This window comes from Sphingomonas pituitosa NBRC 102491, from assembly GCF_001598435.1.
GTDB lineage: Bacteria > Pseudomonadota > Alphaproteobacteria > Sphingomonadales > Sphingomonadaceae > Sphingomonas > Sphingomonas pituitosa.
Genome location: NZ_BCYY01000019.1, coordinates 1 through 53,141 on the forward strand (window position 1 = coordinate 1; position 53,141 = coordinate 53,141).

63 protein-coding genes and 1 tRNA gene (1 of these 64 running past the window's edge) are annotated in these 53,141 nt (G+C 67.9%); 42 read left to right on the forward strand and 22 right to left on the reverse strand.

Features of this window, described 5'->3' with window-relative positions; genetic code table 11:
* Positions 1–340: 340 nt before the first annotated feature.
* Entirely contained in the window at positions 341–907 is a 567-nt protein-coding gene (locus SPI01S_RS15145; RefSeq protein ID WP_066724266.1) for a carboxymuconolactone decarboxylase family protein, read from the forward strand.
* Positions 908–918: 11 nt separating this feature from the next.
* Here SPI01S_RS15145 and SPI01S_RS15150 read toward each other — a convergent pair whose 3' ends face one another.
* Positions 919–1,629, reverse strand: a complete 711-nt coding sequence (locus tag SPI01S_RS15150; protein ID WP_066724268.1) for an EF-hand domain-containing protein — start codon at positions 1,627–1,629, stop codon at positions 919–921.
* Positions 1,630–1,742: 113 nt separating this feature from the next.
* On the opposite strand from SPI01S_RS15150, the gene ubiA reads away from it, so the two are divergent.
* The 4 genes from ubiA (at position 1,743) to SPI01S_RS15170 (ending at position 5,245) form a co-directional block, all read left to right on the forward strand.
* A complete protein-coding gene (ubiA, locus tag SPI01S_RS15155) occupies positions 1,743–2,675 on the forward strand; it encodes a 4-hydroxybenzoate octaprenyltransferase (protein WP_066724269.1) in 933 nt (310 codons plus the stop codon).
* 31 nt (positions 2,676–2,706) lie between these two features.
* Positions 2,707–4,053: a TldD/PmbA family protein gene (locus SPI01S_RS15160; RefSeq protein ID WP_066724271.1), complete on the forward strand. Its 1,347-nt coding sequence runs from the start codon at positions 2,707–2,709 to the stop codon at positions 4,051–4,053.
* Complete coding sequence (locus tag SPI01S_RS15165; protein ID WP_066724274.1) at positions 4,046–4,819, forward strand: 3'(2'),5'-bisphosphate nucleotidase CysQ; 774 nt, start codon at positions 4,046–4,048, stop codon at positions 4,817–4,819. The genes SPI01S_RS15160 and SPI01S_RS15165 overlap by 8 nt, the downstream gene beginning before the upstream one ends.
* 105 nt (positions 4,820–4,924) lie before the next feature.
* Positions 4,925–5,245 (forward strand): hypothetical protein, encoded by a 321-nt coding sequence (locus SPI01S_RS15170; protein WP_066724277.1) that lies wholly within the window; start codon positions 4,925–4,927, stop codon positions 5,243–5,245.
* Between the two features lie 39 nt (positions 5,246–5,284).
* Here SPI01S_RS15170 and SPI01S_RS15175 read toward each other — a convergent pair whose 3' ends face one another.
* The 3 genes from SPI01S_RS15175 to SPI01S_RS15185 form a co-directional block, all read right to left on the reverse strand.
* A complete protein-coding gene (locus SPI01S_RS15175; RefSeq protein WP_066724279.1) occupies positions 5,285–6,361 on the reverse strand; it encodes a 5-(carboxyamino)imidazole ribonucleotide synthase in 1,077 nt (358 codons plus the stop codon).
* Complete coding sequence (purE, locus tag SPI01S_RS15180; RefSeq protein WP_066724282.1) at positions 6,358–6,843, reverse strand: 5-(carboxyamino)imidazole ribonucleotide mutase; 486 nt, start codon at positions 6,841–6,843, stop codon at positions 6,358–6,360. Before purE ends, SPI01S_RS15175 begins: the two co-directional genes overlap by 4 nt.
* 63 nt (positions 6,844–6,906) lie before the next feature.
* Positions 6,907–7,362: a DUF2721 domain-containing protein gene (locus SPI01S_RS15185; protein ID WP_066724285.1), complete on the reverse strand. Its 456-nt coding sequence runs from the start codon at positions 7,360–7,362 to the stop codon at positions 6,907–6,909.
* A gap of 145 nt (positions 7,363–7,507) precedes the next feature.
* On the opposite strand from SPI01S_RS15185, the gene SPI01S_RS15190 reads away from it, so the two are divergent.
* Positions 7,508–8,539, forward strand: coding sequence for a GNAT family N-acetyltransferase (locus SPI01S_RS15190; RefSeq protein WP_245653620.1), 1,032 nt, complete (start codon positions 7,508–7,510; stop codon positions 8,537–8,539).
* On the opposite strand, the gene SPI01S_RS15195 is transcribed toward SPI01S_RS15190, so the two are convergent.
* From SPI01S_RS15195 to lnt, 7 genes are all read right to left on the reverse strand, one after another.
* On the reverse strand, positions 8,515–9,108 hold the full coding sequence (locus tag SPI01S_RS15195; protein WP_066724290.1) for an NUDIX domain-containing protein: 594 nt from the start codon (positions 9,106–9,108) through the stop codon (positions 8,515–8,517). The genes SPI01S_RS15190 and SPI01S_RS15195 overlap by 25 nt on opposite strands.
* Entirely contained in the window at positions 9,095–9,775 is a 681-nt protein-coding gene (trmB, locus tag SPI01S_RS15200; RefSeq protein WP_066724292.1) for a tRNA (guanine(46)-N(7))-methyltransferase TrmB, read from the reverse strand. Before trmB ends, SPI01S_RS15195 begins: the two co-directional genes overlap by 14 nt.
* A gap of 50 nt (positions 9,776–9,825) precedes the next feature.
* Positions 9,826–10,566, reverse strand: coding sequence for an EAL domain-containing protein (locus SPI01S_RS15205; protein WP_066724294.1), 741 nt, complete (start codon positions 10,564–10,566; stop codon positions 9,826–9,828).
* Between the two features lie 156 nt (positions 10,567–10,722).
* Positions 10,723–11,484, reverse strand: a complete 762-nt coding sequence (locus SPI01S_RS15210) for an EAL domain-containing protein (RefSeq protein WP_066724297.1) — start codon at positions 11,482–11,484, stop codon at positions 10,723–10,725.
* 91 nt (positions 11,485–11,575) lie between these two features.
* Entirely contained in the window at positions 11,576–12,331 is a 756-nt protein-coding gene (locus tag SPI01S_RS15215) for an EAL domain-containing protein (protein ID WP_066724300.1), read from the reverse strand.
* 147 nt (positions 12,332–12,478) lie between these two features.
* Positions 12,479–13,690, reverse strand: a complete 1,212-nt coding sequence (metK, locus tag SPI01S_RS15220; protein WP_066724303.1) for a methionine adenosyltransferase — start codon at positions 13,688–13,690, stop codon at positions 12,479–12,481.
* Positions 13,691–13,763: 73 nt separating this feature from the next.
* Complete coding sequence (lnt, locus tag SPI01S_RS15225; RefSeq protein WP_066724311.1) at positions 13,764–15,323, reverse strand: apolipoprotein N-acyltransferase; 1,560 nt, start codon at positions 15,321–15,323, stop codon at positions 13,764–13,766.
* A gap of 234 nt (positions 15,324–15,557) precedes the next feature.
* On the opposite strand from lnt, the gene SPI01S_RS15230 reads away from it, so the two are divergent.
* The 9 genes from SPI01S_RS15230 (at position 15,558) to SPI01S_RS15270 (ending at position 22,805) form a co-directional block, all read left to right on the forward strand.
* Complete coding sequence (locus SPI01S_RS15230; RefSeq protein WP_066724314.1) at positions 15,558–16,133, forward strand: NifU family protein; 576 nt, start codon at positions 15,558–15,560, stop codon at positions 16,131–16,133.
* Between the two features lie 47 nt (positions 16,134–16,180).
* Positions 16,181–16,774 (forward strand): malonic semialdehyde reductase, encoded by a 594-nt coding sequence (locus tag SPI01S_RS15235; RefSeq protein WP_066724317.1) that lies wholly within the window; start codon positions 16,181–16,183, stop codon positions 16,772–16,774.
* A gap of 32 nt (positions 16,775–16,806) precedes the next feature.
* Positions 16,807–17,448 carry a tRNA (adenosine(37)-N6)-threonylcarbamoyltransferase complex dimerization subunit type 1 TsaB gene (tsaB, locus tag SPI01S_RS15240; protein WP_066724320.1) on the forward strand — a complete coding sequence of 214 codons (642 nt, stop codon included), beginning with the start codon at positions 16,807–16,809 and terminating at the stop codon, positions 17,446–17,448.
* Entirely contained in the window at positions 17,445–17,921 is a 477-nt protein-coding gene (gene rimI / locus SPI01S_RS15245; RefSeq protein WP_066724322.1) for a ribosomal protein S18-alanine N-acetyltransferase, read from the forward strand. Before tsaB ends, rimI begins: the two co-directional genes overlap by 4 nt.
* Before the next feature lie 108 nt (positions 17,922–18,029).
* Entirely contained in the window at positions 18,030–18,446 is a 417-nt protein-coding gene (locus tag SPI01S_RS15250; RefSeq protein ID WP_066724325.1) for a Ros/MucR family transcriptional regulator, read from the forward strand.
* A 148-nt stretch (positions 18,447–18,594) separates the two neighbouring features.
* Entirely contained in the window at positions 18,595–19,017 is a 423-nt protein-coding gene (locus SPI01S_RS15255) for a Fur family transcriptional regulator (RefSeq protein WP_066724328.1), read from the forward strand.
* The gene (locus tag SPI01S_RS15260; RefSeq protein ID WP_373278319.1) at positions 18,995–19,888 is read left to right on the forward strand and encodes a lysophospholipid acyltransferase family protein; all 894 of its coding nucleotides are present in this window, start codon (positions 18,995–18,997) and stop codon (positions 19,886–19,888) included. Before SPI01S_RS15255 ends, SPI01S_RS15260 begins: the two co-directional genes overlap by 23 nt.
* A gap of 200 nt (positions 19,889–20,088) precedes the next feature.
* A complete protein-coding gene (miaB, locus tag SPI01S_RS15265) occupies positions 20,089–21,399 on the forward strand; it encodes a tRNA (N6-isopentenyl adenosine(37)-C2)-methylthiotransferase MiaB (protein ID WP_084253502.1) in 1,311 nt (436 codons plus the stop codon).
* Between the two features lie 53 nt (positions 21,400–21,452).
* Positions 21,453–22,805, forward strand: coding sequence for an alginate export family protein (locus tag SPI01S_RS15270; RefSeq protein ID WP_084253503.1), 1,353 nt, complete (start codon positions 21,453–21,455; stop codon positions 22,803–22,805).
* A gap of 35 nt (positions 22,806–22,840) precedes the next feature.
* Here the strand turns inward: SPI01S_RS15270 and SPI01S_RS23090 are convergent, their stop codons facing one another.
* Positions 22,841–23,446, reverse strand: coding sequence for a PEPxxWA-CTERM sorting domain-containing protein (locus tag SPI01S_RS23090; RefSeq protein WP_066724331.1), 606 nt, complete (start codon positions 23,444–23,446; stop codon positions 22,841–22,843).
* 530 nt (positions 23,447–23,976) lie between these two features.
* Between SPI01S_RS23090 and SPI01S_RS15280 the strand changes: the two genes are divergently transcribed.
* The 7 genes from SPI01S_RS15280 (at position 23,977) to SPI01S_RS22380 (ending at position 27,766) form a co-directional block, all read left to right on the forward strand.
* Positions 23,977–24,981 (forward strand): PhoH family protein, encoded by a 1,005-nt coding sequence (locus tag SPI01S_RS15280; RefSeq protein ID WP_066724333.1) that lies wholly within the window; start codon positions 23,977–23,979, stop codon positions 24,979–24,981.
* Between the two features lie 51 nt (positions 24,982–25,032).
* Positions 25,033–25,281, forward strand: a complete 249-nt coding sequence (locus SPI01S_RS15285; protein WP_066724335.1) for a type II toxin-antitoxin system VapB family antitoxin — start codon at positions 25,033–25,035, stop codon at positions 25,279–25,281.
* The gene (locus SPI01S_RS15290) at positions 25,278–25,670 is read left to right on the forward strand and encodes a type II toxin-antitoxin system VapC family toxin (RefSeq protein ID WP_066724338.1); all 393 of its coding nucleotides are present in this window, start codon (positions 25,278–25,280) and stop codon (positions 25,668–25,670) included. Before SPI01S_RS15285 ends, SPI01S_RS15290 begins: the two co-directional genes overlap by 4 nt.
* Positions 25,670–26,179: an rRNA maturation RNase YbeY gene (ybeY, locus tag SPI01S_RS15295; protein ID WP_066724340.1), complete on the forward strand. Its 510-nt coding sequence runs from the start codon at positions 25,670–25,672 to the stop codon at positions 26,177–26,179. The genes SPI01S_RS15290 and ybeY overlap by 1 nt, the downstream gene beginning before the upstream one ends.
* 8 nt (positions 26,180–26,187) lie before the next feature.
* A complete protein-coding gene (locus SPI01S_RS15300) occupies positions 26,188–27,099 on the forward strand; it encodes a hemolysin family protein (protein WP_066724342.1) in 912 nt (303 codons plus the stop codon).
* 88 nt (positions 27,100–27,187) lie between these two features.
* Positions 27,188–27,565, forward strand: coding sequence for a hypothetical protein (locus SPI01S_RS15305; protein WP_157084731.1), 378 nt, complete (start codon positions 27,188–27,190; stop codon positions 27,563–27,565).
* 51 nt (positions 27,566–27,616) lie between these two features.
* Complete coding sequence (locus tag SPI01S_RS22380; protein ID WP_157084732.1) at positions 27,617–27,766, forward strand: hypothetical protein; 150 nt, start codon at positions 27,617–27,619, stop codon at positions 27,764–27,766.
* 3 nt (positions 27,767–27,769) lie between these two features.
* On the opposite strand, the gene pgeF is transcribed toward SPI01S_RS22380, so the two are convergent.
* Genes pgeF through lgt form a run of 4 tightly spaced genes read right to left on the reverse strand, consistent with a single transcriptional unit; the run spans position 27,770 to position 31,018 of the window.
* Positions 27,770–28,537 carry a peptidoglycan editing factor PgeF gene (gene pgeF / locus SPI01S_RS15310; protein ID WP_066724347.1) on the reverse strand — a complete coding sequence of 256 codons (768 nt, stop codon included), beginning with the start codon at positions 28,535–28,537 and terminating at the stop codon, positions 27,770–27,772.
* Positions 28,534–29,037, reverse strand: coding sequence for a GNAT family N-acetyltransferase (locus SPI01S_RS15315; RefSeq protein ID WP_066724349.1), 504 nt, complete (start codon positions 29,035–29,037; stop codon positions 28,534–28,536). The genes pgeF and SPI01S_RS15315 overlap by 4 nt, the downstream gene beginning before the upstream one ends.
* Positions 29,034–30,128 (reverse strand): class I SAM-dependent methyltransferase, encoded by a 1,095-nt coding sequence (locus tag SPI01S_RS15320; protein ID WP_066724351.1) that lies wholly within the window; start codon positions 30,126–30,128, stop codon positions 29,034–29,036. Before SPI01S_RS15320 ends, SPI01S_RS15315 begins: the two co-directional genes overlap by 4 nt.
* Before the next feature lie 11 nt (positions 30,129–30,139).
* On the reverse strand, positions 30,140–31,018 hold the full coding sequence (gene lgt, locus SPI01S_RS15325) for a prolipoprotein diacylglyceryl transferase (protein WP_084253505.1): 879 nt from the start codon (positions 31,016–31,018) through the stop codon (positions 30,140–30,142).
* Positions 31,019–31,148: 130 nt separating this feature from the next.
* On the opposite strand from lgt, the gene SPI01S_RS15330 reads away from it, so the two are divergent.
* From SPI01S_RS15330 to SPI01S_RS15345, 4 genes are all read left to right on the forward strand, one after another.
* On the forward strand, positions 31,149–33,392 hold the full coding sequence (locus SPI01S_RS15330; RefSeq protein WP_066724556.1) for a xanthine dehydrogenase family protein molybdopterin-binding subunit: 2,244 nt from the start codon (positions 31,149–31,151) through the stop codon (positions 33,390–33,392).
* Positions 33,389–34,396, forward strand: a complete 1,008-nt coding sequence (gene hemH / locus SPI01S_RS15335; RefSeq protein ID WP_066724357.1) for a ferrochelatase — start codon at positions 33,389–33,391, stop codon at positions 34,394–34,396. The genes SPI01S_RS15330 and hemH overlap by 4 nt, the downstream gene beginning before the upstream one ends.
* Positions 34,397–34,431: 35 nt before the next feature.
* On the forward strand, positions 34,432–35,154 hold the full coding sequence (phbB, locus tag SPI01S_RS15340) for an acetoacetyl-CoA reductase (RefSeq protein ID WP_066724360.1): 723 nt from the start codon (positions 34,432–34,434) through the stop codon (positions 35,152–35,154).
* 198 nt (positions 35,155–35,352) lie between these two features.
* The gene (locus SPI01S_RS15345; protein ID WP_066724363.1) at positions 35,353–36,348 is read left to right on the forward strand and encodes an esterase-like activity of phytase family protein; all 996 of its coding nucleotides are present in this window, start codon (positions 35,353–35,355) and stop codon (positions 36,346–36,348) included.
* Between the two features lie 66 nt (positions 36,349–36,414).
* Here the strand turns inward: SPI01S_RS15345 and rpmB are convergent, their stop codons facing one another.
* Positions 36,415–36,714, reverse strand: coding sequence for a 50S ribosomal protein L28 (gene rpmB, locus SPI01S_RS15350; protein WP_066724366.1), 300 nt, complete (start codon positions 36,712–36,714; stop codon positions 36,415–36,417).
* Positions 36,715–36,861: 147 nt separating this feature from the next.
* Between rpmB and SPI01S_RS15355 the strand changes: the two genes are divergently transcribed.
* From SPI01S_RS15355 to SPI01S_RS15395, 9 genes are all read left to right on the forward strand, one after another.
* On the forward strand, positions 36,862–37,113 hold the full coding sequence (locus SPI01S_RS15355; protein ID WP_066724369.1) for a hypothetical protein: 252 nt from the start codon (positions 36,862–36,864) through the stop codon (positions 37,111–37,113).
* Entirely contained in the window at positions 37,110–37,292 is a 183-nt protein-coding gene (locus SPI01S_RS15360; RefSeq protein WP_066724371.1) for a YqaE/Pmp3 family membrane protein, read from the forward strand. The genes SPI01S_RS15355 and SPI01S_RS15360 overlap by 4 nt, the downstream gene beginning before the upstream one ends.
* A gap of 63 nt (positions 37,293–37,355) precedes the next feature.
* Complete coding sequence (locus SPI01S_RS15365) at positions 37,356–37,784, forward strand: nucleoside deaminase (RefSeq protein WP_066724374.1); 429 nt, start codon at positions 37,356–37,358, stop codon at positions 37,782–37,784.
* 64 nt (positions 37,785–37,848) lie between these two features.
* Positions 37,849–38,355 (forward strand): hypothetical protein, encoded by a 507-nt coding sequence (locus SPI01S_RS15370; RefSeq protein WP_066724377.1) that lies wholly within the window; start codon positions 37,849–37,851, stop codon positions 38,353–38,355.
* A gap of 63 nt (positions 38,356–38,418) precedes the next feature.
* Complete coding sequence (locus SPI01S_RS15375; protein ID WP_066724380.1) at positions 38,419–39,720, forward strand: hemolysin family protein; 1,302 nt, start codon at positions 38,419–38,421, stop codon at positions 39,718–39,720.
* Between the two features lie 127 nt (positions 39,721–39,847).
* A complete protein-coding gene (gene yajC, locus SPI01S_RS15380) occupies positions 39,848–40,186 on the forward strand; it encodes a preprotein translocase subunit YajC (RefSeq protein WP_066724382.1) in 339 nt (112 codons plus the stop codon).
* A complete protein-coding gene (gene secD, locus SPI01S_RS15385; RefSeq protein WP_066724385.1) occupies positions 40,186–41,772 on the forward strand; it encodes a protein translocase subunit SecD in 1,587 nt (528 codons plus the stop codon). Before yajC ends, secD begins: the two co-directional genes overlap by 1 nt.
* Before the next feature lie 12 nt (positions 41,773–41,784).
* On the forward strand, positions 41,785–42,756 hold the full coding sequence (gene secF / locus SPI01S_RS15390; protein WP_066724387.1) for a protein translocase subunit SecF: 972 nt from the start codon (positions 41,785–41,787) through the stop codon (positions 42,754–42,756).
* On the forward strand, positions 42,722–43,129 hold the full coding sequence (locus SPI01S_RS15395) for an Mth938-like domain-containing protein (protein ID WP_174539116.1): 408 nt from the start codon (positions 42,722–42,724) through the stop codon (positions 43,127–43,129). The genes secF and SPI01S_RS15395 overlap by 35 nt, the downstream gene beginning before the upstream one ends.
* An 82-nt stretch (positions 43,130–43,211) precedes the next feature.
* Here SPI01S_RS15395 and SPI01S_RS22385 read toward each other — a convergent pair whose 3' ends face one another.
* On the reverse strand, positions 43,212–43,373 hold the full coding sequence (locus SPI01S_RS22385; RefSeq protein WP_157084733.1) for a hypothetical protein: 162 nt from the start codon (positions 43,371–43,373) through the stop codon (positions 43,212–43,214).
* A 307-nt stretch (positions 43,374–43,680) separates the two neighbouring features.
* Between SPI01S_RS22385 and SPI01S_RS22390 the strand changes: the two genes are divergently transcribed.
* Complete coding sequence (locus SPI01S_RS22390; RefSeq protein WP_157084734.1) at positions 43,681–44,202, forward strand: hypothetical protein; 522 nt, start codon at positions 43,681–43,683, stop codon at positions 44,200–44,202.
* A 267-nt stretch (positions 44,203–44,469) separates the two neighbouring features.
* Here SPI01S_RS22390 and tgt read toward each other — a convergent pair whose 3' ends face one another.
* Positions 44,470–45,600: a tRNA guanosine(34) transglycosylase Tgt gene (gene tgt / locus SPI01S_RS15400; protein WP_066724390.1), complete on the reverse strand. Its 1,131-nt coding sequence runs from the start codon at positions 45,598–45,600 to the stop codon at positions 44,470–44,472.
* 46 nt (positions 45,601–45,646) lie between these two features.
* On the opposite strand from tgt, the gene SPI01S_RS23095 reads away from it, so the two are divergent.
* Together SPI01S_RS23095 and SPI01S_RS22715 are read left to right on the forward strand one after the other, a co-directional pair.
* Complete coding sequence (locus SPI01S_RS23095; RefSeq protein WP_245653621.1) at positions 45,647–46,282, forward strand: cupin domain-containing protein; 636 nt, start codon at positions 45,647–45,649, stop codon at positions 46,280–46,282.
* Between the two features lie 10 nt (positions 46,283–46,292).
* Complete coding sequence (locus tag SPI01S_RS22715) at positions 46,293–46,454, forward strand: hypothetical protein (RefSeq protein WP_169804528.1); 162 nt, start codon at positions 46,293–46,295, stop codon at positions 46,452–46,454.
* Between the two features lie 142 nt (positions 46,455–46,596).
* On the opposite strand, the gene SPI01S_RS15410 is transcribed toward SPI01S_RS22715, so the two are convergent.
* The 3 genes from SPI01S_RS15410 to SPI01S_RS15420 all read right to left on the reverse strand — a co-directional run bounded on the left by SPI01S_RS15410 (position 46,597) and on the right by SPI01S_RS15420 (position 50,090).
* Positions 46,597–47,850: a NupC/NupG family nucleoside CNT transporter gene (locus SPI01S_RS15410; protein WP_066724398.1), complete on the reverse strand. Its 1,254-nt coding sequence runs from the start codon at positions 47,848–47,850 to the stop codon at positions 46,597–46,599.
* Between the two features lie 114 nt (positions 47,851–47,964).
* Positions 47,965–48,579: a response regulator FixJ gene (gene fixJ, locus SPI01S_RS15415; protein WP_066724400.1), complete on the reverse strand. Its 615-nt coding sequence runs from the start codon at positions 48,577–48,579 to the stop codon at positions 47,965–47,967.
* Positions 48,576–50,090: a PAS domain-containing sensor histidine kinase gene (locus tag SPI01S_RS15420; RefSeq protein WP_066724402.1), complete on the reverse strand. Its 1,515-nt coding sequence runs from the start codon at positions 50,088–50,090 to the stop codon at positions 48,576–48,578. Before SPI01S_RS15420 ends, fixJ begins: the two co-directional genes overlap by 4 nt.
* A 295-nt stretch (positions 50,091–50,385) precedes the next feature.
* Between SPI01S_RS15420 and SPI01S_RS15425 the strand changes: the two genes are divergently transcribed.
* The 4 genes from SPI01S_RS15425 to hslU form a co-directional block, all read left to right on the forward strand.
* A complete protein-coding gene (locus SPI01S_RS15425; protein ID WP_066724404.1) occupies positions 50,386–51,276 on the forward strand; it encodes an ROK family protein in 891 nt (296 codons plus the stop codon).
* 59 nt (positions 51,277–51,335) lie between these two features.
* A tRNA-Pro gene (locus SPI01S_RS15430) sits at positions 51,336–51,412 on the forward strand.
* Positions 51,413–51,516: 104 nt separating this feature from the next.
* Positions 51,517–52,083, forward strand: coding sequence for an ATP-dependent protease subunit HslV (hslV, locus tag SPI01S_RS15435; RefSeq protein ID WP_066724406.1), 567 nt, complete (start codon positions 51,517–51,519; stop codon positions 52,081–52,083).
* Positions 52,084–52,218: 135 nt separating this feature from the next.
* Positions 52,219–53,141, forward strand: partial view of an ATP-dependent protease ATPase subunit HslU gene (gene hslU, locus SPI01S_RS15440; protein WP_066724409.1) — the 5' portion only. 370 nt of this gene lie beyond the right edge of the window; only the first 923 of its 1,293 coding nucleotides appear in the window; it begins with the start codon at positions 52,219–52,221; the stop codon falls past the right edge of the window.

The following is a 53,141-nucleotide window of genomic DNA, read 5'->3' on the forward strand; positions in this document are numbered from 1 at the left end:
CTGCAGACGAAAGGAACCCACGATGGCCTTCGAGCCATTTGGACATGGCGACCGCTGGTATGATCGCATCGGCGGCCGCAACCTCAGGCCAGCCGAATTCGGGATGGCATTGCTCGTCGTGGTGATCATATCGATTGTATGGCAGCTGTTCGCCTGATCGACTCAAAGTCGATCGTCCGCTTCCCACCAACTTCAGCCGTTTGGCGCGCGCGTCCGCGAGCGGCGGTGTATGCGTCCAGCCCCCGTTCTATCCTTGGGTAGGATCGCCGGAGCCAACCGCGTGCTGTAGCATTTGTGCAGCGCGGCAGCTCCGCCGCGTCCAACCAAGGACTGCACCCCGATGCGCCTGCCCCTCCTGAAGCCCGACCAGCTTTCCGACGACCAGAAGCCGCTCTACGAGGATATGAAGCGCGGCATTTCGTCCAACTTCAACGCCTTCGTCGCGGTGGGCGAGGATGGCAGCCTGCTCGGCCCTTGGAACCCGTGGCTGCACGAACCGCGGATCGGCGGCGCGATCTGGGCGCTGACCAAGGCGATGTCGATGGAGGCGACGCTGCCCGATCCGGCGCGGCAGGTCGCGATCCTCGTCACCGGCGCGCATTTCGATGCGGCGTACGAGATCTACGCGCATGTCGCGGTAGCCGAGGAGGAGAAGATGTCGCCCGCGCGCATCTCCGCCATCTGCGCCGGGCTGAAGCCCGCCGACCTGAACGAGCAGGAAAACGTCGCGTTCGACGTCGCCTATGCGCTGGTCAAGGGCGGGGTGCTGCCCGAGCCGTGCTACCGCCTCGCGGTCGATACCTTCGGCCAGCACGGTGCGAACGAGCTGATCTATCTGGTCGGGCTGTACAGCCTGGTCTCGGTGACGCTCAACGGCTTCAACGTGCCGGTGCCCGAGCGCGCGTGAGGGCGGGGGGCTCAGCCCCCCATGCTGCCGCCCATCGATCCGCCCATATAGCCGCCGCGATTACCGCCGCCGCCACGACGGCCACCACCCTCGCCGCCGCCACCGCGACCGCCGCGCCGCTTCATCGGGCCGCTGCGGAGTTCGGGCAGTTCGGCCTTGGTGATCTTGCCGTCATGGTTGGTGTCGAGCAGGTCGAAGCGGCGCTTGGCGGCGCCCAGGAACTCGACCGGCGTGACACCGCCGTTGAGGCTCGAATCCGCCGCCGTCACCGGCTCGGGGCTGCCGAGATAGTTGAACCGGGCAAGCCCGCTCAGCACGCGGGTGGAGCCGATCTCGGCCGCCTTGACCTCGCCATTGTCGCCCATCGTCGGGCCGCCCATCTCGAACCCGCCGCCGCGCGCCTCGGGTGCCAGCACCGTCTCATACACTTCGATGTCGGCGGGATCGATCTCGCCGTCGCCCTTGCGATCGAGCACCTTGAACCAGCGCATCGCATCGTCGCGGAACTCGTCGAGCGTCAGCGCGCCGTCATGGTTGGCGTCGGCGCCGTCGAACCAGGCGTCCTGCGGCGCCTTTCCGTCGGGCGTGCCGCGGAACGGCTCGCCCATCGGGCTGACGAACAAGCCGCGCGGGCGACCGCCCGCCGGCGCCGGCGGTCCGTCCTGCGCCTGTGCGCCGCTTGCGAGCACGAGCAACAGCCCGGCCAACACCTGAATCCGCATATCCTGCTCTCCACCCGAAAACCCGTTCGCCCCGCTACCTAGCGATTGTCGCGAAATTGTGCCCGAAAATTTCGGCTTGGGGGCAGGCGCGGGATTGTGGCAGCAGGCGGCGCATGACCGGCGCACCCCCCATTGTCCCCGATACCGAACATCGCGGCTTGCTCGGCCTGCTGCCGCGCGCGTGGCGACCCTATGCGCTGCTCGCGCGCTTCGACCGGCCGATCGGCTGGTGGCTGCTGTTCCTGCCCTGCGCCTGGGGGGGGCTGCTCTCGGGCCTGCCCGAGGGCGGGTGGTGGCGGATCGGCGCGATGCTGGCGGGCGCGATCGCCATGCGGGGCGCAGGCTGCGTCTACAACGACATCGTCGACCGCGACCTTGACGCGCAGGTGGCGCGCACCCGCAGCCGCCCGCTGCCGAGCGGTGCCGTCTCGCTGCGCGCGGCCTGGACCTGGCTGGCGGTGCTGCTGGCGATCGGCCTGGCCGTGTGGCTGGCGATGCCTACCCCCGCCAAGCTCTGGTCGCTGGCGACGCTGCCGGTGGTCGCCGCCTATCCGTTCATGAAGCGCATCACCTGGTGGCCGCAGGCATTCCTCGGCATCGTGTTCGGATCGGGCGCGGTGGTGGGGTTCGTCGCGGGCGATCCGGCGGCGGCGTTCGCCAGTCGCCAGGGCGCGCAGTGGTGGCTCTATGCCGGCACGATCCTGTGGGTGATCGGCTACGACACCATCTACGCGCTGCAGGACGTGGAGGACGACGCGATCGTCGGCGTCCGCTCCTCGGCGCGGCGGATGGGGGCGCACGTTCGGGGCGGGGTGGGGCTGCTCTACCTGCTCGCGCTGCTGCTGTGGGGATGGGCCTTGTGGACGGTGCGGCCCGATCCGCTGGCGCTGCTCGCGCTGCTGCCGGTGGCGGTGCATTTCGCCTGGCAGATCGCCACGCTGAAGCTCGCCGACGGCACCAATGCGCTGCGCCGGTTCCGTGCCAATCGCGACGCGGGGTTCCTGATGCTGGCCGCCTGCGTGGTGGTGGGTTTGTCCGGACTTTGATTTTGTGGCCCCGCGCTCCTAAGTCGCGGGGATGCTGAACAACGAACAGGCCCTGGAGCGCGCCGCCGATGCCGTGGCGCGGGCCCGCCGTGCGGGTGCGGATGCCGCCGACGCCGTCTTCTCCGCCGACCGCTCGCTCTCCGTTTCCGTCCGGATGGGGGCGCTGGAGGATGTCGAGCGCTCCGAGGCCGAGGAACTGGACCTGCGGGTGTTCGTCGGCAAGCGCTCCGCCAGCGTCTCGACCAGCGACCTGAGCAGCGACGCCATTGCCACCTTGGTGGAGCGCGTGGTCGCGATGGCGCGCGAGGCGCCGGAGGATCAATGGGCGGGCCTGGCGCCGGAAGATCGGCTGATGCACGGGCTGCCGCCGCAGCTAGACCTCGACGATGGCGCGGAGGTGGAGCCTGCCGCGCTCAAGGCCCGCGCGCTCGCCGCCGAGGAAGCCGCGCGCGGGGTGGCCGGCGTCACCAACAGCGAAGGCGCGGGCGCCGGGGCGAGCCGGGTGCAGCTCGCACTCGTGACCAGCCACGGCTTCAGCGGCGCCTATGCGCAATCGAGCCACGGCATCTCCGCCAGCGTGCTGGCGGGCAGCGACGGCGCGATGGAGCGCGACCATGCGCATCATTCCGCTCGCCACGCCGCGATGCTCGATGCGCCCGAGGCGATCGGGCGGCTCGCCGGCGAACGGGCGGTCGCCAGGCTGAACCCGCGCAAGATTCCCAGCGGCGCGATGCCGGTGGTGTTCGATCGCCGGGTATCTTCCGGGATGCTCGGGCATCTGATCGGGGCCATTTCGGGCGCGGCGATCACGCGCAAGACCAGCTTCCTGCTCGACGCGCTGGGTACGCAGGTGTTCGCGCCCGGCGTGACGATCTGGGACGATCCGCACCGCCCGCGCGGCATCCGCTCGCGCCCGTTCGACGGCGAGGGGCTGCCGGTCAACCGCATGCAGCTGGTCCGCGAAGGCATGCTGGAGACCTGGCTGCTGGAGAGCGCCGCGGCCCGTCAGCTGGGGCTGGAGCCGACCGGCCATGCGACGCGCGGCGGGGGCGGCGCGCCGGGCGTGTCGCCGAGCAATCTCTATATGGAAGCGGGGCATGTACCGGCAGAGACGCTGATCGGCGAGATCGACTATGGCTTGTACGTGTTCGAGCTGATCGGCCAGGGCGTCAACGGCGTGACCGGCGACTATAGCCGGGGTGCGGCGGGCTTCCTGATCGAGAAGGGCGAACTGACGGTGCCCGTCTCCGAGATCACCATCGCAAGCAACCTCAAGGACATGTTCCGCGCGATCACGCCCGCCAACGACCTCGAGTTCCGCTATGGCATCAACGCGCCGACGCTGCGCATCGACGGGATGACGATCGCCGGTGCCTGAGCTCGCCGCCGAGATCGCCGCCATCGCCGCCGAGGCGGGCCGCCACGCCATGGCGCGGTGGCAGAGCGATTTCGCGCGCTGGGAAAAGGCGCCGGGGAACCCGGTCTGCGCGGTCGACCTGGAGGTCGATGCGCTGCTGCGCGCGCGGCTGGGGGGGCTGCTGCCCGATGCCGGCTGGCTTTCGGAAGAGACGGTGGACAATGCAGATCGGCTTTCGCTCTCCCGGCTCTGGGTGGTCGATCCGATCGACGGCACGCGCGATTATCTGCGCGGGCGGCCGGGCTGGGCGGTCTCGATCGCACTGGTGGAAGACGGTCAGCCGGTGATCGGCGTGCTCGACGCACCGGCGCGGGGCGAGGTGTGGACGGCGCGGGCCGGGGAAGGGGCCTGGCGAAACGGCACGGCCTTGCGGGCCGCCGAGCGGACAGACCTGCCCGGTGCGCGGGTGCCGGCGGACCAGCTCCCCAAGGTCGACCGCGACCTGGTGATGGTCCCCAAGCCCAACTCCATCGCACTGCGCATCGCGATGGTCGCGGCGGGCGAAGCCGACCTCGTCGCGACGCTGCGCTGGGGGCATGAGTGGGACATCGCCGCCGCCGTGCTGCTCGCGCGCGAGGCCGGTGCGGCGGTAACCGACGCGCTGGGCCAGCCGCTTTCGTTCAACACCCCGGCGGGCGAGGCCTATGGCGTGCTGGCGACGACGCCGGGCATCCACGCTGCGGCGGTGGCGCGGCTGGCGGACCGGGTGGAGCCGGGGAAGCGCTAGGCAAACCGCATCTGATCGCTTGATTCCGGACGAGGTGGGAACGCCTGCGCATAAGGCGTATCCTGCACCCGTGCCTTGGCAAGGTTGCTATGTTAGGGCGGCCCCATGTCGAAATCCCATAAGAACGCCGGTGCCATCGATCTTGATGGCGTGACATATGACTGGCATCTCCATTGCGAGCCCCATCTGTCGGACGACGAAGGGTGGAAAGGAATGACCATTTCGCTGGTGCAGCGGGATGCCAAGCGCGAAGTGCTTGTCGAATTCCCGGCGCCCAAGCGGCTCTTGAAGGGGCTGCCGCGCGGTCGCCTCCAGCTCGACGATGCGACGATCGCGCGGTGCGTCCGTTCCGCGATCTCCGCCGGGTGGGATCCCATGTCGCGCGGTCGGCCCGTGACGATCGTCGTCGACGCTGAGGGTAACTGAGCGTCCCGATCCAGAAGCTGCAGTGATGAGGGGCTTTGCCTAGCCGCGCTTCACCCGCGTGACATGCCCCATCTTCCGCCCCGGCCGGGCCTGGCCCTTGCCGTAGAGGTGGAGATGCGTGCCCGGCTCGGCGAGCAGCTCGGGCCAGCGGTTCGCCTCGTCGCCGATCAGGTTTTCCATTTCCACATGGCTGCCGGTCAGCGCGGTCGAGCCCAAAGGCAGGCCGCAGATCGCGCGGACATGGTTCTCGAACTGCGAGGTCTCGGCGCCCTCGATCGTCCAGTGCCCGCTATTGTGGACGCGCGGCGCCATTTCGTTGAACACCGGGCCCTGCTCGGTCGCGAAGAACTCGCAGGTCAGCACGCCGATATGGCCCAGCGCCTCGGCGACGCGGCCGGAAAGCGCCGCCGCCTCGGTCCAATGGCGGGCGATTTCCGCCGGGGCCGGGAGGGTGGAGCGGGCGAGGATGCCGTCCTTGTGCTCGTTCCAGGGCGGCGGATAGCTTGCCAGCGTGCCGTCGAGCCCGCGCACCGTGATGATCGAGAATTCGTGGCTGAAGGTGACGAAGCCTTCGAGGATCGCCGGGCGTTCCCCGATGGCTGCCCAGGCCGCATCCGCTTCCGAGGCATCGTGCAGGCGCACCTGGCCCTTGCCGTCATAGCCGAGGCGCAGCGTCTTCAGGATCGACGGCGCGCCGATCTTGGCGATCGCGTCGTGCAGTTCGTCGCGGGTGGTGACCAGCGCCCAGGGCGCGGTGCGGCCTCCGAGATCGGCCACGAACGCCTTTTCGTTGGCGCGGTCCTGCGCGATCTCCAGGCTCTTGGCACCGGGGCGCACCGGCACCTTGCTCGCCAGATGCGCGACGGGGGCGAGTGCGACATTCTCGAACTCGTAGGTGATCACGTCGGCGTGACTTGCGAGTTCGTCGAGCACGATATGGCTGTGATAATCGGCGCGGGTGAAGCTGGAGGCGGTCTGCGCGGCGATGCTTTCCTCGTCGGGGGCGAGGACATGCGTGCGATAGCCGAGGTTGGCGGCGGCAACCGCGATCATCCGGCCGAGCTGGCCGCCGCCGAGGATGCCGATGGTCGAGCCGGGGGGGAGGATGTCGTTCATGCCGGTTCCTCCGCGACGCTGTCGGTCTGCGCGGTGCGCCAGGCGATCAGCCGCTCGGTGAGGCCCTCGTCCGCCGTAGCGAGGATCGCGGCGGCGAGCAGCGCGGCGTTCTTGGCGCCCGCCTTGCCGATCGCCAGCGTGCCGACGGGGATGCCGCCGGGCATCTGGACGATCGAATAGAGGCTATCGAGGCCCTTCATCGTCTTGGATTCGACCGGCACGCCGAGCACCGGCAGGTGCGTCATCGCCGCCGCCATGCCGGGAAGATGCGCCGCGCCGCCGGCACCGGCGATGATCACCTTGAGGCCGCGATCCGCCGCGCTGGTGGCGTAGTCATACAGCCGCTGCGGGGTGCGGTGCGCGGAGACGACCTTCGTCTCATGCGGCACGCCGAGTTCGGTAAGGATGTCGGCCGCGTGGCGCATCGTCTCCCAATCGGAGGTGCTGCCCATGATGATGCCGATAAGTGGTGCGTCCGCCATTGCCTGCCCGACCGTGGAATGGAAGCGCGGGTGTTAGTGAGACGGGGCGCTCAGGGCAATGGGCTACGAATCGAGTTCGAGCAGTTCCTGGCGGACATGGATCGCCTTGAGCGACATCCGCACCTCGACAAGGAAATAGAGCAGCCCCGCGATCAGCAGCAGCATCGAGATGATGAAGGCGACGGCGACCCAGATCCCGACATGCAGGTTGGCGAGCCGCGAGACGAACATCAGCGCCACGACCATACAGATGGCGAGCGCGCTGGCGGTGCAGAGGAAGATCGCGTTGTTGATCACCGAGATACGGCGATCGATGATCCGTAATTCCCATACGTGCCGGTCATGCTCCGGGCCGCTTGAGCGGGGATGGAGCTCCTCGATGATCCGCGCGCGATCGACGATGCGGGCAAGCCGGCCAACCATCGTGTTGAGGAACGCGCCGATGCCGGCGAGCAGGAATACCGGTGCGATCGCAGCCTGGATCGTTTCCGAGACGGTGGAGAGATAAGGGCCTTCCATGCATGCTCCTTATGCAAGGGGTAGTGCGCGCGGCGCAAGCATGGCTTGCACCGGATGGTAAGGGGTGAACGACTAGGACGCGCGAATGGCCTTTTCGGTCTCCTTTCTCCGGCGTCATCCCCGCGAAGGCGGAGGCGGGCAGGCGGTGCGCACCATCTGCGTTGCGGGGCTCTCTCCCGCGCTGGATCCGGTCGCGGAACGGGGTCCGGAGCGCCACCGCTTCCTCCGCCGCGCCTGGTACGCCGCTGCGCTTGCAGCCTATGGCGGCACGGCGCAGACGCTGGTGGTGGAGGCGGACGGGTTCCCTGTTGCGGCGCTGCCCTTCGTCGCCAGAGGGCCGCGCTGGCTGGGGTTGGCGGAGCTGCCCGGCTGCTACTGGCCCTTTCGCAGCTTCCCCGTGGCCGAAGACGCCGGCCAGGCGGTGGCGGACGCGCTGCTGGCCGCGCTGGCCCGGCAGGTGCGCGCCTTGCGGATCGGGCCCGTCCCGGACGGCGATCCGACGCTCGAATGGCTGAAGGCGGCGGCGCTCGCCAGGGGCTGGGCGCTGCTCGATCGCCATCTGGCCGACAGCTTCCTCCTCGATCTTCGAACGGCCGAAGACTGGCCGCGCGGATCGACGCTGCGAAAGAACCGGTATCTGGAAAAGCGCCTCGCGGGCGAGGGTGCGGTCGCCTGGGAATGGGGCGCCGTGGATTTCGACGCGCTCGCCGATCTCGAACGGCGCAGCTGGGTCGGCACGCGCACCGACGGCCGTGACGCGAAGTTCACCGCGGGCGGGCACGGCGCCTTCTGGCGAATGGCGGCGCGCGACCCGGTGCTGGCGGCGATGTTCGAGGCGGCGGTGCTGCGGATCGACGGGCGGGCGATGGCCTTCGCGTTCCAACTGGTCCCGGGTGCGCACGCCCATGTGATCGCCAACAGCTATGATCCGGCGGTAGCGCGGCATTCACCGGGCCGGCTGCTCGCCTGTCGCGACTTCGTCCGCGCCCGCGCGCAGGGTGCGACCAGCGTCGATTGGGGGGCGGGCGACAGCGGCTACAAGCAGGCACTGGGGGCACGGAAGGGCCCGGCGCTCCGCGACTGGATCCTGGTGCGGCCGGGGCCGGAAGCGCTCGGCGCGCGGCTGCTGCGCCGGCGCTGGCGCCGCAGCGCTCAGTCGACGGGCGGCCAGGCCTGAGCGGCGAGGCGTTCGCGCAGTGCCAGCACCAGCATCGCCGTCTTCATGTCGGCGAGCGCGGGCATGCCCATCGCCCATAGATCGTCAAGCCGCATCTCGATCACCTCGATGTCCTCGTGGTCATGCGCCAGTCCGCCGCCGTCACTGGTGCGATCGGCAAGGCTGTAGGGTGCGAGGTACAGGCTCAGCCGCTCGGTAGAGACCGCCGGCATCGAGAAGAAATGGCCGACCAGCGCGAGCGTGCCCAGCGTGACGCCGCATTCCTCGACCGCCTCGCGGCGGGCGCTCGATTCGGCGTCTTCACCCGGATCGATGCGACCGGCGAGCACCTCGTAGACCGATTCGATCTCGCCGCGGAAGATCAGCGGCGGGCGCGACTGGCGGACGAGCAGCACCGTGCCGCGCGCCGCATCATAGGGGAGGACGCCGACGGCATCGCCATGATCCTCGACCTGGCGGGTGATCCGGCTGCCGTCGGGCGTGCGCAGCGTTGCCAGCAGCAGCCGGCCCCAGCCTTCATAGACCGTCGCGACGCTTTCGATGCGGTGGCCGGGTTCAGACCCGGACATAGCGGAAATACCATACCTCATGGCCCTGGCGGCGCGCCTTGCGCTCGTAGCGCGTCTCGGGCCAGTCGGCAGGGCGGGTGAGGAAGTCCTGCGCGGCCTGCGCCTGCCAGACGAAGTCCTTGCGCTGGCCCATCACCATCATCGCCCAGCGGCAATAGGTCGGATCGTCGGTGCCCAGCCGGAACTCGCAGCCGGGCTTGAGCTTGGCGGCGATCAGATCGAGCGGGCCGTGGTTGACCATGCGGCGCTTGGCATGGCGCGCCTTGGGCCAGGGATCGGGGTGGAGCAGGTAGACGCGCGACAGGCTGGCATCGGGCAGCCGCTCGACGACTTCCAGCGCATCGCCCATGTGCAGGCGGACGTTCGCCAGCGCGCCGTCGCGGATATGGTTGAGCGCACCGACCACGCCGTTGAGGAAGGGCTCGCAGCCGATGAAGCCGTGATCGGGCCGCATCGCCGCCTGCCCCGCGAGATGCTCGCCGCCGCCGAAGCCGATCTCGACCTCCAGCGGGCGATCGTCGCCGAACAGGGTTTGCGCATCGAGCGGGCCGGCTTCGGGCACGCTGACCTGCGGCAGCAGCTCCTCGACCAGTGCGGACTGGCCCTGGCGGAGCTTGTGGCCCTGGCGGCGGCCATAGAGACGACGGATGGTGATGGGATCGGCCATGGGGCGCAGCGCATAGTCGTGCTGCCGCGCGCTGGCAAATCCGCGCTGGATCAGGCGGCGATGCGCATCCCGGCACAGGGTGCGCCCCAGCGACGCACCGGGCGGGTGTAGCGGCGGACGCGGCGCTCGACGCGGAGTTCGCCCTGGAAATGGCGGAGCCCGGCAGCGGCCGCGGCGCGCTGTTCGGCTTCCTCGGTCGGCGCAGGGGCGATCACGGTCACGCCCATGCCGCGGGCGAGGCGCAGCACGCCTTCGACCAGGCGCGCGCGGGCAGGTGCTGCGTCGAGGCGATGGGCGAGCGCGGGTGCCAGGCGGATCAGCCGCGGCGAGCAATGGGCGAGCAGCCCCAGCGCCAGCGGGCCGGCGGCGAAATCGCCGAGGCCGATCATCATGCCGCGATCGGTGCAGGCGTGGATCATCGCGGCGGCGGCGTCACGATCGGCCGCTTCGTCGGCGCTGATCTCGACGACGATTCGGTCGAGCGGGAAGCGGTGGCGTAGCGCGGCGCGGAACAGGTGGCCGAGCAGGCGTTCGGGCGAACCGGCGCGAACCTGGACGGGCACCACCAGCAGCGTGCCGGTATCGGCCAGCCCGGCCTGGGCGGCAGCGGCGAGCGCCCGATCGAGGCGGGCGGCTTCCAGTGCGGCGCGGTCCTCGCGCAGCAGGATCGCGTCGACGGTGTGGAACGCCTGGGGACGCGCGTGGATGCCGGCATGCCAGGCGAAGGGCTCGGCGGTGCCCTGTGCCGCGATCGGCTGCAGGTCGATCCGAAGATCCATCGTGGTGGCCATGGTACGTGCTCCTCTACGCGATTCTTGTGAACCTGAAGCTTGGGTACTCAATTCGGCCTGAGCCTCCCATTCCGTGCGTCGCCGCAGCGGATTCAACCGGTTGGGGATTCTACGATGCTTGCAATCGCCGACTGCAAACGACTCCCCGATTCGGGCTCAAGCCGCGGCGTTTAGTCGCAGTGCCGGTGCCGGGAGCGCCCCCACCTGCGCCGGTGCGATCAGGTCTCCCTGCATCAGCGTCACCTCCAGCGAGCGCAGCCGATCATGCTCGGCGCGAGTCGAGACGCCCTCGGCGATCAGCCGGATGCGACCCTTCTTGGCGATCTCCGCCACCCGCTCGACGACGATGCGCTTGGCCCAGCTGCTGCACAGGCTGTGGACCAGCTCGGGGGCAAGCTTGAGCGTATCGGGCGTGAACGCGGAAAGCAGCTCCAGGCCCATGTCGCCGGCGCCGAAATCGTCGAAGGCGATCAGGAAGCCCTGCTTGCGATAGGCCTTCATCAGCGCGAGCATCTTGTCGCTTTCGAGATCGTCGCGGTCGCTGAACTCGAACACCAGCTCGCGCGCCGGGAAGCCGAGGCGGCGGACGATGCGCAGCATGCGATCGGCGTCCGCGACCGGATCGGTGATGTAGCGCGGCATCACCTTGATCGCGAGGCGGGTGTGGCGTTCGGTGATGCCCAGCTCCATCGCCTGTTCGATCGCGGCGACGCGGCAGCGCAGGTCGAAGGTGGGGCGCTTGTCCTCGGCCAGCGTCTCGACAAAGGCGGCGGGGCTTTCGCCCTCGGGCCCGCGGAACGTCGCCTCATAGGCGGTGACGATAAGCGTGGAGGTGTTGACGACCGGTTGGAACGCCATCGCGAACCAGTCCCGGCGAAGCGCTTCCTGAAGGGGAGCGGGGGTGATTTGGTCGAGCACGGGGCATCTCCAAGCTTGGTCCCCTTACTTCGAATGGTAGGCGGAAGTGATTACCCGAGCGTTGATGGTGACGCTCGGGCTAACACCGTGGTCAGGCGGCCGCGGCGGGCCGCGCTATCCGCGTCGGCGGCAGGGCGCCGGGGATCGGGGGCGCGACCATCTCCCCCTGGACGTGAAAGATGCCGAAGCTCCGCAGCCGCTGCAGCACGGGCTCGCGCTCGACGCCGTCGGCGATCACGCGGATGCCCAGGTCTCGCAGGCGCGGCGCCAGTTCCTCCAGCATCAGCCGGCGCGACCAGCTCGAGTCGATGCCGTGTACCAGTTCCGGATCGAGCCGCACCATTTCCGGGCGATAGCGCACGCACGGCGTGAACCCGATCGGATCGTGGCTGAGGCCGACAAAGGCGCTGAGGCTGCCGGCGCGGCGATGGCCGTCCACCAGATCGGCGAGGTGCTGGCCGGGCACGTCGGCGAAGTCGTGGATGCCGAAGATCATGCGCTCGGGCACCAGCCCGGTGCGGCGGCCGGCTTCCATTGCGGCGGCGAGCGAGGATCCGGCCGGCGCGGCGCGCGGCGCCAGGATCGGGATCAGCAGCCGCGCCGACATCCTCCCCAGTCCGGCGTCCATCGCGCGGTACACGGCCGCGGCGGCGATGCGCCGGTCCAGCTCGGCGTGGCGCGCGGACGGGATCTGGGCGAGGATCTCGTCGCCCTCCTCGCCATCGGGGCCGCGCAGCAATGCTTCATAGGCATAGACCCTGCCGGTGATCACGTCGTGCACCGGCCGGAAAGCAAGGTGCAGCCCGGCTTCGGGTGCGGGCTGCCAGTCCTCTGTGTCGAGAACCATCCGTATTCCTCCACTGCCCGCATTAACCATAGCGGGCCCGAGGATTCTTATAGGCCGATGGCGAAACGAGCGGGCGGCACGTGCATGAAAAAGCCCCGCGCGGCAGGTGCCGGCGGGGCCTTTTCATCTTCGGGTCAGAACGACCGATCAGGCGGCGAGTGCTGCCTTCAGGTCTTCGACCAGGTCGGTGCGCTCCCAAGGGAAGAAATCGCCCTCGGGCTTGCGGCCGAAGTGGCCATAGGCCGCGGTCGGCTGGTAGATCGGCTTGTTGAGCCCCAGATGGGTGCGGATGCCGCGCGGGGTGAGGCCGCCCAGCTTCTCGATGCCCTGGATCGCCTGCTCGATCTTGTCGTCGCCCACCGTGCCGGTGCCGTGCGTGTCGACATAAAGCGACAACGGCTTCGACACGCCGATCGCATAGGCGAGCTGGATCGTGCAGCGCGCGGCGAGGCCGGCGGCGACGATGTTCTTCGCCAGATAGCGGGTGATGTACGCCGCCGAACGATCGACCTTGGTCGGATCCTTGCCGCTGAACGCGCCGCCGCCATGGGGCGAAGCGCCGCCATAGGTGTCGACGATGATCTTGCGGCCGGTCAGGCCCGCATCCCCGTCCGGGCCGCCGATTTCGAACGAGCCGGTCGGGTTGATGTGGTACTCGGTCGCGTCGGAGAGCAGTTCGGCCGGGAGCAGGTCGGCAACGACCTTCTTCACATAGGCGTGCAGCTCGGCTTCCTTCTCGCCCGCGTCATAGCCCGGCGCGTGCTGGGTCGAGACGACGATGGCGGTCGCGGCAACCGGCTTGCCGTTCTCGAAGCGCAGGGTGACCTGGCTCTTGGCGTCCGGCTCGAGGAAGGGGGCGGCGCCCGAGTGGCGATCGGCGGCCATGCGCTCGAGGATCTTGTGGCTGTAGTAGAGCGTCGCCGGCATCAGGTCCGGGGTCTCGTCGCAGGCGAAACCGAACATGATGCCCTGGTCGCCGGCGCCTTCGTCCTTGTTGCCGCTCGCGTCCACGCCCTGCGCGATGTGCGCCGACTGGCCGTGCAGGTTGTTCTCGAAGCGGAAGGTCTGCCAGTGGAAGCCCGACTGCTCATAGCCGATGCGCTTCACCGTCTCGCGGACGGTCTTCTCGATCTCTTCCTGCGCGCCCGGCGCCCAGGCACCGTTCTCGTACACGCCCTTGCAGCGGATTTCGCCGGCAAGCACCACGAGCTGGGTGGTGGTCAGCGTCTCGCAGGCGATACGCGCTTCGGGATCCTTCGACAGGAACAGGTCGACGATCGAGTCGGAAATCTGGTCGGCGACCTTGTCGGGATGGCCTTCGGAGACGGACTCGGACGTGAAGAGATAGTTGGAACGCATGTAAATTCCTCAGGTTGGGAAGGATCGCCGGGCCGTTGCCATGCCCATATAAAGCTTTCCTTATATGTGCTCCCTAGCGAGCCCATCGCCGATTGGCAATCGCGAACAACCCCGTAAGCGCGGCGACCAGCAGCGCCATCCAGTTGCCGAGCTTCGAGAACAGCGTGGGCGGCAGCGGGCGCGGCAGCGGCAGGCGGATCGCGCCGGCCTCGCCCGGCGGCACCGTGCCGAGCAGGCGGCCATGGCCGTCGATCAGCGCGGAGATGCCGGTGGGCGTGGAGCGCAGGATCGGCAGGCCCTCCTCGATCGCGCGCAGCCGGGCCTGCGCCAGATGCTGCGGCGGGCCCCAACTGCCGAACCAGGCGTCGTTCGACGGGTTGAACAGGAAGTCGGGGCGGTGGGCGCGATCGACCACCTGGCCCGAGAAGATGATCTCGTAGCAGATCTGGATGCCGGCATTGCCGAAGCCGGGCACGGCAATCGCGCGCGGGCCGGGGCCGGGCAGGAAGTCGACATCGCCCATCACCAGCCGGGCGAGGCCGAGCGGGGCGAGCAGCGGGCGCATCGGCAGATATTCGCCGTACGGCACCAGATGCGCCTTGTCGTAGCGGCCGCCGAGCATGCCGTCCGGCCCCAGGGCCCATACCGAATTGCCGGCGCCCTGCAGCTGATCGTCGCGACCGAATTGCAGCGCGTTGCCGCCGATCAGCGCCTGATCCCAGGGGCCGAGCATTGCGGCGATCCGGGCGCGGACGAGGCGCGGATCCTGCCGGTACCATTGCACCGGATAGCCATCCTCGACGAAGTAATCGACCATGCCCTCGGGCCAGACGACCAGCCGGGGGAGGGCGCCGGGCTTGCCGCTGAGCGCGATCATCCGGTTCAGCAGGAACTCGGCATAATCGGGACGGCCGACCGCGTCCTGGCCGATGTTCGGCTGGACGATCACCACCTCCTTGCCGCTCGCGGTGCTGATGCACGGCATGCGGTCGCACCGATCCGACCAGGCTAGGTTGAGCGCGAGCAGCGCGGCGATGGCGACGAGCAGCGGACGGTATTGGCGCTGGAAGGCGAGGTAGAGACTGCCGGCGATCGCGATCGTAACGCCCGATAGCGCATAGGTGCCGATCAGCGTCGCGAGGTTGCGCACGCCCGGCACCGGCACCCAGACCACGCCGAGCGGGTTCCATGGATAGCCGGTGAACAGCGTTCCACGCAGCCATTCGGCGGCGATCCAGGCCGCGGCGGCGGCGAGCACATAGCCGAGGTCGGGTTCGACCCAGCCGGACCGGGGCTTCACCTTGCGGGCAAAGGCCCAGGCCGCTCCCATCGCCAGTGCAGGGTAGATCGCAAGGTACATCGCCAGCAGGGCGACGGCGAAATAGCCGAGCACCGGCGGCATCTTGTCCTGGAAGTCGAAGGCGTGCTGGATCCAGTTGTCGCCGAGGGTGAAGTGACCAAGCCCGAACAGCCAGCCGCGCAGCAGGGCGCGGGGAAGCGTGGGCGCTGCATATACCAGCGCGAACAGTCCGGCGAAGCAGAGCAGGGTGAGCGGCCACCATTCCAGCGGCGCGAAGCCGGTGGCGGAAACGATGCCGAGGATCAGCGAGGCGAACAGCGGACTGCGAAACATCGCGGGCGGGCCTACACGATGTGTCCGGCGAGGGGGAGGGGCCTTTCCATGGACCTCTCCGCTCCAGCGGAGCGGTCGGGGTGAGGCCTGCGCTGGAAGCGAACCCTTCGCTGGTCGGTTATCCTCCACCCTCCACCCGAACCCTCCCCGAAAGGGGAGGAGCTTTGAAGCTGCAACGCAGCGTTTCCCTTGGCGCGGCTTGATCCGGCGCAAGGACACGCCCATGTGAGCGCCATGTTGATCGAGACCGAAGCCACGCCGAACCCCGCCACGCTCAAGTTCCTGCCCGGCAGGATCGTGATGGAGGCGGGCACGCGCGACTTCGCCAGCCCCGAAGAGGCCGAGGCCTCGCCGCTCGCCACCGCGCTGTTTGCGCTGGGCGACGTGACCGGCGTTTTCTTCGGGCGGGACTTCATCTCGGTCACCGCCGCGCCCGGCGTCGACTGGATCGGCCTCAAGCCCGATGTCCTCGGTATCCTGCTCGACCATTTCTCGGCCAACATGCCGCTGTTCCTGCAAGGGTCGGCGGCCAGCTTCAGCGTGCCGCCGGAAAGCGCCGACTTCGGCGACAACCCCGAAGATGCGGACATCGTCGCGCAGATCCGCGAACTGATCGACACGCGCATCCGCCCCGCCGTCGCCAATGACGGCGGCGACATCGTGTATCGCGGGTTCAACGAGGGGAAGGTCTTCCTCCAGATGCAGGGCGCCTGCTCGGGCTGCCCGTCGTCGACCGCGACGCTGAAGAACGGCATCGAGCAACTGCTCAAATATTACGTCCCCGAAGTTACCGAGGTGCGCGCGATCTGACGCGCGCGCCCGCTTTCCGCCTCCCCGCAAGAAAGGACCGCAGGCCAATGGGTCAGCCGCTGAACGACGTCGCCCTCGATACCATCTTCCGCACCGCGCGGAGCTTCAACGGCTATACCGATCAGCCGGTGACCCAGGCCGATATCGAGGCGATCTACGACCTGCTCAAGATGGGGCCCACGTCGGTCAACCAGCAGTCGGCGCGGTTCGTCTGGATCCTGAGCCAGGACGGCAAGGACAAGCTGGCGAGCCTTTCCAGCGGCAGCAATGCCGAAAAGATCCGCAAGGCACCGGCCAGTGTGATCATCGGCTACGACGTCAATTTCCACGAGCATCTGCCCGAGCTGTTCCCCCACGCGCCCGAGGCCAAGAACTGGTTCCCGACCGAAGAAGGCCGCCGCGAGCAGGCGTTCCGCAACTCTTCGCTTCAGGGCGCCTATTTCATTATCGCAGCGCGGGCGCTCGGCTTCGACACCGGCCCGATGTCGGGCTTCGACAACGCCAAGGTCGACGAAGCGTTTTTCGGCGACCAGCCGGGCGTGAAGTCGAACTTCATCTCGACGCTGGGCATCGGTGATCCCTCGACGATCTTCGCGCGTTCGCCGCGTCCCGCATTCGACCAGTTCAACACGGTGATTTGACCTGCCCCCGTTTCTTTGGCTAGCGCGGGTCGATGGCTGAAGCCCCGCGACTGCTCGTGATCGAAACCGCCACTGCCGCCTGTTCGGTGGCCTTGCTGGCGGGCGGTGTCGTTCTTGCCGAACGGCACGAACTGGTTGGCCGCGGCCATGCCGAGCGGCTGGTCCCGATGATCGGCGAGCTGCCCGGCGGCGGCCGGGCCGACGCGATCCTGGTCGACGTCGGCCCGGGCAGCTTCACCGGCGTGCGCGTCGGCCTCGCCGCCGCCCGCGGGCTGGCGATCGGCTGGGGCGTGCCGGTGCAGGGCTATTCCTCGCTGGCACTGCTCGCAGCGGCCGCCTTCTCCGGCGATCCCGTGCTCGAGCGACTTTCCGTCGTCCTCGAGGGCGGGCATGGCGAAGTGTTCGTTCAGCATTTCGCGACGCCCCTGGTAGATACCGCGCCGCTCGCCTCGCTGCGTCCCGATGCAGCGCTCGCCAGCCTGGACGGTCGTCCCGCCATCGGCAGCGGGGTGCGCCATCTCGCGGCGCTTGCCGAGGGGCTGGACCTGCGCGAGGCGCTGCCGCGCGCGGCCGACGCGGTGCTGCTTCCCCGCGGCTTCACCACCCTGCCGCCGCGCCCGCTCTACGGCCGTGGCCCCGACGCCAAGACGCTGGCGGAGCGGGGCCTCGCATGAGCGGCGCACCCCCGTCCATCGAGCTGCGCGAAGGCGGGGTGCAGGATCTGCCGTCGGTCAGCCGGATCATGCAGGCCGCGTTCGACCCTGCCTATGGCGAGGCGTGGACCCAGCCCCAGTGCATGGGGATGATGGCGCTGTCGGGCGTGTGGCTGCTCGTCGCCAGTATCGGCGGGCGCGACTGCGGCTTTGCGATGGCGCGGGCGATGCTGGACGAAGCCGAACTGTTGCTGCTGGCGACCAGCCCCGCGGCGCGCGGGCAGGGCGCGGGCAGCGCGTTGTTGCGCGCGGTCATCGCTGAGTCGCGCAATCGCGGCGCGACCAAGCTGCATCTTGAAGTGCGTGCAGGCAATGGAGCCATCCGCCTCTATCATCGCGAGGGATTCGCCAAGGTTGGTGAACGACGCGGCTATTATCGCGGTACTAGCGGTGAAGCGTTGGATGCTCTCACTTTGGCACGTTCCCTGTCATAAAATTTATGACAATTGCGACTTGATGTCTTGCCAATCACTGTGCTTCGAACGATAGGACGATTCAGGCGACAACAGAATAGTCGCCGTGAACGGGTCGAAAGGAATATCATGGAAGCTTCATCTGAAATTCAGGAAACCCTGATCGCGCTGACCGCCGATATTGTTGCCGCGCATGTCAGCAACAACAGCGTGGCCGTGTCGGACCTGCCGCAGTTGATCTCGAATGTGCACGGCGCGCTGAGCGGCCTGGGCACCACGCAGCCGGAGCCGGAAGTGAAGCAGGAGCCCGCCGTTTCGGTGCGCGCTTCGGTGAAGCCCGACTATATCGTCTGCCTCGAAGACGGTAAGAAGCTGAAGATGCTGAAGCGTCACCTGATGACGCACTATCAGATGACCCCGGAACAGTATCGCGCCAAGTGGAACCTGCCGGCCGACTATCCGATGGTCGCCCCGAACTATGCCGAGCAGCGCCGCAGCCTTGCGAAGAAGATCGGTCTCGGCACCAAGCGCCGCAAGACCCGCTGATCGTCCGTCCCCAGGACCAGAGAAAGACGCCGGCCCGGACCCTGTCCGCGGCCGGCGTTTTCTTGTCCGGCGGAGGGGCCGCCAGTCGATCAGCGTCATCCAAAGGCTTGCCCTTTTCCGATGGCGCCAATGGCGCTACAGCGGTGTCATGGTTCGCAAGATTGATCTCGAAGCGCTCTGCCACGAAAAAGGGCTGCGCATCACCGAACAGCGCAAGGTGATCGCGCGCGTGCTCTCCGACGCCGACGACCATCCCGATGTGGAAAAGGTCTATGAGCGCGCTGCCGCGATCGATCCGGGCATTTCGATCGCCACCGTCTATCGCACCGTGCGCCTGTTCGAAGAGGCCGGCATCCTCGATCGCCACGATTTCGGCGACGGCCGCGCCCGCTATGAACCGGCGCCCGAGGCGCATCACGATCACCTGATCGATGTCGAGAGCGGCAAGGTGATCGAGTTCGTCGATCCCGAGCTCGAGCTGCTGCAGAAGCAGATCGCCGAACGCCTGGGCTTCCGCCTCGTCGACCACCGCATGGAACTCTACGGGGTTGCGCTCGAACGCAAGAACTGAGCGCGCCCGGCGCCGCCGCGAGGAAGCGACCCAGGGGCTGCCGACGCGGCTGACGGGGAGCGAGCTCGCGCGCGTCTGGTTCCGCGTCGCGCGGCTGGTGCTGGCGGTGCTGGTCCATGTGCCGCTCCACTATCTGTTCCGCTTGGTGCGGCTGCCCTCGCCCTGGCCCCGGCTGTTCCTGGGGAGCGCGGCGCGGATCGCCGGCGCCAAGGTGAAGTGCGTCGGCACACCCTTGAAACGGGATGTGTTCTACGTCTCCAACCATCTCAGCTGGATCGACATCCTGGCACTTGGCGGGGCGAGCGGCACGGCCTTCGTCGCCAAGGCGGAGATCGGCGCGTCGCCGCTGGTCGGCTGGCTGGCGAGCCTGAATCGCACGGTCTACGTCAAACGCGAGAACCGGATGGGTGTGGCGGAGCAGATCAACCAGCTGCGCGAGGCGCTGGCCGAGACCTGGGCGGTGACGATCTTTCCCGAGGGCACCACCACCGACGGCAAGTCGCTGCTGCCGTTCAAGACGCCGATGCTGCGCGTGCTGGAGCCGCCGCCGCCGGGGGTGATGGTCCAGCCGGTGATGCTCGATTATGGCGCGGCGGGCGAGGACATCGCCTGGATCGGCCAGGAGCGGGGGTTGAACAACGCCAGGCGCGTGCTGGCGCGCAAGCAGCGCTTCCGGCTGCGGGTGCATTTCCTGGAACCGTTCGATCCGCGCGACTTCCCCGGCCGCAAGGCGATCGCGGCAGAAAGCCGGCGGCGGATCGAGGACGCGATGGTCCGCACGCTCGGGCATCCGCTGCGGCCGTTCCGGTTCGCGGAGGATCCGATCGGGTACAAGGCGCCGGTAGAGGGTTCGGCCAGGCCCATCGTGTAAGGTCGTGCTCGACCGCTCCACAGAGGTCGTCCTCCCGGCGGAAGCCGGGACCCAGTTGCCTCTCGGTGTCAGCAAGAGGCAAAACGGGGACCCCAATGGATCCCGGCTTTCGCCGGGATGACGGTTCGGTATGGGGCGCTGGCGGGAACACGCCCAAGGCCTGTTTCTTGCCGTCTTTTCCGCGTATAGGCGCGCCGATCATGACCACCCCCAAGACCTATCACGTCAAGTCGTACGGCTGCCAGATGAACGTCTATGACGGCGAGCGCATGGGCGAGCTGATGGCCGCCCAGGGCCTCGTCGCCGCCGAGGCGGACCAGGCCGATCTCGTCGTGCTGAACACCTGCCATATCCGCGAAAAGGCCACCGAGAAGGTCTATTCGGAGATCGGCCGGCTCAAGCTGCGCGAGGCCAGCAAGCCGATGATCGCGGTCGCCGGTTGCGTCGCGCAGGCCGAGGGCGAGGAGATCGCCCGCCGCGCCAAGGTCGACGTGGTCGTCGGCCCGCAGGCCTATCACAACCTGCCGGACCTCGTCGCCAAGGCTGCCCAGGGCCAGCTGGGCCTCGACACCGACATGCCGCTCGCCAGCAAGTTCGGCAAGCTGCCCGCGCGCCGCAAGGTCGGGCCGAGCGCGTTCCTCACCGTGCAGGAAGGCTGCGACAAGTTCTGCACCTATTGCGTGGTGCCCTATACCCGCGGCGCCGAAGTGAGCCGGCCGTACGGCGCGATCGTTGACGAGGCCAAGGCGCTGGTCGATGCTGGCGCGCGCGAGATCACGCTGCTCGGCCAGAACGTCAACGCCTGGGGCGACGACGATGGCCGCGGCCTGCACGACCTGATCGTGGCACTCGACCGGATCGAGGGGCTGGCGCGTATCCGCTACACCACCAGCCATCCCAACGACATGGCCGAGGGGCTGATCGAGGCGCATGCCCATGTGGCCAAGCTGATGCCGTTCCTGCATCTGCCGGTGCAGGCGGGCAGCGACCGCATCCTCAAGGCGATGAACCGCAGCCACACCCGCGATTCGTACCTCCGCATCCTGGAGCGCGTCCGCGCCGCCCGGCCGGACATCGCGCTGTCGGGCGACTTCATCGTCGCCTTCCCCGGCGAGACCGAGGCCGAGTTCGCGGAGACGCTGCAGCTGGTCGACGCGGTCGGCTATGCCCAGTGTTTCAGCTTCAAATATTCGCCGCGCCCGGGCACGCCGGCGGCCGCGTGGGTCGACCAGTATCTGCCCGACGCGGTGGCCGACGAACGGCTGCAGCGGCTGCAGGCAGCACTTGCCCGCCACTCGCAGGCGTTCAACGAAGCCAGCGTCGGCCGCCGCTGCTCGGTGCTGATCGAGCGGGTGGGGCGCCGCCCCGGCCAGATGATCGGCAAATCGCCCTGGCTGCAATCGGTGCATCTGGAGACCAGCGCGAAGATCGGCGACCTGATCGAGGTCGAGCTGGTCAGCGCGGGCCCCAATTCGCTGGCCGGGCGCGAACGGGTCGCCGTTTCGGGGTGACCCGCCGCACGGATCTGGCGTAGGGGCGCTGCGTCAGATCCGGGGGGACTCGAATGGTGAAGGGCGTAGCGCCGATCGCAGCACTGCTGGCATTCGGCGCAGCGGGCGCTGCCCAGGCGCAGGGCGTGCCGCCGCCGTCGGCCGAGGGGCTGACCTTCGCCGCCAGCGAGCGGGTGCGCGTCGAGGCGATCGACGGGCAGGCGCGCGCGGGCTTCAACGACAGCGACCAGCTCGTCAATTTCCGCACGACGCTGCTTGCGCGCTACCAGCAGGGGGCCGTGAGCGTGGTCGGCGAGTTATGGGACAGCCGTGTCTACAACGGCAATCGCGGCTCGCCGGTGACGACGGGCGAGGTCAACACGCTGGAGCCGGTGCAGGCCTATGTGCAGCTGGACCTCGGCGCGGCGCTGGGGCGTGGATCGAAGCTGCGGCTCCAGGTCGGGCGGTTCATGCTCAACCTCGGCTCGCGGCGCCTGGTCGCGGCCGACGATTATCGCAACACGACGAACGGCTATACGGGCGTGCGTGCCGACTGGAGCGCCGGGCGCTGGGCGGCGACGGCGATCTACACCATGCCGCAGCGCCGGCGGCCGGACGACCTCGACGCGCTGCTGTCGAACCAGCCGGCGATCGACCGCGAGGGTGCGGCGCTGGTGCTGTGGGGCGGGCTGATCAGCCGCGCCCGCACCATCGGCCCGGCGACGATCGAGGCCAGCTATTTCCATCTCGGCGAACACGACACCCCCGGCCGCCCGACCCGCGACCGCTCGCTCGACACCGCGAGCGTACGGATCGTCCGCGATCCGGCACCGGCGAAGCTCGACTATGAAATCGAGGCGATCGGCCAGACCGGTTCGCAATCGGGCAGCATTGCTGCTGGCGCGGCGCGGCAGGCGGTGCGCGCCTGGTTCGTCCATGCGCGGGCGGGGTATAGCTGGGCGGGCGCGTGGAAGCCGCGGCTGATGGCCGAGTTCGATTATGCGAGCGGCGATGCGCCCGGCGGCAGCTATGGCCGGTTCGACACGCTGTTCGGGATGCGCCGCGCCGATCTGGCGCCCGCCGGGCTCTACAACGCGATCGCACGGAGCAACGTCGTCGCCCCGTCGCTCCAGGCGGAGGCTGCGCCGGACGCGCGGACCGACCTGATGCTGAGCTATCGGCCGATGTGGCTGGCGGCGCGCACCGACGCCTTCGCCAGCACCGGCGTGCGGGATGCGCGTGGGCGGTCGGGCGACTTCGCCGGCCACCAGCTCGACGGGCGGGTGCGCTACCGGCTGAGCAAGGCGGTGCGGCTGGAGGCAGATGCGGTGCTGCTCGCCAAGGGGCGCTTCCTGCGCGATGCGCCCAACGCCCCGCCGGAGCGCTGGACGAAATATGGCGTGCTCAACCTGATGATCAACCTGTAGCCGGGACCGGCGTGGCGGTCCCGGCTGGGCGATTCTCAGGCCAGCGCTGCCGGGCGCTTGCGGCGGGTGCGGATCGCGCCGCCGGCGAGGCCGAAGCCGCCGATCAGCATCGCCCAGGCAGCCGGCTCGGGCACCGCGCCGCCGCTGGTGCCGGTCAGGCGGATGCCGAGATTCTGCTCGCGCAGGCGGCGCCAATTGCCTTCGCTGCCGTGGAGATAGGCGACCAGCGGCTGCGACGCGCCACCGGGCATGTAGCTCTTCGAATCGTCGCTCGCCGAGAAGACGACGAAATAGGAGCCTGCGCCCAGGGCCCATTTCAGCGAATCGGCGCCCTGCCAGTCGACCGTGCCGCGGTTCACGAAATCGACCGAGTACAGCAGGTTCGCCGGCACGAAATCGATCTCGCTGTAGATGTTGGCGATGAGGCGCGCGCCTTCGTCGCCGCCGATCCAGCCATAGATGCCGTCGACGGTGACGGCCTTGTCGAGGCTGAAATAGCCGGCGAGGCTGCGGGTGTTGGTGACCGACATCGCGCTCGAGACGCTGGTGGTGCCGGCGCCGGTATCGAGGATCGGCGCGGCCTGGGCGGTGCCGGCGGTCGCGAGCAGGGCGGCGGCAACCGCCGTGAATGCGGACTTCATTGTTCTTTTCCTTCGCAACGAATGGTTAGGGATCTTCTAGCGACCGGGCGGTTCGGTCTCGACCGCGGCGTTGCGGGATTCCGTCTCACTCCCGCGGGATTGCGTCTCAGCGCTGTCCCGATTCGAGCGGCGCGCTCGCCGTGGCTGCCAGCGACGAGCCGGCGTAGAACAGGAGCGTGCATGCGAGTGCGCCCCGAAGCAGATACTTCATCGCGGACCTTGATTGTTACGGATGTGTGGCAGGGCGGTTAGCCGCTGGTGACCGGGCTTCCAAGGCGGTGATGCCCGCTGCCGATCCCGTTTCGGCACGTGCGGGTCACCCGCAATGCGCGCCGGGTCGGCGTACGGTGTCGCAACCGCGTCACACGCGTGCGGCATTACGGCACGGACGGCGATCCCCCCTGTGCAGCCGCATCTCCGTCTGCCATCTTGTCCATCGACATGCGCCAAGGAACCTCCGCCCGATGCCAAGGCTTGCCCCTTCGGGGCCGCATGATCCCCGCGCCCCGCGCCAACACCGAAAGGACCGCATGAGCCGCAAGCCTGTCCCCGCCCAGTCCGGCGAACGTTCCCGGGTAGAGGTGACCTTCGACAAGCCCCAGCTCCTGCCGCAGCTCTTCGGAGAGTTCGATGCCAACCTGCTGATGCTCGAGGAGCGGCTGGGCGTGTACATCCACGCGCGCGGTCAGCGAGTGGTGATCGAAGGCGGTACCGAGGCAGTGGCGCATGCCCGCGAGGTGCTGCAGGAACTGCACAGCCGGGTTATCCGCGGCGAGGCGGTCGATGGCGGGCTGATCGACGCGGTGATCGCGATGTCGACCGAGCCGATGTTCACGGGCATCCTCCGCGCCGAGCCGGCGGGTGGCGGCCCCAAGCCGTCGATCATGATCCGCACGCGCAAGAAGACGATCGTGCCGCGTTCGGTGACGCAGACGCATTACATGCGCGAGCTCGCCTCGAACGACCTGATCTTCGCCCTCGGCCCGGCGGGCACCGGCAAGACCTATCTGGCGGTGGCGCAGGCGGTGGCGCAGCTGATCACCGGCAGTGTCCAGCGGCTGATCCTGTCGCGTCCGGCGGTGGAGGCGGGCGAGCGGCTCGGCTTCCTGCCCGGCGACATGAAGGAAAAGGTCGATCCCTATCTCCGCCCGATCTACGACGCGCTGTATGATTGCCTGCCCGCCGAGCAGGTCGAGCGACGGATCGCCAGCGGCGAGATCGAGATCGCGCCGATCGCCTTCATGCGGGGCCGCACGCTGGCCGACGCCTTCGTCATCCTCGACGAGGCGCAGAACACCACGCCGATGCAGATGAAGATGTTCCTGACGCGATTCGGCCAGAACAGCCGGATGGTGATCTGCGGCGACCCCAACCAGACCGATCTTCCCGGCGGGCCGAACGCATCGGGGCTGAACGACGCGGTCAACCGGCTGGAGGGCGTGGAGGGCATCTCGATGGTGCGCTTCGGCATCGGCGATGTGGTGCGCCATCCGATCGTGGGCCGGATTGTCGCGGCCTATGAGGGCGAAGGTTGAAGCGCGGGATATCCCGGCCTACATTTGGGATATCCCTTTCGGAGACGCGGCGTGGCATCGCTCTACATCAAGGACAGCGAGACAAACGAGCGGGTAAGCCGTCTCGCAACCCGTCTCGGCCTTTCCAAGACCGAGGCAGTGCGCCGTGCCATCGACGCGCTGGAACAGCGCAGCGGTGACGACACACTGGCCCGGGCGCGCGACTGGCTCGCGCGATTCGACGCGCGCTTCCCCACGCCCGAACCGCGCGAAGCGACAGCGGACAAGGCGTTCTTTGATTCGCTTTCCGGCGATCTGTGACGCTGTTCGTCGACGCATCGGCCGCCATCGCGATTCTGGGCGGCGAGTCCGAACGCGAGTCGATGCTGGCCCGGCTGCTCGACGAGGACGCGATCTGGTCGCCGGTCGCGCGATGGGAGACGATCGTCGGTCTGCACAAATCCTATCGGCTGACGCTGCCCGAGGCGACGCAGCGCACCTTTGCCTTTGCCGAGGAACTGCGCATCCGCATGATCGCGATCGGCGAGCAGGAAGCCGATCTGGCACTGCGGAGTTATGCGGTTTACGGCAAGGGCGTGCACCCGGCCGCGCTCAACATGGGGGATTGCTTCGCCTATGCCTGCGCCGTCGCGAACAACGCCCGCTTGCTCTACAAGGGAAATGACTTTGTCCAGACGGACCTCGCCTGATGCTTGACGTTGCCGCCCTCCCCGAATCCCCCTGGCCCGACGGCGACTGGGAGGCGCTCGCGCTGCGCGCGGCCGAGGCGGCGCTGGCGCAGACGCCCTATGCCGACTGGCAGGGCTCGCCGACGGCGATCGAAGTCGCGGTGCGCTTCACCAGCGACGACGAAGTCCACACGCTCAACCGCCAGTATCGGGACAAGGACAAGCCGACAAACGTGCTGTCCTTCCCGATGATCCAGCCCGACCTGCTCGATACCGTCACGCAGAACAGCGATGATGGCGAAGTATTGCTGGGCGATATCGTGCTTGCGCACGGCGTCTGTTCGGCCGAAGCGAGCGAGCGCGGCATATCCGTGGAAGATCATGCCACGCATCTGATTGTCCATGGCATGCTGCATCTGCTAGGCTATGATCATATCGAGGATGGCGAGGCGGAAGCCATGGAGGCGATGGAACAGGCCGCCATGTCGGCGCTGAACCTGCACGATCCCTATCCCGTACGCGAGGACTGACCACCAACATGAACGAGGGCCCTAGTACCGGCTCGCCCGAACACCGACACGAAAACGGCGGCATCTGGCGCAGTTTGCGCGCGCTCCTGTTCGGCGAGGAACAGGAGGAATCGCTGCGCGATCGCCTGGAAGAAGCCATCGAGGAGCATGAGAGCGAGGGCGGCACCCCGCCGGCCGGCGACCTTGCCCCGATCGAGCGGCAGATGCTCAAGAACCTGCTGCATTTCGGCGAGCGCGATGCCGGCGATGTCGGCGTGCCCCGTGCCGACATCATTGCGGTGGAGGAGCAGACCAGCTTCGCCGATCTCGTCCAGCTGTTTGCCGAAGCCGGCCATAGCCGCCTGCCTGTCTATCGCGAGGAGCTCGATACGATCATCGGCATGGTCCATATCAAGGACGTGTTCGAGATCCTGGCCAAGGGCGAGACCTATCCGCCGGACATTTCCGGGCTGATCCGCCAGCCGCTCTACGTGCCGCAATCGATGGGGGCGCTCGATCTGCTCGCGCAGATGCGCGTCAAGCGGACGCACCTCGCCGTCGTGCTCGACGAATATTCGGGCACCGAGGGGCTGATCACCATCGAGGACCTGATCGAGGAAATCGTCGGCGAGATCGAGGACGAGCATGACGAGGCGCCGGCCGCGCTGATCGTGCCGATCGACGGCGGCGGCTGGGAAGCCGATGCGCGTGCCGAGCTGGAGGACGTCGCCGAGACGGTCGACCCGCGTCTGGCTGAGGTTGAGGAAGATGTCGATACGATCGGCGGTCTCGCCTTCGTGCTGGCGGGGCATGTGCCGGCAGTCGGCGAATGTCTCGAGCATGGCAGCGGCTGGAAGCTCGAAGTCATCGATGCCGACGAGCGCAAGGTCAACCGCCTGCGGCTGCATCCACCCGAAATGCGCGCGGAGGATGCGGCATAACTTCTCAAACTGCGTGACAGGCATATATTGTTCATCACCAGTTTAGTCGGGTGCGGTTAGCCTGAAGCTCTCGACAGGGGAGTGTGGGATGCGTTGGATATTGGGTGTTGCCGCACTGGTTGGCGCGGGGACTGCGCATGCGCAGGAAATGGCGTTCACCGGTCTGGCCGCAGGCGTCGAAGCTGGGGTGATAGAGCACCATTTCTATCTCGACGTGAAAGTGAACGACCGTCCATATTCCAGCCGTTACTATCGTGATACCGCTTTCGGCGGCGGCAGTTTTGCCAGTTACGATGTGGCGATTGCGCGCCGTTGGCGGCTGGGGGCGGAAGCGGAGTTTACGGCCGGCGGCGGTTCGCCCGAGGCGGTGATCCGCGACAGCTTCCGCTACGCCCAGTCCCCGCGGTTCGGATTTCGCGCTACCGGCCGCCTGGGCTTTGTCGTCAGGCCGAAGCTGATGCTGTAAGGCAAGGGTGGCTTTGGTGGAAACCGCTACCGGCTTACCAACAACGCCGGGGTGCAGGACGTGCACGGCTGGAGCAGCAGCTTCGTCGTCGGCGGCGGGGCCGAATGGCGCGTCGCCGATCGGGTGGGGCTGCGGCTCGACTATGCCCATGTGGACAACAGCAGCCACCAGGTGATGCTGGGCGTGCCGGTGCGCTTCTGACGCCTATCCGGCGAGTCCGATCAGGCTGATCTGTCGACCATAGTCGGGCTCGCCGCGGTGCGTGGCGCGGCGGAAGCTGAAGAAGCGGAGCTCGTTCGCATAGGTGTCGAGGCCCATCGCCTCGATGGTCCGCAGCCCGGCCATCGCCAGCCGGTGGACGACATAGGCTTCCAGGTCGAACTGGAAATGTTCGGTCCGGCCATCGGCGAAGAAGCGCTCATTGGCCGGGTCCTGCTCGCAGAAGCGGCGGAAGAAGCCGGCGTCGACTTCGTAGCTCGCACGCGCGATGCAGGGGCCGATCGCGGCGGCGATACGATCGCGGCGGGCGCCCAGCGCTTCCATTGCGGCGATCGTCGAATCGGTGACGCCGCCGATCGCGCCCTTCCAGCCGGCATGCGCGGCAGCGACGACGCCGGCTTCGCGATCGGCGAACAGCACCGGCGCGCAGTCGGCGGTGAGGATGCCCAGCACCAGCCCCGGCTGGTTGGTGACCAGCGCATCGGCCTTGGGGCGCAGCGCCTCGTCGAACGGCGCGATCACCGTCACCGCATCGGCCGAATGGACCTGGTAGACGGTGACCAGCCGCGCGCCGGGCAGCACGGCCTGAACCGCGCGGCAGCGATTCTCGGCGATGGCCGCGGGATCGTCGTTCGATCCGGTGCCGACGTTGAGCCCCGCGACCACGCCCGTAGAGACGCCGCCGATGCGACCGAGAAAGCCGTGCGGCACGCCCGCCAGTGCGCGGCCGCGGTTCACTTCCACGTTGCTCACAGGGCCAGCCGCATCAGTCGATCCTCATCGGCATGGTTGCCCACCATGAAGGCATAGGGTCCGCGATCCTCGAAGCCGTAGCGCTGGTAGAAGCGCTTGGCGCGGTGGTTGTCGACATAGACGGAGAGCCACATCTCGGCGGCGCCGCGTGCGCGGGCGGTGGCGAGCGCCCAGTCCATCAGCGCCTGCGCGGCGCCGCTGCCCTTGGCGCGATCGAGCAGGTAGAGCTGGCGGAGTTCGATCGCGGGGCCGTGCGGCGTGGCAGGCAGGCTTATCGGCCCGAGCTTGCAATAGCCGGCGATGCCTTCCGCATCCTCGATGACCCGGAAGGCGAACGCCGGATCGGCCAGCTCCTCGGCCCAGCCCTCGATCGTGAACTTTGCGAGGAAGGCGGTGAGATCCTCGGGCGCGTACAGATGCGCGAAGGTCGCCTGGAAGCTTTCCCGAAACACCGCGTCGATCGCGGCGGCATCGGCGGGGGTGGCGTCGCGGAAGGTCATGCGAACCCCGCCGGTACTGGCCAGCCCGGCGCGGTGAGCGCGATTACCTTGAACAGCGATCCCATCTGGTCGTCGCCGACCAGCCGGTTGCGATCGCTGGCGATGGCGTCGCCGCGCTCCGGCGCCACGCGGGCCAGCGCACGGGCGCGGTCGTCGATGCCGAGCGCTTTCAGGAAATCGCCCTGCGTCACCGGGCCATGGACGGTCAGCCCCTCGGCCTCTGCTGCTTCCTTGAGCGTGCCGAAATCGACATGCGCGGTGAGGTCCGCCTCGCCGGGCGCGTCGAACGGATTGGCGAAGGCATGGCCGCGCACCGCCTGCAGCGTGTCGCCGATCGCCGGGCCCTCATAGCCATAGTCGATGATCAGCGCCGCGCCGCCCTGCGCCAGCAGCCGCTGGGCGAGCGCGCGGAGCAGCGACACGCTGGCCGGCGAGGTCTCGAGGATCGAACCCGGCGCGGCATCGCGCAGCGCCGGCGGAATCACCGGATCGAAGCCGCGATCGCCGGTGACCGGCAGGAACAGCGTGTCCTGGCAGGCGACCAGCCGCTCGCGCCAGCCTTGTGCGGTGTGGACCAGCTGGCGGATCGGCAGTGCGTCGAAGAACTCGTTGGCGACGACGAGCAGCGGCGCATCCTCCGGCAGGCCGACCAGATCGAGGTGCCATTCGGCGTGCGGCACGCGCTCCTTCTGCGCGGCGCGCAGCACGGGGCTCGCTTCGAGGAAGTCGACCGGCGGGGCGAACCCGGCCTTGCCCATCGCCCGCAGCGCGTCCGCCGCGAGCGTGCCGCGGCCCGGCCCGAACTCGACATAGCGGGCGGCCTCGGGGCGGCCGGCGCGATCCCACAGATCGGCGAGCCACAGGCCGGTCAGCTCGCCGAACATCTGGCTGATCTCGGGCGCGGTGGTGAAGTCGCCCCGCGCGCCCAGCGGATCGCGGGTCGCATAATAATGGGCGTTTGCGGCGCCCATGAACTGCGAGAGCGGAATCGGCCCGGCGAGCGTGATCGCGCGCGCCAGCCGTTCGGGGAGTGCGGGCTCGGCGGCGTTGTCGCGGCGTTCGTCGGGCTGGGCGTTCAGGGGGTTGGTCATGGCCGGGCAGGTCAGGCGACGCTCGGCCCGGTGATCGCCTCGATCCGCTTGCGGCGGCCGGGGGCGGTGGCGATCAGGAACAGGCCGCCCGCGATCATCGGCAGGCACAGCCACTGGCCCATGTGCAGGCCGGTGAGGTCGACCAGCCAGACCAGCTGGCGATCGGGCTCGCGGAAGAATTCGACGAAGAAGCGGCACAGGCCGTAGCCGAGCAGGAAGATGCCGGCGAGCTTGCCCGGCTGGTAGCGCGCATCGGTGCGCCAGAAGAAGAACCAGAGCACCGCGAACAGCAGCAGCCCTTCGAGGCCCGCCTCGTAGAGCTGGCTGGGATGCCGCGCAGGCTCCGGCAGGCCGGCGGCCACGGTGCCGCGGAACACGATCGCCCAGGGCACGTCGCCCGGCTTGCCCCACAGCTCGCCGTTCACGAAATTGGCAAGGCGGCCGAAGAACAGCCCGAACGGCGCGCAGCAGACGACATAGTCATGCACGCGCAGCCAGTTGAGCTTGTGCTGCCACGACAGCCAGACAATCGCCAGCGAGGTGCCGATCACGCCGCCATGGAAGCTCATGCCGCCTTCCCACAGCATCAGGATCTGCAGCGGATTGGCGAACATCTCCGGCGCGTAGAAGATCACATAGCCGAGCCGGCCCCCCAGGATGATGCCGAGCGTGGCGTAGAACACCAGATCGTCGGCATGGCGCCGCGCCATCGGCGCGCCGGGCTGGGCGAGCAGCTTCATCAGGTACACCCAGCCGAGCAGGATGCCGCTGATATAGGCCAGCGAATACCATTTGATCTGGAAGAAGCCGAGGTTGATCGCCACCGGATCGAGGTGGAGATCGTTGTAGTGAAGATGTCCGCCGGCAGCGGCAAGCAGGGTTGGCAGCACGGTAATCCCCGGCGTGAGAAGCAATTGCCGCCCGCGATAGAGCCAAAATGCCGCAAACCCAAGGGGGAGCGATCAGGCTGATCGAAAGCCCATGCTGGCGTGGGCGCGCGCCCCGCGATAGAGCGAGGTGATGGCAGGCACCTCCGCACCCCGCATCCGGCTCGACCGACGCAGGCTGTTGATCGGCGGCGGCGCGGGACTTGGGCTGGTGGTTGCCTGGGGCCTGTGGCCGCGCAGCTACGCGCCGAACCTCGCGGCCGGCCCGGGCGAGAGCCTGTTCGGCGCCTGGTTGAAGATCGGCAAGGACGGGCAGGTGCGCGTCGCGGTGCCTCAGGCGGAGATGGGCCAGGGCGTCTATACCGCGCTCCCGCAGATACTCGCCGACGAGCTGGGGGCGGACTGGAAGCTGGTCGGCGTCGAGCCCGCGCCGCTCAACCCGCTCTACGCCAATCCGCTGGCGGCGCAGACCCTGTTCGCCGCGGCGCTGGGAAGCCTGCCGGAGAAGGTGCAGCGCAGCCATGCCGCGCGCGCCGACCTGATGCTCACCGCGGCCTCCACCTCGGTGCGCGCTTTCGAGGACGATCTCCGCCAGGCGGGCGCGGCGGCGCGGGTGTTGCTGTGCAAGGCAGCCGCGCGGCGCTGGGGCGTGGACTGGCAGGCGTGCGGGACCGCGGGCAACGCCGTGATCCACGGCAGCCAGCGGCTGGGCTTCGGCGATCTGGCCGAGGCGGCGGCGCGCGAGAAGGTGCCGGCGCAGCCACCCTTGCGCGGCGGCGATAGCGGACGGCTGTACGGCCAGCCGCTGCCGCGGCTCGACGCGCCGGCGAAGATCGACGGCAGCGCCAATTTCGCGGCCGATGTCCGGCTGCCGAACATGGTCCATGCGGCGATCCGGCAGGGGCCGGTGGGCGAAACCGAGCTGGTGCATGTCGATCGCGAGGCGGCCAATCGCGTGCGCGGCATGCTGTCGATCGTCACGACGAAGCAATGGCTGGCAGCGGTGGCGAGCAACTGGTGGGCTGCCGAACGCGCGCTCCAGGCATTGCGGCCGCGCTTCCGCAACCCCGCGACGGTGGTCAACGACGACAGCATCGACGCGGCGCTCGATGCGGCGCTGGAAGGCGACGGCGCCCGCATCGCGGCGAAGGGCGACCTTGCCGCCGAGTTCCGCGGCGCGCGGGTGGTGACGGCGGACTATCGCGTCGGTCTCGCCCCGCATGCGCCGCTCGAGCCGATGACCTGCACCGCGGACTTTGCCCATGGCCGGCTGTCGCTCTGGCTGCCGACCCAGGCACCGGGGCTGGCGCGCGCGGCGGCGGCCAAGGCGCTGGGCGTGGATCCGGCGCGGGTGACGGTGCATGCGATGCTCGGCGGCGGTTCGTTCGGCGCGAAGCTCGAGGTCGACGCCGGCGTGCAGGCGGCGCTCGTTTCGCAATCGGTGGGCCGGCCGGTGCAGCTCACCTGGCCGCGCGATGAGGATCTGCGGCGCGATCGTTTCCGCCCCGCCGCCGCCGCGCGGCTAACCGCCAAGCTGGGGCAGGGCGGCACCATCTCGGCCTGGCTGGCGAAGATCGCCGCACCTTCGACCGGCCGCGAGCTGGCGGCGCGGCTGCTCGCCGGCGACACGATCGTGGCGGCGGGGCTGGCGCTGCCGGGCAAGGAAGATGCGTCCGCCGTGGAAGGCGCAGTACCGGCCTACGCCATCCCGAACCTCGCGGTCGATCATCACCCGGCCGAGATCGGCGTGCCGACCGGCTATTGGCGCTCCGGGGCGCACAGCTACACCTGCTTCTTCGCCGAGAGCTTCGTCGACGAGCTGGCGCATGTCGCCAATCGCGATCCGCTGTCGTTCCGCATGGCGATGCTCGGCAATCAGCCGCGGCTCGCGCGCTGCCTGCAGACCGCGGCGCAACTCGGCGGCTGGCAGGGCGGCGAGCCGGGCAGCGGGCAGGGCATCGCAGCGCACGCCTTTCGCGGATCGTATATCGCGGTGATGGCCGAGGCGCATCTGACCCCGCAGCGCGAGATTGTCGTCGAGCGGCTGGTTGCCGCGGTGGATTGCGGGCGCGTGGTCAATCCCGATCTCGTCCGCCAGCAGATCGAGGGCGGGCTGCTGTTCGGCCTCGCCGCCGCGCTGGGCGCGCCGACGACGTTCAGCGAGAACATCGCCGACGTCCAGACCTTCGCCGATCTCGCCCTGCCGACGCTGGCGAACACGCCCGATATCACGGTGGAGATCCTGCCGAGTGGATCGGACCCGGGCGGGGTGAGCGAACTCGCCGTGCCGCCGACCGCGCCCGCCATCGCCAACGCGTTACAAACCGCCACCGGCACGCGATTTCGTCGCCTGCCTTTGCTATCGGATGCCGAATGACCCTGCCTGCCGACCATCCGAAGATCCCGCCTGCCCGCATCGGCGTGCTGCTGGTCAATCTCGGCACCCCCGATGCGCCCGATGCCGGGGCGGTGAAGCGCTATCTCGGCGAGTTCCTGTCCGATCGCCGCGTGGTCGAGATCCCGCCCTTGCTCTGGCAGCCGATCCTGCGCGGCATCATCCTGCGCACCCGGCCGAAGAAATCGGCGCATGCCTATGCCCAGGTGTGGCGCGAGGACGGCTCGCCGCTCGCCGCGATCACCAAGGCGCAGGCGCGCGGGCTGGAGGGCGCGTTCGGGCCGGACGTGACGGTCCTGCACGCGATGCGCTACGGCAAGCCGTCGGTCGGCGATCAGATCGCCGTGCTGAAGGCGGAAGGGTGCGAGCGCATCCTGGTGGCGCCGCTCTACCCGCAATATTGCGCGGCGACGACCGCGACCGCCAACGACGTCGCCTTCGCGGCGCTGATGGCGATGCGCTGGCAGCCGGCGCTGCGCACGCTGCCGCCTTATTATGACGATCCCGCCTATATCGACGTGCTCAAGACCAGCGTCGAAGAGGGGCTGGCCGGCCTCGACTTCACCCCCGACGCGGTGATCGCCAGCTTCCACGGCATGCCGCAGCGGACGCTGGAGCTGGGCGATCCCTATCACTGCCATTGCCGCAAGACCGGCCGCCTGCTCGGCGAGGCATTGGGGCGCGAGCTGATCGTCACCTTCCAGTCGCGCTTCGGCCGCGCCAAGTGGCTGGAGCCCGCGACAGACACGACGCTGGAGGCGCTACCGGCCCGCGGCATTCGCCGCATCGCGATCGTCGCACCTGGTTTCTCCGCCGACTGCCTGGAAACGCTGGAGGAACTGGCGATCCGCGGCCGCGAGAGCTTCCTCCATTCCGGGGGCACCGATTTCGCATATTTGCCTTGTCTCAATGACGGCGCCGCGGGCATGGGGTTGCTCAAGCACATTATCGGGCGCGAACTTGCCGGCTGGGTGAACCCCGCCTAGCCAATTCTTGATTTGATTTGTGGAGAGGAATGCACATGGCACGTGTAGCGGTCGTCACTGGCGGCACCCGCGGTATCGGCGAGGCGATCAGCCTGGCGCTCAACGAGGCCGGCATCACCGTCGCCGCCAACTATGCCGGCAATGACGAGAAGGCCGCCGCCTTCACCGAACGCACCGGCATCAAGGCGTACAAGTGGGACGTCGGCGATTTCGACGCCTGCGCCGCCGGTGTCCAGCAGGTCGAGGCCGAGCTGGGCCCGGTCGACATCGTCGTCAACAATGCCGGCATCACTCGCGACGGCACGATCCTGAAGATGAGCCGCGAGATGTGGGAAGACGTGATCCGCATCAACCTGGGCGGGTGCTTCAACATGGCGCACGCGGTGTTCCCGGGCATGCGCACGCGCAAATGGGGCCGCATCGTCAACATCGGCTCGATCAACGGCCAGGCCGGCCAGTACGGCCAGGTGAACTATGCCGCCGCCAAGTCGGGCATTCACGGCTTCACCAAGGCGCTGGCGCAGGAAGGCGCGCGATTCGGCGTGACGGTCAACGCCATCGCGCCGGGCTATATCGATACGGACATGGTCGCGGCGGTGCCGGCGGACGTGCTGGAGAAGATCGTCGCCAAGATCCCCGTCGGTCGGCTGGGCCAGGCGAACGAGATCGCGCGTGCGGTGGCGTTCCTGTGCGCCGAGGAGGGCGGGTTCGTCACCGGTTCGACGCTGTCGATCAACGGCGGCCAGCATATGTACTGACCAAAAACAGGGGGGCCGGATCCTCGCGGATCCGGCCCCCGGCGTCTCTCGATACGCTACGCGAGAGCAAATGTACGCGTACAACTCGTTTGCATTAGAGCGGTTCCCTTGAGCGAACCCTGAACGAATTGGTTATTTCCCGTTCATCTTCGCATCCGCAGCACTGGCGGGCGGCGGAGGAGCCGTTAAGAGGAAGCCATGCGCTTCCGGCCTCGCTTCCTCGCCCTCCCGCCGCTGGCGCTTTCCATCCTGTTCCTGTCCGCTTCGGGCAGGGAATTGCGCACGCCGCTGGGCGCGAATCCGGTGATGCACGCCGTCCCCGTGCCGCTGGCCCCGGAAGATCCGGGGCGGACCACGGTGGGGCGGCTCCGCTATCTGGGCGGCGTACGGTTGACGAGCCCCGACCTCGGCTTCTCCGGCTTCTCGGCGCTGAGCGTGGTGGGGGATCAATTCACCCTGGTCAGCGATCGCGGCAACCTCGTCCGATTCCGCATGGGCGCCGATTGGCAGCCCTTCGATCTCCGCTTCGGCGATTTGCCGGCCGGCCCGGGCAGCAGCGCGTACAAGGGGGATCGCGATGCCGAATCGCTGACGCGGGATCCGGTGACGGGCGAATTCTGGATCGGCTTCGAATCGCGGGACGCGATTTTCCGATATGATCCGGATTTCCGGAAAGGACTGGGCGGCGCGACGCCGCAGGCGATGAAGCGTTGGCCGCGCAACGGCGGGGCGGAATCGATGGTGCGACTCGCCGACGGGCGGATGCTGGTCCTCGCGGAAACCGCCCGGCGTCGCGGCGGGCCGGTCGCCGAACGGGAGATCCTGCTGTTCCCGAGCGACCCCACTACCGGCAATCCGCAGCCGATCCACCTCGCCTATGTCCCGCCCGCCGGCTATGATCCGAGCGACGCCGCGCTGCTGCCCGATGGGCGACTGCTGGTGCTGGTGCGGCGATTCGCGCTTTCCTCGCTGTTCACCGTGAAGATCGAGCTGGTCGACATTCGCGGCGCGCGGGCAGGCCAGGTGCTGCACGGCACCGAAATCGCGGACTTCGCGCCGCCGCTCCAGCATGACAATTTCGAAGGACTGGCGGTGCAGCGCGAAGGTGATTCGCTGGTGCTGTGGATGATCTCGGACGACAACGAGCAATGGTGGCAGCAGACGCTGCTGCTCAAATTCCGCCTGAACCTCTAGCGAGCACGCACGGAAAAACCCGCCACTGCATGCAGTAGCGGGCCAAACCGTTGATCTTAAGGAAGATCAGGCCGCTTCGGCGGTGCCGGCGGTCGCCTTGCGCACTTCGCGCTTCAGGCGACGGGCGCGCAGCGAGAGATCCTCATCGCTCGACTTCAGCAGCCAGTTGTCCAGGCCGCCGACATGCTCGACCGAACGCAGGCCGTGCGTGGAAACGCGCAGACGGATGCTCTTGCCGAGCGAATCCGAGATCAGCGTCACGTTCTGCAGGTTGGGCAGAAAGGTGCGCTTGGTCTTGTTGTTGGCGTGGGAAACATTGTGTCCCACCTGCCGGCCCTTGCCGGTCAGCTCGCAAATGCGCGACATCGCTTCAAATCCTGAGTTGGGCGGTAAGCCGGAAAGGCCGCGCTGTTAGCGTCGATGCGCGCCGCAGTCAACCGATTCACGAGGAACGGTGCGCAACCCGCACGCCGTCGGGGCGTTGGGCAGGTGAAACGATAAGAGGAGTCGAGGATGCGCGCAATCCTGGGGTTGCTGGGAATTCTGGTGCTGGTTGCCGTCGTGCTGATCGCGCTGGGCTTTCTCAATGTCGACGTGCGCGGCGGCAAGCTGCCGACGGTCGCGGCGGAAACCGGCAAGGTCTCGGTCGGCGAATCGAACAGCACCGTTCGCGTGCCGAGCGTCGAGATGAAGGACAAGCAGGTGAAGCTGCCGACCATCGACGTGCAGAAGGCGCCGGAGCCGACGCCGTCGCCGGCGAAATGACGCCGACCGCGGGCCGAATCGCGGCGGCGGCCCTGCTGCCGCCGTTCGGCATCTATCTGGAGGAAGGGGCGGGGCGGCCTTTCCATATCGCCTGCGGGCTGACGATGCTCGGCTTCGTGCCCGGGGCGGCCTATGCCTTGTGGCGGCTGTTCCGCCGACCGTCGCGGGCTGCCGCCTGAGCAGAGGTGACCGCACGACGCGGCGCGGCTAAGCCGGGCGCGATGTTCCCGCTCCCTCCCCCGATGCAGGCCGCGCTGGCGGCGGCGCGCGATGCCGCCGCGCAGGGCGAAGTGCCCGTGGGCGCGGCGATCGTGCTGCACGGCGCGGTGATCGCCACCGCCGCCAACGCGCCGCGCGCGCGCCACGACCCCACCGCCCATGCCGAGATGCTGGCGATTCGCGCGGCTGCGCAACTGCTCGGCCGCGACCGGTTGGAGGATTGCGATCTGTGGGTGACGCTCGAGCCCTGCGCGATGTGTGCCGGTGCCATCGCCCATGCCCGAATCGCGCGGCTCTATTACGGTGCGAGCGATCCGAAGGGGGGCGCAGTGGAACATGGTCCGCGCCTGTTCGGCCAGCCGACCTGCCACCATCGCCCGGAGGTCTATGCGGGAATCGGCGAGGCCGAGGCGGGATCGGTGCTGCGCGACTTCTTCCGCGCCCGGCGCTGATCCACCGCAGGCTGGCTGCCTGGCCGCAATCGGTGTAGCATGCGAAAAAACGGGAGAGGTGCCGATGCGTCTGCCGCACTGCCTTGCCGGAGCGTTGCTGCTGCTGCCTTTCGCAGCGGCGGCCGCCGATCGGCCGATGCTGAGCTGGGGCAAGCCCGGCGTCACGATCGAGACCTATCGCGACGACGCCGTCGCCTGCGGGCGCGAGGGCTATTATCTCGACGTGTCGAATACCGAGGCGGCGAAGGTGTTCAAGCAGGCATCGTCCCAGCTCGAGAACAACGAAGCGAGCCTGTCGATGGGGGGCGATGTCGATCGGGCGATCCAGATCGCCAATGATTCGAGCCGAATCGTCGAGCGCACCCGGCCGGCGCAGCGCATGAAGGAAGTGCGGACACTTTTGCAGGATACCGTTTCCAGCTGCCTGCGGGCGCGGGGCTATGCCCAGTTCCAGCTTACGCCCGAGCAGCAACGGCATTTGCGCGCGCTGCGGCCGGGCTCTCCGGCGCGTCACGCCTATCTGCACGGGCTTGCCAGCGATCCCGCGATTCTGGCGGCGCAGAAGCTCTAAATCGTCTTCGCACCGCAAAAGGTTGTGAACAGGGCGCCGCTGCGGATATGAGGGCGGTGCACCATGAGCGCACCTTTTCCCTGGATCGACGTAGCGATCATCTTCGTGCTGATCGCGATCAACGGCATTTTCTCCATGTCGGAGCTGGCGATCGTCTCCGCGCGCCCGGCGCGGCTGGAGGCGCTGGCCCGGCTGGGCAATCGCGGCGCCAAGACCGCGATCGAGCTCGCCGAGGACCCCGGCAAGTTCCTGTCCACCGTCCAGATCGGCATCACCCTGATCGGCATCGTCGCCGGTGCCTATTCGGGCGCCAGCCTGGGCGAGCCGGTGGGCAAGCGTATCGAGGCACTGGGCCTTTCCGCGGAGCTGGCGCACACGCTGGGCATCACCGTGGTCATCGGTCTCACCACCTATTTCTCGCTCGTGGTGGGCGAGCTGGTGCCCAAGCAGTTCGCGCTGCGCTCGCCCGAACCGATCGCAGCGGCGATGGCGCTGCCGATGCGCTGGCTTTCCTGGGGCACGGCGCCGGTCGTCTGGCTGCTCGATTCGTCGACCGGGCTGGTGTTCCGCCTGCTGCGCCTCAACCGCGAATCGGAGAATCGGGTCACTGCCGAGGAGCTCCACCTGATCGTCGCCGAAGCGAGCAAGTCGGGCGTGATCGAGGAGCATGAGCGCTCGATCATTTCCGGCGTCGTCCGCCTCGCCGATCGGCCGGTGCGCGAGGTGATGACGCCGCGCACCCAGGTCGACTGGCTCGACGTGGACCTCGACGGCGCCGGCATCCGCGAGGAGCTGCTGGCGACGCCGCACACCCGCCTGCCGGTGGCCGAGGGCTCGATCGACGCCGTGATCGGCGTGGTCCAGGCGCGCGACATCGCCGCGGCGCTGTTCCGCGGCGAGCCGCTCGACCTGCGCAAGCTGATGCGCAAGGCGCCGGTCCTGCCCGACCAGGTCGACGCGATGGACGCGCTCACCGCGCTGCGCCAGGCCGAGGTGCCGATGGGGCTGGTCCACGACGAGTATGGTCATTTCGAAGGGATCGTCACGCCGGCCAACCTGCTGGCGGCGATCGCCGGCGAATTCGCGTCGGACGCTGAGCCGGGCGACAATCCCAATATCGTCGTGCGTGAGGACGGCTCGTTGCTCGTCGCGGGTGCGACGCCGGCGGACCAGCTCGCCGAACGCCTCGGCATCGACCTGCCCGAGGATCGTGATTACGCAACAGTCGCGGGCCTGGCGCTGGCGGTGTTCAAGCACCTGCCGGTGGAGGGCGAGGTGTTCGAGCAGCAGGGCTGGCGGTTCGAGATCGTCGACCTCGACGGCCGCAAGATCGACAAGCTGCTGGTGAGTCGCGGCGCCGGCTGACAGGCGGTATCCAGCGGCGCGAAATCGACCGCGCCCCTTATAGTTGCGCCCTCATCCCGCGCATGGTAGCGCCCGCGGCTTGAATGGGGCCATTCCGCGTCCCTAACTTCAGGCTTTTCGGGAACCCATGTTCGCCACTCCAGCATATGCACAGGCCGCAGGCGCGGCTGGTCAGGGTAGCACTCTGGCCGGGATCGCGTCGGTCGCACCGCTCGTCCTGATCTTCGTCGTCTTCTACTTCCTGATGATCCGTCCGCAGCAGAAGCGGATGAAGTCGCTGCAGGACGCGGTGAAGTCGGTGAAGAAGAACGACACCGTCATCACCGCCGGCGGGTTGATCGGCAAGGTCACCCGCGTCGACGAAACCGAGGTCGAGATCGAGCTCGGCCCCAACGTCAAGGTCCGCGCGATCAAGTCGACGCTCGCTGAAGTGCGCCCGCACGGCGCCAAGCCCGCGAACGACTGATGCTGGATTTCCCGCGCTGGAAGGTCTGGTCGATCACGCTCGGCCTTGCCCTGATGGTCCTGCTCGCCGTGCCGAGCCTGGTGCCGGAGAGCATCCGCAACACCTGGCCGCACTGGGTGCCCAAGCCCGCCGTCAATCTCGGCCTCGATCTCGCGGGCGGTTCGAACCTGCTCCTCGAGGGCGATACGAGCGACGTGCAGCAGACCAAGCTCGAGCAGATGCGCGAGCAGGTGCGCCTGGCGATGCGCCGCGATCCGCGCGTGGAAATCGGCGACATCTCGATCGCCGGCGGCAAGCTGAGCTTCATGGTCCGGGATCCCGGCAAGGTGGATGCGGCGCGCGAGAAGCTGCTGCCGATGACCAACGGCGTCGGCACCACCGGCCAGCGCGACTGGGAAATCTCCGTCGTCGATTCGACCCGTTTCGTGCTGACGCCCACCCAGGCGGGCCTGAACCAGCAGATCGAAACCGCGATGAACGACGCGCGCGAAGTGGTCGACAAGCGCATCAACGCGCTCGGCACCCGCGAGCCGACCGTGATCCGCGAAGGCAGCAACCGCATCGTCGTGCAGGTACCGGGCCTGCAGGACCCCAGCCAGCTCAAGGCGCTGCTCGGCAAGACCGCCAAGCTGGAATTCAAGCTGGTCGACCTGAGCGTGACGCCGCAGCAGATTGCCAGCGGCGACATTCCCGTCACCTCGCAGCTGCTCCAGTACGAGAACGGCGCGCCGATCGTGGTCAACCGCACCGCGATGATCACCGGCGACATGCTGGTCGATGCCAAGCAGAGCTATGACGAGCAGGGCCGTCCCGACGTGACGCTGCAGCTCGACGGCGCCGGCGCCAAGCGCTTCGCCCGGGTGACCACCGAAAATACCGGCAAGCCGTTCGCGATCATCGTCGACAACAAGGTGATCTCGGCCCCGAACATCAACACGCCGATCCTCGGCGGCAGCGCCTCGATCTCGGGCGGGTTCACGGTCGACAGCGCCAACCAGCTTGCCGTCGCGCTGCGGTCGGGCAAGCTGCCGATCAACCTGAAGGTCGTGCAGGAATCGACCGTCAGCCCCGAACTCGGCAACGATTCGATCCGCGCCGGCATCACCGCATCGGTGATCGCGATCGTCGCGGTGGTGGTGTTCATGGTGCTGACCTATGGCCGCTTCGGCGTCTATGCGAACATCGCCGTGACGCTCAACGTGCTGGTGATCCTCGCGGTGATGGGCATGCTCAACGCCACGCTGACGCTGCCCGGCATCGCCGGCTTCGTCCTGACCATCGGTACCGCGGTCGACGCCAACGTGCTGATCAACGAGCGTATCCGCGAGGAACGCCGCCGCGGGCGCAGCGTGATGCAGGCGGTGGAGCTGGGCTACAAGGAAGCCAGCCGCACCATCTTCGAAGCCAACGTCACTCACGCGATCGCCGGCGCGATCATGCTGGTGCTCGGCTCGGGCCCGATCCGCGGCTTCGCGGTGGTGCTGCTGATCGGCATCGCCAGCTCCGTCTTCACCGCCGTGGTGTTCACGCGCATGCTCGTCACGCTCTGGCTGCGCCGCAAGCGCCCGAGCGAGATCCACATTTAAGGAAGCGCCGACATGCGGCTCCTCAAGATCGTACCCGACAACACCAATATCGGCTTCGTCCGCATCCGGTTCATCGCGTTCGCGATCACCGCGCTGCTGACGGTGGCCGCGATCGGTCTCGTCGCGGTGCACGGCCTGAACTATGGCGTCGACTTCGTCGGCGGCGTGTCGATCGAGGAGAAGTTCACCTCGGCCCCGCCGACCGACCAGCTGCGCGAGACGGTGAACCAGCTCGGTTACGGCGAGGCCACGCTGCAGGAAATGGGCGGCAAGAACCTCGTTACCATCCGCCTGCCGGTGCCGAAGTCGAACGATCCGGGCGCGACCAATGCGATGGTCGAGCGGGTGAAGGCGGCGGTCGCGGCGAAATTCCCCGGCGCCACCTTCTCCACCTACTCCACCGTCTCCGGCAAGGTCTCGAACGAGCTGATCCGCAACGGCGTGCTCGCCGTGGTGCTGGCGATCGTCGGCATCGCGATCTTCTCGTGGCTGCGCTACGAATGGCAGTTCGGCGTCTCGACCGCGGTGGCGATCCTGCACGACGTGCTGATGACGCTGGGCTTCTTCGCGCTGACCCAGCTGGTGTTCGATCTCAACATCGTCGCCGCGGTGCTGACGATCATCGGCTATTCGATCAACGACAAGATGGTGATCGACGACCGAATCCGCGAGAACATGCGTAAGTACCGCAAGATGGGGATGAGCGAGCTGATCGACCTCTCGGTCAACGAGACGCTGCCGCGTACCGTGATGACCTCGCTCACCATCCTTATCGCGCTGGCGTCGCTGCTGATCTGGGGCGGGCACGTGCTGCGCGGCTTCACCTCGGCAATGATGCTGGGCATCGTGGTCGGCACCTATTCGTCGATCTACGTCTCGTCCTCGCTGCTGATCACCCTGGGCCTCAAGCCCGGCGTGAAGCGCGAAAAGGCCGATTCGATCGCCGACAATGCCGAGCGCGTGGCGCCGCGCGAGCGGCCGTGACGTGAAGATCGAGCGGCGCAGCGCCGAGGGGCCGCTGATCTCCGGATTTTCCGGCGGCGGCTTTCGCGTCGACGAGAATGTCTATCACGGGCTGATCATCACGCCACAGCGCGCGGACGGATGGTCGCCCCCGGTGGTCGCCGAGCTGACCGAGGCCGACCTCGAAGCGGCCTTCGCACTAGATCCGCAGCCGGAATTCCTGCTGCTCGGCACCGGCGCGACGCTGGTGCGCCCGCCGCTGAGCCTTGTAAAGGCGCTGGGTGCGCGCGGCATCGGCATCGAGGCGATGGACAGCCGCGCGGCGGCACGCGCCTGGGGCGTGCTGCGCGCCGAGCTGCGCTGGGTTGCAGGGGCGCTCTACCCGCTCGCCTGAACTTCCATAGCGAACAAGGCGGGCAGCGCGCGTTCCAGCCGCGCCGGCGCCGCCGCCCAGCGATCCGGATCGAACGCGTCGTTCAGCAGATACTGCGCGAACCATAGGCGTGTCGCTTCGGGCCGGACCGGCGGGCCGTGCCTTGGACAATCGCATCCACGAACGGCGCCAGCGCGTCATCAGGTGCCCGCACCGGGTTCAGCGAGACGTCGCGCATGGTGTGGCCGAGATGCGCTTCATCCATCACCACCCCGCCAAAACGCCCCTGCCACAGATGCCCCGTCCAGCGATGGAGATGCGCTGGAATATCCCCGGAATATCCCCGGAATCGCCGGCGCCATCGGCCAAAGAGATCGTAAATATGCGCGAAATATAAATCTACGAATCTTCGTCTTTATTATAAAACGAACCGACATAATCATATACAGCCCGGGCGTATCGGATTATGAATAGCCAACGGCCGCAATAGCTGACTCGATGATCAGATAGATAAATGCAAGGTGGAGCGCGTGGTAATTTTACGACGTGCTGTTTTGTATTGGAAAAATCTTATGAGCGACGTGGCAGAATTGAAAAAAGACGAGCTTGTCGAAAATGCGGCGGTGACTCACGTGAATATCAAGTCGCGTAGATTCCCGAATGTATTTTTGCGGCTAGATGGCAGTGGAGTAAATACCACCAGTCCCAATGGCGCCGGGGTCGTGAATGGCCAGTACAATGCTGGCCCTTACGAGAAATTCATTCTGTCGGACAATCGAGACGGCACAGTTTCTTTCGAATCGGCGCAATTCAAGAATGTGTTTTTGCGAATGGATGGAAGGGGCGTCGTAGGGTTTTCCGGCAGCGGCGGAGGGGTTGTTAACTGCCAATATACCGCAATGGAATATGAGAGGTTCAGGCTTGTTCTTAACGCTGACCTCAGTGCCTCTATCGAATCCGTACAGTTCGATAAGGTATTCCTGCGTCTGGATGGCAGCAGCGTAAAGGCGCCTACTGCTCCAGGCGGCGGTGTCGTCAATTGTCAATACGGTGTAGGGGAATACGAAAAGTTTGTCATCGTACAAGCTTCGTAATATACGGGGGAATGGATGGTCGTTCCGGCGATCATCCGTTGCCTTCGAAATGGCTATTGAGGCAAAATGCGCTGAAAATATGCTAGAATTACAGTGACAGTTTACTGACTAACCGAAATCTGTTTCCGAACTAGCCCTCACAATATCCCTATTTCGTGGCGAGCAGCACCGGCGGACGGATGCCGACGTCTTGCGTGCGCGGCCTCTCCCTTTCAGCGGGAGACTAAAGGGGCGGAGCGGTGTGTGTCACGGAGACGCTGCCGCGGCTCAGCCCTGCTTCGCCTGATACTTTGCCCGGAAATCATTGGCGAAGGCGGTAAGCCGCTGTTCCTCGATCGCCGCGCGCAGATCCGCCATCAGGGTCTGGTAGAACCAGAGATTGTGCTCGGTCATCAGCATCGCGCCCAGGATTTCGCCGGCGCGGACGAGATGGTGGAGATAGGCGCGGCTCCAGGTGCCGCAGACCGGGCAGGGGCAGGTGGGGTCGAGCGGGCCCTGGTCCTCGGCGAACTTGGCGTTGCGGATGTTGATCGGGCCGGTTCGCGTAAACGCCTGGCCGGTGCGGCCCGAGCGGGTGGGCAGCACGCAATCGAACATGTCGATGCCGCGCTCGACTGCGCCGACAATGTCGTCGGGCTTGCCGACGCCCATCAGGTAGCGGGGCTTGGCTTCGTCGAGCTGGCCCGGCGCATAGTCGAGCACGCCGAACATCGCCTCCTGGCCCTCGCCCACCGCGAGGCCGCCGACCGCATAGCCGTCGAACCCGATGTCCTTCAGCGCGTCGGCGCTCGCCTTGCGCAGCCCCTCGTCGAGCGCGCCCTGCTGGATGCCGAACAGGGCGGCGCGGGCGGCGTGTTCCTCACCCGAATCGAAGCCGGCGCGGCTGCGCTTGGCCCAGCGCATCGATCGTTCCATCGCCTTGGCCTGCACGTCGCGGGTCGAGGTGGTCGGCACCAGCTCGTCGAACGCCATGACGATGTCCGAGCCGAGCAGCCGCTGGATCTCCATCGAGCGTTCGGGGCTCATCATGTGGCGCGAGCCGTCGAGGTGCGAGGCGAAGGCGACGCCTTCCTCGCTGCGCTTGGTGAGCTCCGACAGGCTCATCACCTGATAGCCGCCCGAATCGGTGAGGATCGGCCGGTCCCAGCCCATGAACTTGTGCAGCCCGCCCAGCCGCGCGACGCGCTCGGCGGTGGGGCGCAGCATCAGGTGATAGGTGTTGCCGAGCAGGATGTCGGCGCCGGATGCGCGCACGTCCTGCGGCTTCACGGCTTTCACGGTGGCGGCGGTGCCGACCGGCATAAAGGCGGGCGTGCGGATCTCGCCGCGCTGCATGGCGATGGTGCCGCGACGCGCCTTGCCGTCGGTGGCGTGGATGGTGAACTGGAAACGGGGCATGGGGTGCTATTGGCGCGTTTGGGGCCGGAATCCAAGGGAGGGGCGTGTGGCGGAACAGGACGACGAACTGCGGGCGATGGCGACGCATCGCGGGCTGAAGCTGGTGAAGTCCCGGAGGCGCAAAGCGGGCGGCGACTTCGGACGCTATGGGCTGAAGGATGCGGGTGGGGCGGAGGTGTTCGGCTTCGGCGCAGACGGGCTCACTGCCGATGCGGACGCGATCCGGGAGTTTCTGCGCGGCGGCATGCGAAGCGACTGGAGCACGTCGGTCGATACCACGCCGGGCCCGAAGCGGGCGGCGAAGCCGAAGCCCGCGCCCAAACCGAAGCCCGCGCCGCCGCCCAAGCCGCGCTTCAAGCCCGACGTCGCGAACCTGCTCCGCGACCTGCCCGAAGCGAAGGACGCCGAGGCGTTCGAGGATCTACTGCAGCGCCCCGGCGTGCGGATCGAGCGCATCGTCTCGCGCGGGCAATCCACCCCCGAGGACGCGCCGATGGTGCAGGACTGGGACGAATGGGTGGTGCTGCTCGAAGGCGCGGCGGGCATCCGCATCGAGGATTCGGCCGAGGTGCGGCTGGCGCCCGGCGACCATCTGCGGATCGCGGCGGGGCAGAAACATTGGGTGACATGGACCGCGCGCGACCGCCCGAGCGTTTGGCTCGCCGTGCATCTGGACGGATAGGAGCAGGACCATGGCCGAACCCCTCAACCCCGGCGACGACGCAGCGCCCGGTACCCCCGGCACCGGCGAGGATGTCTGCCGGCGCTGCGGCGGCTCCGGCCGGATCGACGGCGCCGAATGCCCGAACTGCGGCGGCACGGGGAAGGTGGTGGAGGGGATCGGCGGGGGGTAACCGTCGAAACCCCTATCCGTTCCCCTGCAAAAGCAGGGGCCCAGGGCAGGAGAGGGAATCGCCCGTGGCCCTGGGCCCCTGCTTTCGCAGGAGCGCAAGGGTGCAGGATCACGGACAGGGCAGGCGCGCTTTAACGCGACGCTTACGGCAGCAGCAGGCCCGCCAGCGCCGCCGACATCAGGTTGGCCAGGCTGCCGGCGATCAGCGCCTTGATCCCCAGCCGCGCGATTACCGGGCGCTGGTTGGGCGCCAGGCTGCCGGTGGTCGCCATCTGGATCGCGATCGAGCTGAAATTGGCGAAGCCGCACAACGCGAAGGTGATGATCGCCTTGGAGCGCGGCGCGAGGTCGGTCGCCTTGCCGAGCTCGATGAAGCCGACGAATTCGTTGAGCACCACCTTGGTGCCAAACAGGCCGCCAGCGGTCAGCGATTCGTGCCACGAGATGCCGAGCAGGTACATCACCGGCGCGAAGATCGTGCCGATGATCGCCTGGAAGCTGAGGCCGGGATAGCCGAACCAGCCGCCGACGATGCCGAGCAGGCCGTTGGCCAGCGCCACGAGCGCCACGAAGGCGAGCACCATCGCACCCACCGCCACTGCGATCTTCACGCCGGTCGAGGCGCCATTGGCCGCCGCCATGATGATGTTGGCGGCGCGTTCTTCCTGGAAATCCTCCTCGGCGACGCGGATCACCTCGTCCTCACCGGACATTGGTGCGTCGATGGCGGCGGGCTCGTCCGGCATGATGATCTTGGCCATCATCAGCCCGCCCGGCGCCGCCATGAACGACGCGGCGAGGAGGTAGGGCAGCGAGGCCGGCCCGAGCAGGCTGGCATAGGCGGCGAGGATCGTGCCCGCGACGCCGGCCATGCCCACGCTCATCACCGCGAACACCTGCGAGGGGGTGAGCCGGGCGAGATAGGGGCGGATCACCAGCGGCGCCTCGCTCTGGCCGACGAAGATGTTCGCCGCCGCGCACAGCGATTCGACCTTGCTGACCCCGGTCACCTTCTCGATCGCGCCGCCGATCCAGCGCACCACCAGCTGCATGATGCCGACATGGTAGAGGATCGAGACGAGGGCGGCGAAGAAGATGATCACCGGCAGCGCGGCGATGGCGAGGCTCTGCCCGCCCAGTTCCGGCTTGGCGAGATTGCCGAACAGCAGCTGGGTGCCCGCGCTGGCATAGCCGAGCAGCGCCGAGACGCCGTTCGCCATGCTGTGCAGCGCCACCTGGCCCCAGGCGGTGCGCAGCACGATAATCGCCATGCCGGCCTGGAGCAGGAAGGCGGGGACGACGATGCGCAGCCGAATCGCCCGGCGATTGCTGGATAGCAGGACGGCGATAGCCAAAATCGCCAGCACCCCGAAAATGCCGATCGGGAAATGAGTCATTCTGAAGTCGTTAGTCCCCACCGCCGGCGGAGTTCGTGCCAGCAAACCGAACGACCATACACGGGATGGCGCGTCTTGCCAGCCGCTTGCGTTCGCCGGGCCGGGACAGGTGCCTCAGCCGTCCAGCCCTGCGGCAAAGGCCAGCCGCAGGGCTTCGGACAGGCTGCGTGCCTCCAGCTTGGCCATCGCATTGGCCCGGTGGACCTCCACCGTGCGTGGCGAGATGCCGAGATCATAGGCGATCGTCTTGTTCGGATGCCCGCGTACCAGTCCGCGCAGCACGTCCTGTTCGCGCGGCGATAGCATGGCGATGCGGCGTTCCGCCTCTGCCTGGCTGGCAACGGCCGCGTCGCCTTCCTCCAGCCGCTCGAAGCCGCGTTCGAGGGCAGCGACCAGAGCATCCTTTTCGAACGGCTTTTCCAGGAAATCCAGTGCACCGCCCTTCATCGCCGCGACCGCGGTGCCGACATCGCCGTGCCCGGTCAGCACGATCACCGGCAGCTTGACGCCGCGCCTGGCAAGCTCGGCCTGCACTTCGATCCCGTCCATCTCCGGCATGCGCACGTCGAGCAGGATGCAGCCGGGCTTCGCCTCCTCGATCTTGTCCAGGAACGCGACGCCGGAGGGATAGGTGTCGACGTCATAGCCCGAGGTGCGCAGCATGAAGCTGGTCGACCGACGGACCGATTCCTCGTCATCGACAAGGTGGATGCGCTTGCGCTCGCTCATGCGGGTTCCTCGTGTGCGGACATCAGGGTGAAGTTGAAGATCGTGCCGCCCTCGGCGCGCGGCTCGGCCCAGATCCGGCCGCCATGCGCCTCGACGATGGTGCGGCAGATCGACAGGCCGAGGCCCATGCCCTGTTCCTTCGTGGTGGCGAAGGCCTGGAACAGCCGCGGGGCCTGTTCGGGCGCGATGCCGGGGCCGCTGTCCGCCACCCACACCCGCACCAGGTTGCGCGGCGCCACTTCCGATCCGATGGTGATCTCGCGCACCGGGCTTTCCGCCATCGCCTCGATCGCGTTGCGGATCAGGTTGACCAGCACCTGCTGGATCTGCACCCGGTCGCACAGCACCGCCGTGGCGTGCGGATCGAGCGCGTAGAAGGCGCGGACGCCCAGTTCGCGCGCGCCGGTAAGCGCCAGGCGGCTCGCTTCGTCGATCAGCCGGGGCAGGTCGACCAGCCCCATGTCCGCCTCGCCGCGCGCGACGAACGCACGCAGGCGCCGCACGATGTTGCCGGCCCGGAGCGCCTCCTTGACCGACTCCTCCATCGCTTCCTGGATCATCGCCTGATCCTCGGGATCGTCGCTGTTCCGCGCCATCAGGTTGCGACCCGCCTCCAGATAGTTGGCGATCGCGGTGAGCGGCTGGTTGAGCTCGTGCGCCAGCGTCGAGGCCATGGTGCCCATGGCGGACAGGCGCGAGACGTGGATCAGCTCCGACTGGAGTTCCTTCAGCTGGAGTTCGGCGCGCTGCTCGTCGGTCAGGTCGCGGATGAAGCCGGTGAAGATGCGGTGGCCCTCGCTGCTCGCCTCGCCGACCTGCAGCTCCATCGGGAAATCGGTGCCGTCGCGGCGCTGGCCGACGACGATGCGGCCGATGCCGATCACCCGCCGCTCGCCGGTGGTGAGGTAGCGGGAGAGGTAGCTGTCGTGCAGCTGCGCATCGGGCGCCGGCATCAGCATGCTGACGTTGCGGCCGATCACGTCGGCCTCCTTCCAGCCGAAAAGACGCTCGGCGGCGGCGCTGAACGAGAGGATGATGCCCTGGTCGTCGATCACCACCATCGCCGAGGGCACGGTGGCGAGAATCGAGCGCAAGTGGAGCGCGCTGCCGGCAAGCGCCGTCTGCGAAGCCTTGTGATCGGTGATGTCGCGAAACACCTCGGCATAGCCGCGCAGCGAACCATCGGCATCGATCAGCGCGGTCAGCTGCACTTCGGCCAGATATTCGCTGCCGTCGCGGCGGATCCGCCAGCCTTCCTCGATCAGCCGGCCGGCGTCGCGGGCACGGTCGAGGTCGCGCGCCGGCTTGTCGGCGCGGGCTTCGGCGGCGGGATAATGGAGCGCCAGTCCGGCATTCGCGAGATCTGCGGGCGTCCAGCCGTCGAGCAGCTCGACTCCGCGGCTCCAGCTCGCGATCCGCCCGTCCGCGTCGAGCAGGAAAACCCCCCGGTCGCTCGCCGCCTCGAACAGCAACGCCATCGCCGCGGGATCATGTGCAGGCCGATCCGTCATAAACTCCGATACTTGTGCGCGCTGTTTCTCACTCCGTACGCATCCTCCCGCCGGCACGCTAGGATTTGATCACGGTCAAAGTAAAGGCCGGGCAACCGCGGCACGATTTCGCTCTTCCTGATGGAGGCGGAAATGCTCGACGTCATCGGCAGCAATTACCTGTATATGATCCTGGTCGCGATGGGGATTTTCACCCTCGCCCTCGCGTTCGTCAGCCTCAGCGAGTACATGCATCCGCGGGATCGGTGATCGCCACGGGCTTCCCCCGCGGCCCGCGCCGCGCTAGCGCGCTTGCATGACTGCGAACCTGTCGATCGCCGGCCTGGAACTGGGCGGTACCAAATGCGTGGCAACCTTGGGCAGCGGGCCCGGCGACGTGCGCGAACAGCATGTCGTGCCGACCACGGACCCTGCGACCACCCTCGCCGCGATCGAAGCGGTGCTGGATGGCTGGCGCTTCGATGCGATCGGCATCGCCAGCTTCGGGCCGATCGAGCTCAACCCGGCGCGGCCGAATTTCGGCTCGATCATCGCGACGACCAAGCCCGGCTGGAACGATACCGATCTCGTGCGGCGCCTCGCAGCCCGCTACGGCAAGCCGCTGGCGATCCAGACCGACGTCAACGGCGCAGCGGTGGCGGAGGCGCGGTGGGGCGCTGCGGCCGGGCTGTCTACCCACGCCTATATCACCATCGGCACCGGCGTGGGCGTGGGGCTGGTGGCCAATGGCCGCCCGATCATGGGCTATGCGCATGGCGAGGCCGGGCACATGCGCTCGGCCCGCGCGCCGGGCGACGGCTTTGCCGGCTGGTGCCCGTACCATGGCGATTGCGCAGAGGGGCTGCTTTCCGGCCCTGCGCTGGCGGCGCGATTCGGTCGCCCGGGGCAGGAGGTCGGCGACGATGCGCCCGAATGGGACTATTTCGCGCACGATCTCGCCGCGCTGCTCCACAACCTGATCGTCAGCCTTGCGCCCGAGCGGATCGCGATCGGCGGCGGCGTGATGACCAAGCGACCGCAGCTGTTCGGCGCAGTGCGCGAGAAGGTGGCGGCGATGATCAACGGCTATGGCGCGCTGGCCGGCTATTGCGCCGAGCTCGACACGCGCGTCGGCCCGCCGGGGCTGGGCGACATGGCGGGCCCGCTGGGCGCGATCGCGATGGGGCTGGAAGCGCTCGATCGCTGAAAAGCGCGGGCCGGGGGTTGCATCCCGGCCACAAGCGGCATAGAGGGCGCACCCTCGGTCGGGGCGTAGCGCAGCCTGGTAGCGCATCACACTGGGGGTGTGGGGGTCGCAGGTTCGAATCCTGTCGCCCCGACCAAGCCACACCCAACACTTCCTCAAAATCGTCGGATCGTTGCGGAGACGCGGCCTTAGGGGAACTCCCCCTTTGCACGCCCGCGCATGCCACCCATATGCGCGTCCATGAACGACAAGAACACCGCGTGGCACGGCACGACGATCCTCTCCGTGCGCAAATCCGGAAAAGTGGTGATCGCGGGCGACGGCCAGGTTTCGGCCGGCAACACCGTGATGAAGCCCAACGCGCGCAAGGTGCGCCCCTTGGGCGACGGCAAGGTGATCGCGGGCTTTGCCGGCGCCACTGCCGATGCCTTCACCCTGTTCGAGCGGCTGGAGGCCAAGCTGGAACGCCACCACGGCCAGCTGCTGCGCGCGGCGGTGGAGCTCGCCAAGGACTGGCGCACCGACAAATATCTCCGCAACCTGGAGGCGATGCTGCTCGTCGCCGACAAGGAGGTGACGCTGGTCATCACCGGCAATGGCGACGTGCTGGAACCCGAGGCGCATGAGCATGGCATCGTCGCGTCGATCGGATCGGGCGGCAATTTCGCGCTCTCCGCGGCGCGGGCGCTGATCGAGTACGAACCCGATGCCGAAGTGGTCGCGCGCAAGGCGATGGCGATCGCCGGTGAGCTGTGCGTCTACACCAACGACCGGCTGACCCTGGAGACGTTGGACAGCGTCGCCTGACCCCTTTTCAGCCCTTCCTCCTGGGAGGAGGGGATGGGGGTGGAGGGATCCCAGACCAGATGTTGGTCTCGGTGAGACTCTGCCCCACTCCAACCCCTCCCCTGAAGGAGAGGGGCTTCAGATCCGAGAGACCAAATGAACCAGAATCTCACCCCCAAGACGATCGTCGCCGCGCTCGACGCGCACATCATCGGCCAGCGCGACGCCAAGAAGGCCGTTGCGGTCGCGCTGCGCAATCGCTGGCGCCGGCAGCAGCTCGCCGCCGACCTGCGCGACGAGGTGACGCCGAAGAACATCCTGATGATCGGGCCCACCGGTTGCGGCAAGACCGAGATCAGCCGCCGCCTCGCCAAGCTGGCCGACGCGCCCTTCGTGAAGGTGGAAGCGACCAAGTTCACCGAGGTCGGCTATGTCGGCCGCGACGTCGAGCAGATCGCCCGCGACCTGGTCGAAGAGGCGATCCGGCTCGAGAAGGAGCGCCGCCGCTCGGCGGTGAAGGACAAGGCCGAGGAAGCGGCGATGGGCCGGCTGCTCGACGCGCTGACCGGCAAGGATTCGAGCACCGCGACGCGCGAGGCGTTCAAGCAGCGCTTCAACGAGGGCCTGCTCGACAATACCGAGATCGAGATCGAGGTGGAGCAGGCGCCGCAGATGCCGTTCGACATCCCCGGCGGCGCGCCGCAGATGATCAACCTGTCGGAGATGATGAAGGGCCTGACCGGCACGCCGCTCAAGCGCCGCAAGCTCAACGTCCGCTCGGCCTGGGAAAAGCTCGTCGAGGAAGAGGCCGACAAGCGCCTCGACCAGGACGAGGTGAGCCGGGTGGCGCTGGCGGACGCGGAAGCGAACGGGATTGTCTTCCTCGATGAGATCGACAAGATCGCCGTGTCCGACGTGCGCGGCGGTTCGGTGAGCCGCGAAGGCGTGCAGCGCGACCTGCTGCCGCTGATCGAGGGCACTACCGTTGCCACGAAGTATGGCCCGATGAAGACGGACCATATCCTGTTCATCGCGTCCGGCGCGTTCCATGTGGCGAAGCCCAGCGACCTGCTGCCCGA

Bases quoted from the DNA above. Each gene is read 5' to 3' on its own strand.
- SPI01S_RS15255 (WP_066724328.1), top strand. From the start codon at position 18,595: ATGGTTCGCAAGATTGATCTCGAAGCGCTCTGCCACGAAAAAGGGCTG.
- SPI01S_RS15250 (WP_066724325.1), top strand. From the start codon at position 18,030: ATGGAAGCTTCATCTGAAATTCAGGAAACCCTGATCGCGCTGACCGCC.
- SPI01S_RS15395 (WP_174539116.1), top strand. From the start codon at position 42,722: ATGCCGAGCGCGTGGCGCCGCGCGAGCGGCCGTGACGTGAAGATCGAG.
- SPI01S_RS15195 (WP_066724290.1), bottom strand. From the start codon at position 9,108: ATGTCCGGGTCTGAACCCGGCCACCGCATCGAAAGCGTCGCGACGGTC.
- SPI01S_RS15205 (WP_066724294.1), bottom strand. From the start codon at position 10,566: ATGGCCACCACGATGGATCTTCGGATCGACCTGCAGCCGATCGCGGCA.
- SPI01S_RS15330 (WP_066724556.1), top strand. From the start codon at position 31,149: ATGGCAGGCACCTCCGCACCCCGCATCCGGCTCGACCGACGCAGGCTG.
- ubiA (WP_066724269.1), top strand. From the start codon at position 1,743: ATGACCGGCGCACCCCCCATTGTCCCCGATACCGAACATCGCGGCTTG.
- purE (WP_066724282.1), bottom strand. From the start codon at position 6,843: ATGGCGGACGCACCACTTATCGGCATCATCATGGGCAGCACCTCCGAT.
- SPI01S_RS15160 (WP_066724271.1), top strand. From the start codon at position 2,707: ATGCTGAACAACGAACAGGCCCTGGAGCGCGCCGCCGATGCCGTGGCG.
- SPI01S_RS15355 (WP_066724369.1), top strand. From the start codon at position 36,862: ATGCGCGCAATCCTGGGGTTGCTGGGAATTCTGGTGCTGGTTGCCGTC.
- yajC (WP_066724382.1), top strand. From the start codon at position 39,848: ATGTTCGCCACTCCAGCATATGCACAGGCCGCAGGCGCGGCTGGTCAG.
- fixJ (WP_066724400.1), bottom strand. From the start codon at position 48,579: ATGAGCGAGCGCAAGCGCATCCACCTTGTCGATGACGAGGAATCGGTC.
- SPI01S_RS15280 (WP_066724333.1), top strand. From the start codon at position 23,977: ATGAGCCGCAAGCCTGTCCCCGCCCAGTCCGGCGAACGTTCCCGGGTA.
- trmB (WP_066724292.1), bottom strand. From the start codon at position 9,775: ATGGCCGATCCCATCACCATCCGTCGTCTCTATGGCCGCCGCCAGGGC.
- SPI01S_RS15320 (WP_066724351.1), bottom strand. From the start codon at position 30,128: ATGACCAACCCCCTGAACGCCCAGCCCGACGAACGCCGCGACAACGCC.
- SPI01S_RS15410 (WP_066724398.1), bottom strand. From the start codon at position 47,850: ATGACTCATTTCCCGATCGGCATTTTCGGGGTGCTGGCGATTTTGGCT.
- rimI (WP_066724322.1), top strand. From the start codon at position 17,445: ATGAGCGGCGCACCCCCGTCCATCGAGCTGCGCGAAGGCGGGGTGCAG.
- metK (WP_066724303.1), bottom strand. From the start codon at position 13,690: ATGCGTTCCAACTATCTCTTCACGTCCGAGTCCGTCTCCGAAGGCCAT.
- SPI01S_RS15425 (WP_066724404.1), top strand. From the start codon at position 50,386: ATGACTGCGAACCTGTCGATCGCCGGCCTGGAACTGGGCGGTACCAAA.
- SPI01S_RS15375 (WP_066724380.1), top strand. From the start codon at position 38,419: ATGAGCGCACCTTTTCCCTGGATCGACGTAGCGATCATCTTCGTGCTG.
- SPI01S_RS15145 (WP_066724266.1), top strand. From the start codon at position 341: ATGCGCCTGCCCCTCCTGAAGCCCGACCAGCTTTCCGACGACCAGAAG.
- miaB (WP_084253502.1), top strand. From the start codon at position 20,089: ATGACCACCCCCAAGACCTATCACGTCAAGTCGTACGGCTGCCAGATG.
- SPI01S_RS15235 (WP_066724317.1), top strand. From the start codon at position 16,181: ATGGGTCAGCCGCTGAACGACGTCGCCCTCGATACCATCTTCCGCACC.
- SPI01S_RS15360 (WP_066724371.1), top strand. From the start codon at position 37,110: ATGACGCCGACCGCGGGCCGAATCGCGGCGGCGGCCCTGCTGCCGCCG.
- SPI01S_RS15185 (WP_066724285.1), bottom strand. From the start codon at position 7,362: ATGGAAGGCCCTTATCTCTCCACCGTCTCGGAAACGATCCAGGCTGCG.
- hemH (WP_066724357.1), top strand. From the start codon at position 33,389: ATGACCCTGCCTGCCGACCATCCGAAGATCCCGCCTGCCCGCATCGGC.
- SPI01S_RS15215 (WP_066724300.1), bottom strand. From the start codon at position 12,331: ATGGTTCTCGACACAGAGGACTGGCAGCCCGCACCCGAAGCCGGGCTG.
- secF (WP_066724387.1), top strand. From the start codon at position 41,785: ATGCGGCTCCTCAAGATCGTACCCGACAACACCAATATCGGCTTCGTC.
- rpmB (WP_066724366.1), bottom strand. From the start codon at position 36,714: ATGTCGCGCATTTGCGAGCTGACCGGCAAGGGCCGGCAGGTGGGACAC.
- SPI01S_RS15365 (WP_066724374.1), top strand. From the start codon at position 37,356: ATGCAGGCCGCGCTGGCGGCGGCGCGCGATGCCGCCGCGCAGGGCGAA.
- phbB (WP_066724360.1), top strand. From the start codon at position 34,432: ATGGCACGTGTAGCGGTCGTCACTGGCGGCACCCGCGGTATCGGCGAG.
- SPI01S_RS15230 (WP_066724314.1), top strand. From the start codon at position 15,558: ATGTTGATCGAGACCGAAGCCACGCCGAACCCCGCCACGCTCAAGTTC.
- SPI01S_RS22715 (WP_169804528.1), top strand. From the start codon at position 46,293: ATGGCCGAACCCCTCAACCCCGGCGACGACGCAGCGCCCGGTACCCCC.
- SPI01S_RS15345 (WP_066724363.1), top strand. From the start codon at position 35,353: ATGCGCTTCCGGCCTCGCTTCCTCGCCCTCCCGCCGCTGGCGCTTTCC.
- SPI01S_RS15370 (WP_066724377.1), top strand. From the start codon at position 37,849: ATGCGTCTGCCGCACTGCCTTGCCGGAGCGTTGCTGCTGCTGCCTTTC.
- tsaB (WP_066724320.1), top strand. From the start codon at position 16,807: ATGGCTGAAGCCCCGCGACTGCTCGTGATCGAAACCGCCACTGCCGCC.
- secD (WP_066724385.1), top strand. From the start codon at position 40,186: ATGCTGGATTTCCCGCGCTGGAAGGTCTGGTCGATCACGCTCGGCCTT.
- SPI01S_RS22385 (WP_157084733.1), bottom strand. From the start codon at position 43,373: ATGGATGAAGCGCATCTCGGCCACACCATGCGCGACGTCTCGCTGAAC.
- SPI01S_RS15420 (WP_066724402.1), bottom strand. From the start codon at position 50,090: ATGACGGATCGGCCTGCACATGATCCCGCGGCGATGGCGTTGCTGTTC.
- SPI01S_RS15300 (WP_066724342.1), top strand. From the start codon at position 26,188: ATGAACGAGGGCCCTAGTACCGGCTCGCCCGAACACCGACACGAAAAC.
- SPI01S_RS15315 (WP_066724349.1), bottom strand. From the start codon at position 29,037: ATGACCTTCCGCGACGCCACCCCCGCCGATGCCGCCGCGATCGACGCG.
- SPI01S_RS15305 (WP_157084731.1), top strand. From the start codon at position 27,188: ATGCGTTGGATATTGGGTGTTGCCGCACTGGTTGGCGCGGGGACTGCG.
- ybeY (WP_066724340.1), top strand. From the start codon at position 25,670: ATGCTTGACGTTGCCGCCCTCCCCGAATCCCCCTGGCCCGACGGCGAC.
- SPI01S_RS22390 (WP_157084734.1), top strand. From the start codon at position 43,681: ATGAGCGACGTGGCAGAATTGAAAAAAGACGAGCTTGTCGAAAATGCG.
- SPI01S_RS15270 (WP_084253503.1), top strand. From the start codon at position 21,453: ATGGTGAAGGGCGTAGCGCCGATCGCAGCACTGCTGGCATTCGGCGCA.
- tgt (WP_066724390.1), bottom strand. From the start codon at position 45,600: ATGCCCCGTTTCCAGTTCACCATCCACGCCACCGACGGCAAGGCGCGT.
- SPI01S_RS15175 (WP_066724279.1), bottom strand. From the start codon at position 6,361: ATGAACGACATCCTCCCCCCCGGCTCGACCATCGGCATCCTCGGCGGC.
- hslV (WP_066724406.1), top strand. From the start codon at position 51,517: ATGAACGACAAGAACACCGCGTGGCACGGCACGACGATCCTCTCCGTG.
- SPI01S_RS15150 (WP_066724268.1), bottom strand. From the start codon at position 1,629: ATGCGGATTCAGGTGTTGGCCGGGCTGTTGCTCGTGCTCGCAAGCGGC.
- SPI01S_RS15170 (WP_066724277.1), top strand. From the start codon at position 4,925: ATGTCGAAATCCCATAAGAACGCCGGTGCCATCGATCTTGATGGCGTG.
- lnt (WP_066724311.1), bottom strand. From the start codon at position 15,323: ATGTTTCGCAGTCCGCTGTTCGCCTCGCTGATCCTCGGCATCGTTTCC.
- SPI01S_RS23090 (WP_066724331.1), bottom strand. From the start codon at position 23,446: ATGAAGTCCGCATTCACGGCGGTTGCCGCCGCCCTGCTCGCGACCGCC.